The sequence below is a fragment of the Embleya sp. NPDC001921 genome (assembly GCF_053594475.1).
On record NZ_JBSFEO010000022.1, the window covers coordinates 115,344 to 173,014 of the forward strand.

At 71.8% G+C, this 57,671-nt stretch carries 41 protein-coding genes, 1 tRNA gene and 1 pseudogene (2 of these 43 cut by a window edge); 23 read left to right on the top strand and 20 right to left on the bottom strand.

Annotated features, from left to right (window positions below; all coding sequences use genetic code 11):
• The 6 genes in view from ACWCPW_RS25340 to ACWCPW_RS25365 are tightly spaced (each overlapping or abutting the next) and all read left to right on the top strand, a layout consistent with a single transcriptional unit that may run on beyond the window.
• Window positions 1-447, top strand: partial view of a beta-ketoacyl synthase N-terminal-like domain-containing protein gene (locus tag ACWCPW_RS25340; protein WP_449763889.1) — the 3' portion only. It extends 4,128 nt beyond the left edge of the window; 447 of the gene's 4,575 nt are visible here — the last part of the coding sequence; its start codon lies off the left edge, out of view; its stop codon occupies window positions 445-447.
• Window positions 444-755 (top strand): acyl carrier protein, encoded by a 312-nt coding sequence (locus ACWCPW_RS25345; protein WP_449763890.1) that lies wholly within the window; start codon window positions 444-446, stop codon window positions 753-755. Before ACWCPW_RS25340 ends, ACWCPW_RS25345 begins: the two co-directional genes overlap by 4 nt.
• Window positions 752-1,597 (top strand): alpha/beta fold hydrolase, encoded by an 846-nt coding sequence (locus ACWCPW_RS25350; RefSeq protein ID WP_449763891.1) that lies wholly within the window; start codon window positions 752-754, stop codon window positions 1,595-1,597. The genes ACWCPW_RS25345 and ACWCPW_RS25350 overlap by 4 nt, the downstream gene beginning before the upstream one ends.
• Window positions 1,594-2,757: a glycosyltransferase gene (locus ACWCPW_RS25355; RefSeq protein WP_449763892.1), complete on the top strand. Its 1,164-nt coding sequence runs from the start codon at window positions 1,594-1,596 to the stop codon at window positions 2,755-2,757. The genes ACWCPW_RS25350 and ACWCPW_RS25355 overlap by 4 nt, the downstream gene beginning before the upstream one ends.
• Window positions 2,751-4,640: a methyltransferase domain-containing protein gene (locus ACWCPW_RS25360; RefSeq protein ID WP_449763893.1), complete on the top strand. Its 1,890-nt coding sequence runs from the start codon at window positions 2,751-2,753 to the stop codon at window positions 4,638-4,640. The genes ACWCPW_RS25355 and ACWCPW_RS25360 overlap by 7 nt, the downstream gene beginning before the upstream one ends.
• A complete protein-coding gene (locus ACWCPW_RS25365) occupies window positions 4,637-5,635 on the top strand; it encodes a hypothetical protein (protein WP_449763894.1) in 999 nt (332 codons plus the stop codon). Before ACWCPW_RS25360 ends, ACWCPW_RS25365 begins: the two co-directional genes overlap by 4 nt.
• A gap of 81 nt (window positions 5,636-5,716) precedes the next feature.
• Here the strand turns inward: ACWCPW_RS25365 and ACWCPW_RS25370 are convergent, their stop codons facing one another.
• Both ACWCPW_RS25370 and ACWCPW_RS25375 read right to left on the bottom strand, forming a co-directional pair.
• Entirely contained in the window at window positions 5,717-6,601 is an 885-nt protein-coding gene (locus ACWCPW_RS25370; protein ID WP_449763895.1) for a LysR family transcriptional regulator, read from the bottom strand.
• Between the two features lie 261 nt (window positions 6,602-6,862).
• Window positions 6,863-8,365: a putative Ig domain-containing protein gene (locus ACWCPW_RS25375; protein ID WP_449763896.1), complete on the bottom strand. Its 1,503-nt coding sequence runs from the start codon at window positions 8,363-8,365 to the stop codon at window positions 6,863-6,865.
• Window positions 8,366-8,687: 322 nt separating this feature from the next.
• On the opposite strand from ACWCPW_RS25375, the gene ACWCPW_RS25380 reads away from it, so the two are divergent.
• The 3 genes from ACWCPW_RS25380 (at window position 8,688) to ACWCPW_RS25390 (ending at window position 12,659) form a co-directional block, all read left to right on the top strand.
• Window positions 8,688-10,172, top strand: coding sequence for an alkaline phosphatase family protein (locus tag ACWCPW_RS25380; protein ID WP_449763897.1), 1,485 nt, complete (start codon window positions 8,688-8,690; stop codon window positions 10,170-10,172).
• A gap of 133 nt (window positions 10,173-10,305) precedes the next feature.
• Window positions 10,306-11,667, top strand: a complete 1,362-nt coding sequence (locus ACWCPW_RS25385) for an MFS transporter (protein WP_449763898.1) — start codon at window positions 10,306-10,308, stop codon at window positions 11,665-11,667.
• On the top strand, window positions 11,664-12,659 hold the full coding sequence (locus tag ACWCPW_RS25390) for a TolB family protein (RefSeq protein ID WP_449763899.1): 996 nt from the start codon (window positions 11,664-11,666) through the stop codon (window positions 12,657-12,659). Before ACWCPW_RS25385 ends, ACWCPW_RS25390 begins: the two co-directional genes overlap by 4 nt.
• 147 nt (window positions 12,660-12,806) lie before the next feature.
• Here the strand turns inward: ACWCPW_RS25390 and ACWCPW_RS25395 are convergent, their stop codons facing one another.
• The 4 genes from ACWCPW_RS25395 to ACWCPW_RS25410 all read right to left on the bottom strand — a co-directional run bounded on the left by ACWCPW_RS25395 (window position 12,807) and on the right by ACWCPW_RS25410 (window position 20,495).
• Window positions 12,807-13,604 (bottom strand): SDR family NAD(P)-dependent oxidoreductase, encoded by a 798-nt coding sequence (locus tag ACWCPW_RS25395; RefSeq protein WP_449763900.1) that lies wholly within the window; start codon window positions 13,602-13,604, stop codon window positions 12,807-12,809.
• A gap of 150 nt (window positions 13,605-13,754) precedes the next feature.
• Window positions 13,755-15,254, bottom strand: a complete 1,500-nt coding sequence (locus tag ACWCPW_RS25400; RefSeq protein WP_449763935.1) for a M1 family metallopeptidase — start codon at window positions 15,252-15,254, stop codon at window positions 13,755-13,757.
• Entirely contained in the window at window positions 15,254-19,135 is a 3,882-nt protein-coding gene (locus ACWCPW_RS25405; protein WP_449763901.1) for a Pls/PosA family non-ribosomal peptide synthetase, read from the bottom strand. The genes ACWCPW_RS25400 and ACWCPW_RS25405 overlap by 1 nt, the downstream gene beginning before the upstream one ends.
• Before the next feature lie 478 nt (window positions 19,136-19,613).
• Window positions 19,614-20,495 carry a sigma-70 family RNA polymerase sigma factor gene (locus tag ACWCPW_RS25410; protein WP_449763902.1) on the bottom strand — a complete coding sequence of 294 codons (882 nt, stop codon included), beginning with the start codon at window positions 20,493-20,495 and terminating at the stop codon, window positions 19,614-19,616.
• A gap of 296 nt (window positions 20,496-20,791) precedes the next feature.
• Here ACWCPW_RS25410 and ACWCPW_RS25415 point away from each other — a divergent pair, with 296 nt between their 5' ends.
• Window positions 20,792-21,475: an FMN-dependent NADH-azoreductase gene (locus tag ACWCPW_RS25415; protein ID WP_449763903.1), complete on the top strand. Its 684-nt coding sequence runs from the start codon at window positions 20,792-20,794 to the stop codon at window positions 21,473-21,475.
• A 593-nt stretch (window positions 21,476-22,068) separates the two neighbouring features.
• On the top strand, window positions 22,069-22,779 hold the full coding sequence (locus ACWCPW_RS25420) for a DUF4232 domain-containing protein (protein WP_449763904.1): 711 nt from the start codon (window positions 22,069-22,071) through the stop codon (window positions 22,777-22,779).
• A 333-nt stretch (window positions 22,780-23,112) separates the two neighbouring features.
• Here the strand turns inward: ACWCPW_RS25420 and ACWCPW_RS25425 are convergent, their stop codons facing one another.
• The 3 genes from ACWCPW_RS25425 to ACWCPW_RS25435 all read right to left on the bottom strand — a co-directional run bounded on the left by ACWCPW_RS25425 (window position 23,113) and on the right by ACWCPW_RS25435 (window position 25,104).
• The gene (locus tag ACWCPW_RS25425; protein WP_449763905.1) at window positions 23,113-23,349 is read right to left on the bottom strand and encodes a DUF6247 family protein; all 237 of its coding nucleotides are present in this window, start codon (window positions 23,347-23,349) and stop codon (window positions 23,113-23,115) included.
• Between the two features lie 170 nt (window positions 23,350-23,519).
• Window positions 23,520-23,813: a 4a-hydroxytetrahydrobiopterin dehydratase gene (locus ACWCPW_RS25430; protein WP_449763906.1), complete on the bottom strand. Its 294-nt coding sequence runs from the start codon at window positions 23,811-23,813 to the stop codon at window positions 23,520-23,522.
• Between the two features lie 10 nt (window positions 23,814-23,823).
• Window positions 23,824-25,104, bottom strand: a complete 1,281-nt coding sequence (locus ACWCPW_RS25435) for a Twin-arginine translocation pathway signal (protein WP_449763907.1) — start codon at window positions 25,102-25,104, stop codon at window positions 23,824-23,826.
• Window positions 25,105-25,660: 556 nt separating this feature from the next.
• On the opposite strand from ACWCPW_RS25435, the gene ACWCPW_RS25440 reads away from it, so the two are divergent.
• Window positions 25,661-25,873, top strand: a complete 213-nt coding sequence (locus ACWCPW_RS25440) for a hypothetical protein (protein WP_449763908.1) — start codon at window positions 25,661-25,663, stop codon at window positions 25,871-25,873.
• 482 nt (window positions 25,874-26,355) lie between these two features.
• On the opposite strand, the gene ACWCPW_RS25445 is transcribed toward ACWCPW_RS25440, so the two are convergent.
• A complete protein-coding gene (locus ACWCPW_RS25445; protein ID WP_449763909.1) occupies window positions 26,356-26,850 on the bottom strand; it encodes a DinB family protein in 495 nt (164 codons plus the stop codon).
• Window positions 26,851-27,339: 489 nt separating this feature from the next.
• Between ACWCPW_RS25445 and ACWCPW_RS25450 the strand changes: the two genes are divergently transcribed.
• The 3 genes from ACWCPW_RS25450 to ACWCPW_RS25460 all read left to right on the top strand — a co-directional run bounded on the left by ACWCPW_RS25450 (window position 27,340) and on the right by ACWCPW_RS25460 (window position 32,722).
• The gene (locus ACWCPW_RS25450; protein WP_449763910.1) at window positions 27,340-27,993 is read left to right on the top strand and encodes a DUF4389 domain-containing protein; all 654 of its coding nucleotides are present in this window, start codon (window positions 27,340-27,342) and stop codon (window positions 27,991-27,993) included.
• Window positions 27,994-28,751: 758 nt separating this feature from the next.
• A complete protein-coding gene (locus ACWCPW_RS25455; RefSeq protein ID WP_449763911.1) occupies window positions 28,752-30,881 on the top strand; it encodes a flavin monoamine oxidase family protein in 2,130 nt (709 codons plus the stop codon).
• Window positions 30,878-32,722: an alpha-keto acid decarboxylase family protein gene (locus ACWCPW_RS25460; protein ID WP_449763912.1), complete on the top strand. Its 1,845-nt coding sequence runs from the start codon at window positions 30,878-30,880 to the stop codon at window positions 32,720-32,722. Before ACWCPW_RS25455 ends, ACWCPW_RS25460 begins: the two co-directional genes overlap by 4 nt.
• 233 nt (window positions 32,723-32,955) lie before the next feature.
• Here the strand turns inward: ACWCPW_RS25460 and ACWCPW_RS25465 are convergent, their stop codons facing one another.
• The 6 genes from ACWCPW_RS25465 to ACWCPW_RS25490 all read right to left on the bottom strand — a co-directional run bounded on the left by ACWCPW_RS25465 (window position 32,956) and on the right by ACWCPW_RS25490 (window position 41,279).
• On the bottom strand, window positions 32,956-35,301 hold the full coding sequence (locus ACWCPW_RS25465) for a tetratricopeptide repeat protein (protein ID WP_449763913.1): 2,346 nt from the start codon (window positions 35,299-35,301) through the stop codon (window positions 32,956-32,958).
• A 389-nt stretch (window positions 35,302-35,690) separates the two neighbouring features.
• Window positions 35,691-35,764: transfer RNA gene (locus ACWCPW_RS25470), tRNA-Val, on the bottom strand.
• A gap of 225 nt (window positions 35,765-35,989) precedes the next feature.
• Window positions 35,990-37,633 (bottom strand): glycoside hydrolase family 31 protein, encoded by a 1,644-nt coding sequence (locus ACWCPW_RS25475; RefSeq protein ID WP_449763914.1) that lies wholly within the window; start codon window positions 37,631-37,633, stop codon window positions 35,990-35,992.
• 168 nt (window positions 37,634-37,801) lie between these two features.
• The gene (locus tag ACWCPW_RS25480) at window positions 37,802-39,187 is read right to left on the bottom strand and encodes an ABC transporter substrate-binding protein (RefSeq protein WP_449763915.1); all 1,386 of its coding nucleotides are present in this window, start codon (window positions 39,185-39,187) and stop codon (window positions 37,802-37,804) included.
• Between the two features lie 191 nt (window positions 39,188-39,378).
• Window positions 39,379-40,398 carry a carbohydrate ABC transporter permease gene (locus tag ACWCPW_RS25485; protein WP_449763916.1) on the bottom strand — a complete coding sequence of 340 codons (1,020 nt, stop codon included), beginning with the start codon at window positions 40,396-40,398 and terminating at the stop codon, window positions 39,379-39,381.
• Window positions 40,395-41,279 carry a carbohydrate ABC transporter permease gene (locus ACWCPW_RS25490; protein WP_449763917.1) on the bottom strand — a complete coding sequence of 295 codons (885 nt, stop codon included), beginning with the start codon at window positions 41,277-41,279 and terminating at the stop codon, window positions 40,395-40,397. The genes ACWCPW_RS25485 and ACWCPW_RS25490 overlap by 4 nt, the downstream gene beginning before the upstream one ends.
• A 416-nt stretch (window positions 41,280-41,695) precedes the next feature.
• On the opposite strand from ACWCPW_RS25490, the gene ACWCPW_RS25495 reads away from it, so the two are divergent.
• From ACWCPW_RS25495 to ACWCPW_RS25505, 3 genes are all read left to right on the top strand, one after another.
• Window positions 41,696-42,685, top strand: coding sequence for a LacI family DNA-binding transcriptional regulator (locus tag ACWCPW_RS25495; RefSeq protein WP_449763936.1), 990 nt, complete (start codon window positions 41,696-41,698; stop codon window positions 42,683-42,685).
• 415 nt (window positions 42,686-43,100) lie between these two features.
• Window positions 43,101-45,200 carry a beta-galactosidase gene (locus tag ACWCPW_RS25500; RefSeq protein WP_449763918.1) on the top strand — a complete coding sequence of 700 codons (2,100 nt, stop codon included), beginning with the start codon at window positions 43,101-43,103 and terminating at the stop codon, window positions 45,198-45,200.
• Between the two features lie 175 nt (window positions 45,201-45,375).
• Window positions 45,376-47,379, top strand: a complete 2,004-nt coding sequence (locus ACWCPW_RS25505) for a glycoside hydrolase family 5 protein (RefSeq protein WP_449763919.1) — start codon at window positions 45,376-45,378, stop codon at window positions 47,377-47,379.
• A 101-nt stretch (window positions 47,380-47,480) separates the two neighbouring features.
• Here the strand turns inward: ACWCPW_RS25505 and ACWCPW_RS25510 are convergent, their stop codons facing one another.
• Window positions 47,481-48,476 carry a hypothetical protein gene (locus ACWCPW_RS25510; RefSeq protein ID WP_449763920.1) on the bottom strand — a complete coding sequence of 332 codons (996 nt, stop codon included), beginning with the start codon at window positions 48,474-48,476 and terminating at the stop codon, window positions 47,481-47,483.
• 483 nt (window positions 48,477-48,959) lie between these two features.
• Between ACWCPW_RS25510 and ACWCPW_RS25515 the strand changes: the two genes are divergently transcribed.
• From ACWCPW_RS25515 to ACWCPW_RS25535, 5 genes are all read left to right on the top strand, one after another.
• On the top strand, window positions 48,960-50,120 hold the full coding sequence (locus ACWCPW_RS25515) for a serine hydrolase domain-containing protein (protein WP_449763921.1): 1,161 nt from the start codon (window positions 48,960-48,962) through the stop codon (window positions 50,118-50,120).
• Between the two features lie 162 nt (window positions 50,121-50,282).
• The gene (locus ACWCPW_RS25520; RefSeq protein ID WP_449763922.1) at window positions 50,283-51,233 is read left to right on the top strand and encodes a PhzF family phenazine biosynthesis isomerase; all 951 of its coding nucleotides are present in this window, start codon (window positions 50,283-50,285) and stop codon (window positions 51,231-51,233) included.
• Window positions 51,234-51,535: 302 nt separating this feature from the next.
• Window positions 51,536-52,129: a lytic polysaccharide monooxygenase auxiliary activity family 9 protein gene (locus ACWCPW_RS25525; protein ID WP_449763923.1), complete on the top strand. Its 594-nt coding sequence runs from the start codon at window positions 51,536-51,538 to the stop codon at window positions 52,127-52,129.
• Between the two features lie 854 nt (window positions 52,130-52,983).
• Complete coding sequence (locus ACWCPW_RS25530) at window positions 52,984-54,339, top strand: hypothetical protein (RefSeq protein WP_449763924.1); 1,356 nt, start codon at window positions 52,984-52,986, stop codon at window positions 54,337-54,339.
• 255 nt (window positions 54,340-54,594) lie between these two features.
• A complete protein-coding gene (locus ACWCPW_RS25535; protein ID WP_449763925.1) occupies window positions 54,595-55,077 on the top strand; it encodes a hypothetical protein in 483 nt (160 codons plus the stop codon).
• A gap of 39 nt (window positions 55,078-55,116) precedes the next feature.
• On the opposite strand, the gene ACWCPW_RS25540 is transcribed toward ACWCPW_RS25535, so the two are convergent.
• The 3 genes and pseudogenes from ACWCPW_RS25540 to ACWCPW_RS25550 all read right to left on the bottom strand — a co-directional run.
• Window positions 55,117-55,938: a 4'-phosphopantetheinyl transferase family protein gene (locus tag ACWCPW_RS25540; RefSeq protein WP_449763926.1), complete on the bottom strand. Its 822-nt coding sequence runs from the start codon at window positions 55,936-55,938 to the stop codon at window positions 55,117-55,119.
• A gap of 147 nt (window positions 55,939-56,085) precedes the next feature.
• Window positions 56,086-56,904, bottom strand: coding sequence for an HAD family hydrolase (locus tag ACWCPW_RS25545; protein ID WP_449763927.1), 819 nt, complete (start codon window positions 56,902-56,904; stop codon window positions 56,086-56,088).
• A pseudogene (locus tag ACWCPW_RS25550) lies at window positions 56,901-57,671 on the bottom strand (phosphoribosyltransferase) (it continues 1,661 nt past the right edge of the window). Before ACWCPW_RS25550 ends, ACWCPW_RS25545 begins: the two are co-directional and overlap by 4 nt.

The following is a 57,671-nucleotide window of genomic DNA, read 5'->3' on the forward strand; positions in this document are numbered from 1 at the left end:
GAGTCCGCGGCGCCCGATGCCGCAGCGCCCGATGCCGCAGCGCCCGATCCCGCCGCACCGTGGCGCACGCCGTCGACCGAGGACGAACGCCGACTGCTGGACGCGCTCGTGCACGACCGGCCCGAGCAGCGCCGGTTGTGGACGCTGCGCTTTCGGTGCGCGAAGGACGCGGTCGATCGGGCGGACGGCACCGGACCGGCGGGCCGACCGGCGGATCGGCCGACGGGTCGGGTGGTGACCTCGGCCCGGCCCGTGGGCACCACCGACGCCGAGCTGTCGGTGGCCTCGCGCGCACCCGGCGCGGCCGAACACCTCGTGCACACCCGGGACGTCGAGGATCCGGCGCCCGACGGCACGCGGATCGACCGCTACGTGGTCGCGTGGACGGGCACGCGGCCGAAGGAACCCGACGCATTCCCCACCACCTCACATGGGAGCAGCCGATGAGCGCGGACCCGCACGCCGACCGGATCCTGGCCGAGGTCGCCGAGATGCTCGCCGAGATCGTCGGCGAGGAGCTGCTGATCGCCGCCGAGATCACCCCCGAGAGCGGCTTCGACGACGATCTGGCCCTGGAGAGCATCGAGTTCGTCGCCCTCGCCGGGCGGCTCCAGGAGCGCTACGGGGACCGGGTCGACTTCATCGCCTTCCTCGCCGACCTGGAGATCGAGGAGATCATGGCGATGACCGTGGGTCGGCTCGTCGAGTACATCGCGGAGCACACCCGCGCCGAGGCCGTCGGCGGTGCCCGGTGAGCGAGGTGTACGCGAACGGCCTGCGGTTTCACGTGCAACGGCTCCGGGCCCCCGCCGATCGACCGGCGCCGCGCACTCCGGTGGTCTTCCTGCACGGCCTGGTCCTGGACAACCTCTCCAGCTTCTACTACACGCTCGCCGCGCCGATCGCCCGCGCCGGGTTCGAGGTGCTGCTCTACGACCAGCGCGGACACGGCCGCACCGAGCGGCCCAGGACCGGCTACGACCCGGACACCGCGGTCGCCGACCTGGCCGCGCTGCTCAAGGCGTGCGACCTGGAGGCCCCGGTCCACCTGGTCGGCAACAGCTTCGGCGGCCTGCTCGCGCTGCACGCCGCGCGCACCCGGCCGGACCTGGTCGCGAGTCTGGTGCTGCTGGAGGGGCAGTGCCTGGACATCCCGGCCGGCGCCGAGCCGTACGCGGGCGGCTGGGTCGAGGAGTTGGCCAACACGCTCAACCTGGCCGCCCTGGGCCTGGAGTCGCATCGCGGCCCGGAGCGGCCGCCGGCCGGGCCCGCCCGCAAGGTGGCCCGCCTTCGGGCCGGTGCCGACGCGCTGTTGAACGGCACCACGCTGATCGAGGACGTCACCCTGCTCCGCGCGCCGACGCCGAGCGAACTGGCCGACCTGGCCTGCCCGGTCCTGGCGCTGTACGGCGAACTCTCCGAACTGCTGGCCCCCGCCGAACAGTTGGCTGCCCTGTTGCCCGACTGCACGCTCACCGTGCTGCCCGGCGTCGGGCACACCGTGCTGCGCGAGGCGACCGCGCCCGTGCTGAGCGCGCTGCTCGACTGGCTGCCCCGGCCCGAGCCGGCCACGCCGCGGCCCGAGGTCGGCCGATGAGATTCATGTTCGTGGTCCCGCCGTTCACCGGGCACGTGAACCCCACCGTCGCGGTCGCCGCCGCGCTCGTCGGGCGCGGCCACGACGCGGTGTGGTGCGGACCGCCGGAGATCCTGGACCTGCTCCCGGTGGGCGCCCGGCTGTTCGCCACCGGCGAGGCCCCGGACCAGACCGGCGGCTACGCCCGACTGCACACGAACTGGCAGCGGTTGCGCGGGGTGGCCGCGCTGCGCTTCCTGGTCGAGGAGACGCTGGTGCCGCTCGCGCACGCGATGTTGCCCGGGGTCACCGCGGCCGTGACGGCATACCGCCCGGATGTCGTGGTGGCCGACCAGCAGACCTTCGCGGGCGCCTTCGCCGCCGTCCGAGCCGGCGTGCCATGGGCCACGTCCGCCACCACGTCGGCCGAGTTCACCCGACCGCTGCTGGGCTTCCCCAAGGTCGCCGACTGGGTTCGCACGCGCATCGCCGGCGCCGCGATCGCGGCCGGTGTGCCGGCGGACTGCGATCCGCGCTTCTCCGCGCGCCTGGTGCTGGTCTTCTCCACGCCGGAACTGGTCGGCCTGACCGAGCCGGCCCCGGCGCATCACTGCTACGTGGGGCCCGCGTTCGGACCCAGACCGGCGGCGGTGGACTTTCCGTGGGACCGGCTCGACTCGGGCCGACACCGGGTGCTGGTCTCGCTGGGCACGCTCAACCGCGAGGCGGGCGCCCGGTTCTACCCGGCCGTGGTCACGGCCACCCGACCGCTCGCCGATCGGCTCCAGGTGATCCTGGCCGCCCCCGAGCGGCTGGCCGGCGAACCGGCCGAGCACGTTCTGATCCGCGAGTTCGTACCCCAGCTCGACCTGCTCCCGCACCTGGACGCGGTGGTCACACACGGCGGTCACAACACCGTGTGCGAGGCGCTCGCGTTCGGCCTGCCGCTGGTGCTCGCGCCGATCCGGGACGACCAGCCGATCGTGGCCCGCCAGGTGGTGGCCGCCGGCGCCGGGGTCCGGGTGCGCTTCGGCCGCGCACACGTCCCGGAGATCCGCGCCGCCGTCACCGACGTGCTGGATCGGGCCGACCTGCGCGCGGGGGCCCACCGGGTACGCGCCTCGTTCGCCGCCGCAGGCGGTGCCGACGCCGCCGCCGACCGTCTGGAGAAGCTGTGCTGAGCCCTGTCGCCGGACCGTTCCCGTGGCTCGCCCTGCTGATCGGCCTCGGCCTGGCCGGCGGCACCCGCACCCTGCGCCGCCGACTGCGCGCGCTGCCCGTACTGCCCGTCGGGCCCCCACCACCCGCGCTGCCCGCCGATCGGCCCGTCGGCGCGTGGACGTGTGTGACCGCGCTCGGGGTACACCCGGACGAATCCACCGTGCGCGCCGCCGTCGGGCACGCCGAGCACACCGGACTACTGCTGCTCGATCTGGTCCCCGGCGACCTGCCCGCCGACGAACTGCTAACCCTGCTGGGCCGATTGGACCCGGACCGGGTGCGCCGCGACCCGCTCGCCCGCGGCCGCGGCGCGGGCCACGCGCTCGTGGTGCGCGACGACGTGTTGCGCCGGGCCGCCGTCCCGGCCGCCGACCTGGTCGACCTCGACCAGCCCGGCCTGATCGAACTCACCGCCAGGCTGCGCCCGTTCGCCGCGCTGGAGACCGGCCACGCGGTCGCCCCCGAACTGACGGCGACGCCGCCGGATCCGGCCCTGCGCAAGCGCCGGCTGCGGGCCGAGGGGGTGCCGGTGTGGCCCAACCTGATCGGCCGACTGGGCGAGGCCGCCGCCTACACCGGCGCGTGCGTGACCACCCCGTTCTGGGGCGCGCTGGTCTTCCTGGTCATGTGGGCGCAGCCGTACGCGGTGGTCGCCGGCCTCTCGCCGGTGCGCCCGCGCGACCTGGGTCGGGCCACCGCGCTGCGGCCGTTCCTGGCCGGATGGCGCTGGGTGCGCGCGGTCCTGGGGCCGCGCCCGGACCGGGCCCACACGCCCGCGATGGATCCCGCCGCGCTGCGTCCGGAGTACGCGCGCGGCGTCGCGCACGGCCTGGGCGCGTTCTTCGAGGAGCGCCGCGAGACGTGCCCGTGGTGCGGCTCGGACCGGATCGGGGTGCACCGCCGGATCGGCGACCATCTCCAGGGCAAGCCCGGCCGGTTCACGCTGGAGCGCTGCCGGGACTGCGCGCACGTGTTCCAGAACCCCCGGTTGTCCCTCGCCGGTCTGGAGTACTACTACCGCGACTTCTACGACGGCCTCGGCGGCCCGGGCGCCGAGGCGCTGTTCGGCACCATGTCGCGCACCTACCGGGCCCGCGCCGAGTTGTTGCGCCGACACCTGCCGGCGGACACCGCCCCGCGCGCGTGGCTGGACGTGGGCACCGGACACGCGCACATGTGCGTGGTCGGCCGAAGCGTGTTGCCGGACACCGCCTTCGACGGGCTCGACCTCGGCGACGGGGTCGCGGCGGCCGAACGGCGCGGCTGGATCCGGACCGGTCATCGCGGCCAGTTCCCCGACCTGGCCGACGATCTGGCCGGCGGCTACGACGTGGTCAGCATGCACCACTACCTGGAGCACACCCGCGATCCGTTCGCCGAACTGGACGCCGCCGCGAAGGTCCTGGTGCCGGGCGGTCGGCTGCTGATCGAACTGCCCGACCCGCGGTGCTGGTACGGCCGGCTGCTGCGCGGCCTGTGGTTGCCGCTGTTCCAGCCCCAACACCAGCACCTGATGCCCCGGCGCAACCTCGAAGACGCCCTCAACGCACGCGGGTTCACCGTGCTCGCACACGAAACCGGCCGGGCGCACCAGGGCAACGACTTCACCGGCGCGGTGTCCCAGGCGCTCACCGCGCTCGGGCCGAATCCGACGATGCCCTGGATCGCGGCCGGGCCGACCCCGTGGCGCCGGGCCCGTCGGGCGGCTCTGGTCGTGCTCTCGGTGCCGTGCTTCGTGGTGGCCGTACTGCTGGACGCGGTCGGTTTCCTGCTCGCGCGGGCCGCCGGCGACCACGGGGCCAGTAACGCCTACCGTCTCCTCGCCCGAAAGGACCCGGGATGACCCGCCCACGACCGCGCCCGCTCCCCCGCACGAGCCCGCGGACCGGTCCCGGGACCGACTCGCGGACCGGCACACCGGCCGCCGCCGGGACCGGCCCGACGCCGATCCGGCCCGACGCCGCGGCACTGCCCGCCGAGCGCGGCGCCGCACCCGTGCTGCGCCTGGTGCCGTTCGTGTTCGCGGAGGCGTTCGGCCGACCTCCGGCCGGTGTCTGGTCCGCGCCGTACGTGCTGCGCCTGTCCGGCTCGCGGTCCGGGCCGGGCGCGGCCGTGCCGCTGTCCTGGCGGGTCGTGATCGCCGCCGCGCCGCGCGCCGACGGGGTGGTCCGGGTCGGTTCGATCAACCGGCCACAGGAGTCGGCCGAGATCGACCCGGCGGTCGGCGTCGGCCCGCTCCCCGCCTGGGCCCGCCCGGTGTTCGCGGGCACCACCGGCGCGGGTGGGCTGGACCTGCTCGTGCACACCGACCTGCCGGACAACACCGGCCTGTCCGCCTCGATCCCGCTGACCTGCGTGGCGGCGCTGGCCGAGACGGCGTTCCACCACCCGGCCGCCGGCATCGGTCGGCGGGCCCGGATCCGGCTCGCCGACCCCCCGCTGGGCGCGGTCGCGCTGCTCGGCCGGCCGGGCCACATCACGCTGATCGAGGACGACGCGGGCGCGGTGGAGCACGTGCCGTTCGACCCCGAGCGGCTCGGCCTGCGGTTCGTGCTGACGGTGCCCCGGTGGGCGGACGGCCCGGCCGACGACGCGTCGGCGGCCGGGGCGGCCCCGGACCGAACCGCCGCCGCGTCCCCGGCCTGCCGGGCCGCACTGGCCTCGGGCGCGATCGAGGCCCACCCGCTGGGTGCGGGCGGGCCCTCGATCGCGGTGGTGCCGGGCGCCGCGCTCGCGGCCGTGCGCCGGGCCCTCGTGGACACCTACACGCGCGCCGGCGAACCGGCTCCGCGCGTCCTCAGCGCCTCGGTCGGGTCCCCGTGCACTCGGGTCGCGTAGGGCGTGTCCTCAATCCCCCGTCGGGCGAACGAAGACGCGCCGTGGGACGCACGGCACACCCGATGGGCATGGCGCCGCTCCTCACACGTACTCGATCTCCTGGACGCCCTGACGGCGGCTGTAGTCGAGCAGCGCGCGCACCTCGCGGCTGATCGGGCCGCGCCCGCGCACCAGGCCGATGGTCCTGACCAGCCTCGGACTCATCGAGCGCACCGTGACACTGGACGCGAACGGCTGGGCCAGGTCGGCGTACCACAACACCGAGCCGTGCCCGGCCAGCACGCACGGGATCCACGCGCCGCGATCGTCGGTCTCCATCGCGACCGTCGGCCGTACCCCGGCGGTGGCGAACAACATCTCGAAGTCGGCCCGCCGCCCGCTGTGGCGGGGCGGCAGGATCATCGGCAGCCCCTCCAGATCCGTCCAGGAGACCGGATCCGGCAGGCGGGTGCCCTTCGGCGAGACCAGGACCACCTCGTACGAGCGCAGCGGCAGCACCTCGAAGCCGCCGGGCGCGGGCAGATCCACCAGCGCGATGTCGCTGTCGCCGGCCCGCAGCGACGCGAACAGGGCCTCTCGGCTGTCCTGTCGATCCACCACGATGTCCAGGTCCGGGTGCGACTTGGCCAGACCGGGCAGCAGGCCGCTGGTGCACTCGATGGCGAGCGTCGCGGTGGCGGCCAGGCGTACCGTGTCGGCCTGTACGGGCTCCTCCACCCGCACGATGTCCTTGATCGCCTGCACGCCGCGGAGCACCTTGCGCGCGAGGGCGACCACCTGGACACCGGCCGCCGTCGGCACCAGGCCGCGACCGACCCGGGTGAACAGGACCACGTTCAGCTCGCGTTCCAGGCTCTGCAAGGATCGGGACAGAGCGGGCTGGACCACGAAGAGTTCCTGTGCGGCACCGGTCATGCTGCCGTGTTCGGCGACGGCGATCAGGTAGCGCAGCTGTTGAAGGGTCACGGGGTATCCACGCCCCCGATCGGGAGCTCGACCCGATCGCGCGCTCGGGTCCGGGCTCGGGCTCGGTGTGTCGCACGGTGGCTGTCGACCATGGTGTTCCTCCAGGGTGTGCCGTGGTGCCGGGGTGGGTGAAAACGGTGGCTGAACCTCGGTTCCCGGGGCGGCCGGACGGGCCGGCGCGGCGCCCGGGGCGGCTGCCCCGAGCGACACGCCGACCCATCCGGCCGGAGCTGTGCTCGCACTGTGCGCTTCGACTGTGGTTCAGAACCAGGTGACATTCCAAGGGAACGCGGTGGTGGCTTTCGCGCCCGCCGCATCGGTCGCGTCCACCTCGACCGCGAACGACCCCACACCCCACGCCCGACCACCCACCACACACGTGAACGGATTCAGGAACAACCCGGCCGGGAGATGACGCGCCGCACACGAATACGGCGCCGTCCCACCCGAGACCCGAAGCGCCAGCGTCACCTGCTGATTGAACCTCGACACCTGCGCCCCCGGACTCGCGATCTCCACCCCACCCGAGGGCGTCGCGGTCACCGTCCACCCGAACGACACCGGCGCCGACACCGCACCCACACTGTCCGCGGCCGTCACCGACACCTGCGAAGTCCCCGGCACCGACGGCGAACCCGACACCACACAACCCCCACCCGCCGCCGACAACCCCACCGGCAGACCCTGGAACACACACGTGTACGGACCCGTACCCCCCGACACCGCCACCGCCAACGACACCGCCCGACCCACCACACCCGACTGCGCACCAGGACTCACCACCGACACCGGCGACGGACCACCCGGGATCGCCTCGGGCGGCAACGGGACCAACCACAGCGGGCTGTTCGCGCCCTCGGAACCGACGTACAACGACCTGCCGTCGGGTGCGTACATCAGCGACTCGCCCTGCGTCGTACTCGGCGACGCGAACTTGGCGAGTTGTTGCCCGGGCGCCGAATAGATTGTGATGTCGCTGTAGTTGCGGATCGCGAACGAGCGCCCGTCCGGCGCGAAGGCGCCGTCGGTCGCGGTGTCCGGCGCGGGCCCCACCGCGGTCAGGTCGTTGACCTGGTCGGTGCGCAACCGCAGCGGCGCCGAGTAGAGCGAACCGGGCGCGCCCAAGAGTTTGCTCGCCACGTACAGCCGGTTGTCGCGCGGGTCGATCATCGCGGTCTCGGCGTCGTGCTGCCCGTCGGCGAACCGCAGCGGGAAGCTCGTCGCCGGCACGGTGGCATCGGCGAGCGTCGCGGGCTCGGCGATGCGGTACAGCGTGACCTGGGCGCGCGTGCCGAAGTTGTTGCCGACGTCGGCCGCGAAGATCGCCGGGGCACCCGCGTCGTCCTTGCCGACCGCGATGGCCTCCCAGTCGGTGTTGGTCGCTCCCGACACGCGCAACACCGCGACGGTGCGGCAGGTGCTCGTGTCGATCGCGAACACGTCCGGCGTGTTCCCGCTGTCGTTGAGCGTGTAGGCGATGCCCGGGTGCCGGGAACTGGGCGCCAGGCCACTGGATTCGCCGATCCGCGCGTCGGCCAGATTGCACCGCACTTGGGGCGGGTCGACGGCGTGCGCGGGGGTGATGCCGGTGAGCGTGGCCAAGGCGGTGACCAGGGCCGCGACGCAGGCGGTGCGGGCGGTGCGGATCGCACGGGCGGCACGGGCGGCACGGGCGGCACGGGCGGCCCGCAGGTGGTCGAGCCGCCCGCGTGCGCCGATCGGTGGGCGGCTGTGCGGTCTTGGCTGGGGACGTGGTCTATTCATGTTTCCAGGAGATGAGGCCCATCTCACCCGCGTCCAATACCGGTCGGGCATGCATTCATGACGCACCGACATGGGTGGGCCGGCACCGCACCGCTTGGGCATCGGTACATGAGCGCTGGGTCGGCGTACGACCGCGATCATCCGGCGTTTCGGGCGGAAGGGCGCCCCCTCCCGGCCAGTTCAGGCACGGAAGTCGACCCCGGGACGTGGGCCCCGGGCCGGGGTGCACCCATTCTCCGTGCTCGCGACGGGCGTTGCTTCGTCGGGGTGCCGATTCCACGCTGCCATTCCGCTTCGTCCACGCCCAAGGAGGCGCCAGGTCATGTTCGACTCCGGATCCGGGTCCCGGTCGAGGGCCCGGGGCAAGCCCCGATCGGCCACATTCGTCGCGTTGTCCCTCGCGCTCGCACTCGGCGCGATCACCGCCGTGACCGCCCCCGCCTCGGCCGGTGCCCCCGACCGTCCGACGGCGAAGGCCGCCGCCGCGATCCCGCGCTACGACCACGTGGTGGTGGTCGTGCACGAGAACGCCAACTACGAGGAGATCATCGGCAATTCGCAGGCCCCGTACATCAACCAGCTCGCCGCCGGCGGCGCTTCGTTCACCGATTTCCACGGCGAGACGCATCCCAGCCAGCCCAACTACATGGCGATGTTCTCCGGTTCCACGCAGGGCGTCACCGGCGACGAGTGTCCGCCGCCCGGCTCGCCGTACGCCGCGGACAATCTCGCCAAACAACTGATCGACGTGGGCGCCACGTGGGGCAGTTACAACGAGGACTGGTCGGCGGCCAATCCGGGTGCCTGCACCAGTGGTTCGTACGCGCGCAAGCACAACCCGTGGTTGTCGTTCGCGAACGTGCCCGCCGCCACCACGTATCCGGCCACCGCGTTCCCCACCGACTACGACACGCTGCCCACGATCTCCTACGTCGTGCCGAACCAGTGCAACGACATGCACGATCGCCTGTTCAACCCGGCGTGCGGGATCTCCACGGGCGACACCTGGACCCGGAACAAGCTGGGCGGCTACGCGGAGTGGGCCAAGACCCACAACAGCCTGCTCGTGGTCACCTGGGACGAGGACAACTTCCGCAGCGAGAACCGGATCGCGACCGTCCTGTACGGGGCACACGTCAAGCCCGGCCAGTACGCGGGCCGCAAGGACCACTACAGCCTGCTGCGCACGTTCGAGGACATGTACGGCACCCGGCGCTCGGGCCAGGCCGCGACCGCAACACCGATCACCGAGGTCTGGCAGGACGGTGGTCCGTCGCCGGTGTCGGTGGTGAGTCCTGGTGCGCAGTCGGGTGTGGTGGGTCGGGCGGTGTCGTTGGCGGTGGCGGTGTCGGGGGGTACGGGTCCGTACACGTGTGTGTTCCAGGGTCTGCCGGTGGGGTTGTCGGCGGCGGGTGGGGGTTGTGTGGTGTCGGGTTCGCCGTCGGTGCCGGGGACTTCGCAGGTGTCGGTGACGGCCGCGGACAGTGCGGGTGCGGTGTCGGCGCCGGTGTCGTTCGGGTGGACGGTGACCGCGACGCCCTCGGGTGGGGTGGAGATCGCGAGTCCGGGGGCGCAGGTGTCGAGGTTCAATCAGCAGGTGACGCTGGCGCTTCGGGTCTCGGGTGGGACGGCGCCGTATTCGTGTGCGGCGCGTCATCTCCCGGCCGGGTTGTTCCTGAATCCGTTCACGTGTGTGGTGGGCGGTCGGGCGTGGGGTGTGGGGTCGTTCGCGGTCGAGGTGGACGCGACCGATGCGGCGGGCGCGAAAGCCACCACCGCGTTCCCTTGGAATGTCACCTGGTTCTGACCGGCGGACCGTCACCCGGTGCCGACCGATCCCTCCCCGGGTGACTCGCTTCGAGTGTGCCGAGCGCCGGAACCGGCGCTCGGCACCCAGGACTTGCCCTTTCCCGCGCCGAGCCGCAGCCGGAGGCCCCAGGATGTACCTGTCGTCCAGCCGTTCCGCCGACCTCGCCTCCGGGACGCGTGCCGCCCGTGCGAAGGCGGCGCCCGTCAAGGGTGCGCCGCCGCCGGCGTCACCGCCGCCGTCCGGACGCGGCGCCGCTCGGGTCGCGCCCGTGGTGCTCACCCTCGGCGTGGTCTCGCTGGTGACCGACGTGTCGGCCGAGATGGTCACCGCGGTGCTCCCGGTCTACCTCGTGCTCGGACTCGGGCTCTCGCCCATGGCGTTCGGCGTGTTGGACGGGCTGTACAACGGCGCGACCGCCGCGTCCCGGCTGCTCGGCGGCCATGTCGCGGACCGATTCCGCCGGCACCGGACGGTGGCCGCGGTGGGCTACGGCATCTCGGCCGGCTGCAAGCTGCTGCTGCCCGCCGCCGGCGGGGTGTCGGCGATCGGCGGGGTGCTCGCGGCCGATCGCGCGGGCAAGGGCCTGCGTACCGCGCCGCGCGACGCGTTGATCTCGATGGCCGCGACACCGGCGGACCAGGGTCGGGCCTTCGGCGTGCATCGAGCGATGGACACGGCCGGCGCGCTGTTCGGCCCGCCGGTCGCGCTCGCGGTGTTGTGGGTGACGGCCGACGCGTACGACGCGGTGTTCGTGGTGAGCTTCTGCCTGGCCGCGTTCGGTCTGCTCGTCCTGCTGCTGTTCGTCCGCGATCCGACGCCGGACGCGGCCGGCGAGGCGGGCCGGCGGGCGGGCCGTACGCCGGTGCGACTGCGCGACGCGGCGGCGATGTTGCGGGTGCCGGGCTTCGCCCGGGTGTGTCTGGCCGCGCTGCTGCTCGGCACGGTCACCATCGGCGACGCGATGCTCTACCTGGTGCTGCAACGGCACACCGACCTGTCGCCGCACCTGTTCCCGCTGTTGCCGCTGGGCACCGCGCTGGTCTTCCTGCTGTTCGCCGTCCCGGCCGGCACCGCCGGGGACCGGTACGGACGCGGCCGGGTCTTCCTGGTCGGCCACCTCGCGCTGCTCTGCGGCTACCTCGCGCTGCTCACCCCGCTGCCCGACCTCGCGCTGATCCTGGCGATCCCGGGGCTGCTCGGCCTGTTCTACGCGGGCACCGACGGCGTCCTGATGGCGCTGGCGGCACCTGCCGCGCCGGCCCGACTGCGCGGCGGCGCGCTCGCGCTCGTGCAGACCGGACAGGCCGCCGGCCGGGCGCTGGGCGCGGCCGGATTCGGCGCCGCCTGGACGCTGTACGGCCCGCACACCGCCGGCGTCCTGGCCGCCGGCGCGCTGGCCCTCGCCCTCGCGGGCGCGACCGCGCTGCTGGCCGGCGGCACCCTCACGCCGGGCGGCCCCCGCCCGGCCGCGTCGAGAAAGGCGTCCCGATGACCCGCACCACGCGCCTGACCGTGCTGGCCCTGGTCACCGCGCTGCTCGTCGGCCTCGCGGTGGTGTACACGCTGCGCGCGGCGGGCGACGCGCGCGCCGGCCGAAACGGCGACTACACGACGCTGAGCCTGGACCGACCGGGCCGGATCGTGTTCCGCAGCACCGCCGCCGACGCCGGTCGGGACCACGTCGCGGCGGTCGACGCGGCCCATCCAACCCGGCGCGACGTCGCCTCGCGCCGCTGCCTGGTCTTCCACGCCGCGCACGGCACCGGCGTGTGCCTGCAACCGGCCAGGCTCGCGCTCGGCACCTACGACGCGGTGCTGCTGGACGCGAACCTGCGCGAGAAGGGCCGCCACGCGCTGGCCGGGACGCCTTCACGGGCCCGGGTCGCGCCCAGCGGACGACTGGTCGCGTGGACGTCGTTCGTCAACGGCGAGTCGTACGCGGGCCTGAACTTCTCCACCCGGACCGCGATCCTGGACACCCGGACCGGCCGACTCGACGACAACCTGGAGTCGTACGCGCTCTATCGCGGCGCCGAGTCGATCCACGCGCCCGACGTCAACGTCTGGGGCGTGACCTTCGCGGCCGACGACAACACCTTCTACGCGACGGTGGCCACCGGCGGGCACACCTGGCTGGCCCGGGGCGATCTGGCCGCGCGCACGCTGCGCACGGTGCGCGAAAACGCCGAGTGCCCGTCGTTGTCCCCCGACGGCACCCGCGTCGCGTACAAGAAGCGGGTTCCGGGCGCGGACGCCGACCGGCCCTGGCACCTGTTCGTGCTGAACCTGGCCACCGGCGTGGAGACCCCGCTCGCCGAGACCCGGACCCTGGACGACCAGGCGGAATGGCTCGACGACGGCAACGTCGTCTACAGCCTGCCGGGGGACCTGCGCGGCGACGTGTGGACCGCGCGCGCCGACGGGACGGGGCGGCCGAGCCTGCTGATCCCGCACGCGTTGTCCCCGGCCGTCCTGCGCGGCTGAGTTTCCGGACCTCGCCGCCGGCGAAGGCTCCGGGCGAGACGAGTCGTCCGGCGTCCGTCGTCCACGACGGGCCGGCCCCTTCAGCCCGTCCGGCACTTGAGGGCGACCCGAACACACACCTTCGACCCGTCCGGCGCTCGAGGACGATCAGGCCCCGTCCGAACCACCCTCCACAGGACGCCGATGCACGACCCGAGCCGACGTCTGATCCCGCGCCAGCACCAGCATCGAGTCGATGTTCACGTGCGGCGGCCGCGTCGCCACCCACCCCACACACTCCGCGATGTCCTGGCCCACCAGCGGCGTCATCCCCGCGTACACCGCCGACGCGCCCTCCGCGTCGCCGCCGAGCCGGTTCAGCGTGAACTCGGTCTCGACCATGCCCGGGTCGATCTGGCACACCCGCACCGGTTGCCCACGCAGTTCCAGCCGCAGCACCCGCGTCATCGCGGTCACCGCGTGCTTGGCCGCGTTGTACCCCGCACCGCCCTCGTACGGCTCGCGCCCGGCCACCGACCCGATGGTGATCACCTGGCCGTCCCCGGACGCGATCAGCAACGGCAGGAACGCCTTGGTCACCCGCAGGGTGCCGAGCACGTTCGTCTCGTACATCGCGGTCCACGCCGCCTCGTCGGCCTCCGCGACCGACTCGGTGCCGCGCGCGATGCCCGCGTTGTTGACCAACACGTCACAGCGGTCCACCGCGGCGGCGAACGCGGCGATCGAGGCCGGATCGGCCACGTCCAACGGCAGCGCGCGACCTCGGCCCGCACAGCGCTCGACCACCTCGTCCAGCCGGTCCTTGCGGCGCGCGCCGAGCACGACGTCGTAGCCCAGACCCGCCAGATGCACGGCGGTCGCGGCCCCGATCCCGCTGCTGGCGCCGGTGACCACCGCACAGCCTCGGTACGGCGTCGTGGGGTTCGCGGTCTCGCCCTGGGTCATCGCGCGGTTCCTCTCATGCGTGGCGGCCACCGGCGAACCGCCCGTGCGGTTCGCGGTGACCGCGTTGCCGGTCTTCCCGCACCGTATGCCGGATCGAGGCGACCCCGCATCGCCGCCCCCCGCCCCGGCCCCCGCGTCGCCGGCCCCGCCTCACCCCGAGGATCCGCCGTGCCCCGACACCCAGGGCCACCCCAGCCGACCCCGCCGCTGGGGTGACGCGTGCGGCTCGGGCGTCCCCGGCCCCGCGGACGCCCCCGGCAACGGCGGCAGTTCCTCGCGAAACAGCCACGCCTCGAACAACTCGTCCAACGGCCGCGGGGCGTACCGCGCCACGTGCGCGATGAAGTCCTCCGTCGTGACCACCCCGTGCCGGTGCGACGTCACCCAGTCCCGCAACATCGCGAAGAACGGCGCGTCGCCGAGCGCACACCGCACCGCGTGTACGGTCAACGCCCCCCGGGCGTAGATCCGGTCGTCGAAGATCAACTTCGGACGCGGCGCCCCGAGCAGCAGATCCTGTGGCAGCACGTCCAGTTGCCCGTGCTCGACGGCGGCCTGCACGGCGGCCTTCCGCCCGCCCGTCCGCTCCGCCCACAACCACTCCGCATAGCGCGCGAAGCCCTCGTTGAGCCAGATGTGCCGCCAGTTCGCCAATCCCACGCTGTTCCCGAACCACTGGTGCGCCAACTCGTGCGCGACCAGTCGCTCGAAGCCGCGCGTGCCGTCGACGTGGTTCGCGCCGAAGGTGGCCAGTCCCTGCGCCTCGATCGGGATGTCCAATTCGTCGTCGGTGACCACCACGGTGTATTCGCCGAACGGGTACGGGCCGAACAGCTCCTCGAACAGCGTCATCATCTCCGGCTGCCGCGCGAAGTCGACCAGAAATCGCGGCACCAGCCGAGCCGGCACGTGCGCGAACTGCGACACACCCGCGTGCGGTTCCAGCGGCCCGATCGTGTCGTAGCGGCCGATCGAGACGCTGACCAGGTAACTCGCGGTGGGCGCGGACTGCTCGTAGACCCACGTGGTGTTGCTCGCCCGGGTACTGCGGGTCAGCAGTCGGCCGCTGACCACGACCGTGTACACCGACGGTGCGGTGACCGAGATCTGGTACGCGGCCTTGTCGTCGGGCCGGTCGTTGCACGGATACCAGGACGGCGCGCCGATCGGCTGGCCGGCCACCAGCGAGCCGTCGGTCAGTTCCTCCCAGCCGACCCCGCCCCACGGACTGCGCACCGGCTTCGGATTGCCCGTGTAGTGCACCTCGACGGTGAACGCGGCCCGCGCGCGGATCGTGGTGCCCGGCCGCACCCGCAACTTGCCCGCACGGTGCGTGTAGTTCGCCCGGCGTCCGTCCACCAGCACCCGCCCGATCCGGAACTCCGCCAGGTCCAGCGCGAACTCGTTCAGCGGACGATCCCCGGCCAGCGCGCCGATCCGTGCGGTACCGGCCAGTCGGTTGGGGCCGGGTCGGTAGTCCAGGGTCAGTTCGTAGCGGTGCACGCGATAGCGCGGGTCGCCGTGTGTGGCGAAGTACGCCTCCCCGGCGCCTGAGCGCGGCCCCTGGTCGATCACCGATTCGTGCTCCGTCCCCGTCGCGCCCACCGTCGCGGGACGGGCCGTGTCCCGCGACGCCGCCTCGAAACGCATTACCGTCGCCACGCCTCGATCGGGTTGCCCAGCCAGCCGGTGTCCTCGGGAACCGTCTCGCCGCGCATCACCAGCGAGGCGGGACCCAGCGTGCTGCGCGCCCCGATCGTGCTGCCCGGCAGCACGATCCCCCGCGGACCCAGCGTGGCGCCCTCGCGAAGGATCACAGTATCCATCCGCATGATCCGGTCGTGGAAGAGATGCGTCTGGAGCACACAGCCGTGCCCCACGCTCACCGCGTCCTCCAGGGTCACCAGGTCCGCCTCCGGCAGCCAGTAGCTCTCGCACCACACGCCGCGCCCGATGGACGCCCCGAGTCCGCGCAGCCACACGTTCATCACCGACGTACCGGGCACCCGGCCGATCAGCCACGGCACGGCCAGTACCTCGACGAAGGTGTCGGCCAGCTCGTTGCGCCACACGAAGCCGCTCCACAGCGGGTGCTCCACCGGCCGGAACCGGCCGACCAGGAGCCACTTGGCCGCGATCGACACGACACACGCGAGCACGCCGCACCCGAGCAGGACCAGGCCGGACAGCAGCGCCGCCAGGATCAGCGAGTGGCTGCCCAGCCGGGCCAGCGCGGCCAGGGTGAGCAGGGCCAGCGCTGCGGAGCACAACACCGGTACCGCGCGGCACAGCTCGACCAGGCCGCGCGCCCAGCGCAGCCGGGCGGGCGGGTCGTAGGTCAGGCCCTGATCGGCGACGTCCGCCGAGCGCGGCAGGCGCATCGGCGGCATGCCCAGGTACGAGCCGCCCTTCTTGGTCTTCTTCGGCGTCGCCGACAACACGCCGACCAGGCCGCGGGCCGGCACCGAGCGGCCCGGCGCGGTCATCCCGGAGTTGCCCAGGAAGGCCCGCTCGCCGATCTCCGCCGCGCCGATCCGGATCCACCCGCCGCCGAGTTCGTAGGAGGCGATCAGCGTGTCGTCGGCCAGGAAGGCCCCGTCGCCGACCGTGGTCAGGCTGGGCAGCGCGAGCACCGTGGAGGCCTCGACCCCCTTGCCCACCTTCATCCCGAGCGCGCGCAGCCACACCGGCGTGAACAGGCTCGCGTACAGCGGGAACAGCTTGTCCCGGGCCAGGTCCATGAGCTGGGTGACGGTCCACGCCTGCCAGCCGATCCGGCCGTGCAGCGGGTGGTATCCGGGCCGCAGACCCAGGCTGAGCAGCCGGACCAGGAGCACGATGGACAGCGCGTACACCAGCGCGAACGCGGCCACGGCGGGCACCAGCGCGAGCAGCGCTCCGGTGAGCGCGGCGCCGAGACCGGCACCGGGCTGCACGAACGCGCCCAGGATCGGCAGTACGGGCAGCGCGGCCACGATCGGCAGGAGGGTCGGCAGCAGTCCGCTCGCGCCGTACAGCACCGCCCAGCTCGTCTTGCGCGGCGGACGTTCGCCGAGCCGGCTCCGGTCGACCTTGCCCAGCCGTATCGCCGGCACCCCGCCCCAGCGGCGGCTCGGCGGCACGTTGCCGGTGACCGCGGAGCCCGCCGCCACCTCGGCCGAGCGGCCGATCCGGGCGCCCGGGAAGAGCGTGCTGCGGGTGCCCACGATCGCGCCCGCGCCGACCTTTATCGCGCCGATCTCCAGTCGGTCGCCGTCCAGCCAGTGGCCGGACAGGTCCACCTCGGCCTCCACCGCGCAGCCCCGGCCGAGCTTGAGCAGGCCGGTGACCGGCGGCAGGGTGTGCAGGTCGACGTCCTGGCCGACCTTGGCGCCCAGCGCCCGGGCATAGCGCAGCAGCCAGGCCCCGGACAGCGAGGTCGCACCGCTGACGTCGGCCAATTGTTCGGCCGCCCACAGCCGCAGGTGCACACCGCCGCCGCGCGGATAGGTGCCCGGACGCAACCCGCGCAGCAGCAGGCGGGCGCCGCCGGCGGCGATGGCCACCCGGGCGGGCGGGCTGAACAGCGCCGCCCAGCCGGCCGCGACCCACCACCAGGACGCGGTGGGCGCCCACGGGTAGTTGCCGAACCAGGCCGCGACGTTGCCGAGCGCGAGCAGGCCGACCGTCCAGCGCAGCCCGATCAGGGTGAACAGCGGGATCAGCATGAGGAGCTGCGCGATCCGGGCCCGGGTCGGCGTCGGCGCCACCTTGCGCACCGCGCCCGCGTCCTGTGCCGAGCGCTCCAGCCGGCGGGCCAGCTTGCGCAGCGTGGGCTGCTGGTAGATGTCCGCGACGGCGGCCGCCGGATATCGCTCGCGCAGCAGGGTGGTGAGCCGGGCGGCGGCCAGGCTGTTGCCGCCGATCGCGAAGAAGTCGTCCTGCGCGGTGTCCGGGGCGATGCCGAGCACGTCGGTCCACTGCTCGGCGAGCCAGGCCTCGGTGCCGTAGAGCTGTTCGGTGGGTCCGGCGTCCTCCGCGTCCGCGAGCGGCCACGGCAGCGCGTCCCGGTCGACCTTGCCGGAGGTACGGGTGGGCAGCTCGGCCACCGGGGCGAGCCGGGGCACCAGGGTGGCGGGCAACTCGGCCCGCAGCCGGCGTACCGCCTCCTCGCGGTCCCAGTCCTCGCCGGTCACCAGGTAGCCGACCAGGAGCTGGTTGCCGCCCTTGACGGTGCGGACGGCCGCCGCCGCGCCCACCACGCCGGGCAGCGCCTGCAGGGCCGCGTCGATCTCGCCGAGTTCGATCCGCCGGCCGCCGAGTTTGATCTGCTCGTCGCCTCGACCGACGAAGACCAGGCCCTCGGCGTCGGCGCGCACCACGTCGCCGCTGCGGTAGGCGCGGTCCCAGCCCATCGACTCCAGCGGGGCGTACTTCTCCGCGTCCTTGGCCGGGTCCAGGTAGCGGGCCAGGCCGACGCCGCCGATCACCAGCTCGCCGGTCTCGCCCATCGCGACGGGCCGGCCGCCGCCGTCGACCACGGCCAGTTCCCAGCCGTCCAGCGGCAGGCCGATCCGGACCGGGCCCTCGCCGGTGAGCAGCGATCCACAGGCGACCACGGTCGCCTCGGTCGGGCCGTACGTGTTCCACACCTCGCGGCCCTCGGCGACCACGCGCTCCACCAGCTCGGGCGGGCACGCCTCGCCGCCGAAGATCAGCAGCCGTACGTCCAGCAGCGCCTCGGTCGGCCACAGCGCGGCGAGCGTGGGCACCGTGGACACCACGGTGATCTCCTGTTCGGCCAGCCAGGGCCCCAGGTCGGCGCCGGAGCGTACCCGCGAGCGCGGCACGGTGACCAGGCACGCGCCGTACCGCCAGGCCAGCCACATCTCCTCGCAGGACGCGTCGAAGGCGACCGACAGGCCCGCCATCACCCGGTCGCCGGGACCGATCGGCTCCTCCTGGAGGAACAGGCCGGCCTCGGCGTCCACGAAAGCGGCGGCGTTGCGGTGGGTGACCGCGACGCCCTTGGGCTTGCCGGTGGAGCCGGAGGTGAAGATGATCCAGGCGTCGTCGCCGGGGCCGGGGCGGGCGGACGGCGCGGGATCGGCCTCCCGGACGACCCGCAGCTCGCGGTCGGCACCGAGCACGGCGCGTACGCCGGCCTCGCCGAACACCAGGTCGGCGCGCTCGTCCGGGTCCTCGGCGTCCACCGGGACGTAGGCGGCGCCGGCGGCCAGCACGGCGAGGATGGCGATGTACAGGTCGTTGCTGCCGGAGGGCACCCGGACGCCGACCCGGTCCCCGACGCCGACCCCGGCCTCGGCGAGCCGGCGGCGCAGCGCCTCCACCTCGGCGGCCAGGGCGCGGTATGTCAGCGTCCGCCGGCCGTCGTCGAGGGCGGGCTCGTTGGGGTGGGCCCGGACGGTGGCGTCCAGGATGTCCACGAGGGTGCGGGGCGCGGGGGCGGGGCGCCCGGGGTAGACGGCCGGGGTCGGCGTCGGTGCGGTGCCGGACGGATCGTCCGCTCGTACTGGTAGCGCGATGGCCATGAATTCCTCATCATCCCTGGTCCCCGCTAGGCCCACTGGCAGGCACCCGGGGAGGTGTCGCGTCCCCGGTCCCTGGCCGGCCGGGTCGCTTCTCGAGCGTGGCAACCCGACCGACACTAGCTCCGTTCGACGCGGTTCGACGACCCGAGATGCGATCAACTACCGTTAAAACAAAGGCATCTGACGCATCGTCATATATGATTTGACGGCCCGTCAGATGCCATCACCCCCTACGGGCAAGCTTCTTGACGATCCGTCAGCCCAGAACCCGACTTACGCACCACGTCTCACTTCTGTGACCCACACCACACCGTAATCCCACCCCATCCACCCCGCCCCCGGGACTCCCCCGGACGGATGACACCCCCCGCACAAGCCCTCGAACGGGCTACGAACGGTGCCCGCCACGGCACGCGGAGTGCGGGGCGGGGCCGCGCCGGCCGGTGCGGTCGTACCTCCTCCGCTCCGGCTTCCGGCTTCAGCCGAGCCGGACGGCCAGCGGAAGGCGGTTCAGCCGCGCCGGGTCGGCGATCACGTCGATCTCGGTGATCCGCCCGTGCCCGATGGTCAGCCGCAGGGCCAGGAACAGCCTCCCGTGCGGAGCGATGACGATCCCCGGCCTGCCGTCCACGAGCGCCACGTCGCCCACCCGGGCGCGGTGCGCGAAGACCCGGGTCTCCTCGGCCACCGCCCGCGCGCCTCGGACGTCGGTGGCCACCTCGTCCGGTACGGCGAGCCGGTCGGCGCGGCGTACCACGTCCGGCGCCAGCAACTCGACCAGCGTGTCCAGATCGCCACCACGCGCGGCGGCCAGGAACGCGTCGACCACGCCGTAGTCCCGAGCCAGATCGACCTCGTCGACCGTCGCGACGCCGCGCACCCGGTCCCGCGCCCGACTGGCCAATTTCTTGCTCGCCACCGACGACCGCCCCACGACCGGCGCGATCTCGGCGAACGGCACGGCGAACAGGTCGTGCATCACGAAGGCGACCCGCTCGGCGGGTGCGAGCCGGTCCAACACCACCAGCAGCGCCTGCCCCACCGACTCGGCCAGCACCGCCTCGTGCTCGGGTTCGACCCCGCCCGGCCGCTCCAACACCGCCTCCGGCATCGAGGCCAGCGGTTCCTCGCCTCGGGTCCGCCGGATCCGCAACATGTCCAGGCACACCCGGGCGACCACGGTGGTCAGCCACCCGGCCAGGTTCTCGACACCGTCCACGCCCGCCCGGTCGACCCGCAGCCAGGCGGCCTGTACGGCGTCGTCGGCGTCGTCCAGCGAGCCGAGCATCCGGTAGGCGACCCCGCGCAGGTGGTCGCGATGCGCCTCGAAACGCACCGCCAGGCCCTCGTGTCCGTTCATGGTCACCTTTCCCGTCACGCATCGGTCAAAGGGGGGACGGACCACTTCCCACGAAGCCGACGAGAAGGAGACAACAGGCGAGTTTACCGTCGCCGCACCCTCACCCACTCGGCCGTACACCCGCCTCACCCGGTACCCGCCGGACCGGACCGAACCGGTTCGCGCGGCACCTCGTGCTGCCCGATCGGCGGCCGCTGCCGCCCGATCCCCCGCTCGTCCGATCCCCGCTCGCCCGATCGGCACCCGCCCGATCCGCATCCGCCGGCTCCGCCGGATCCACACACAGGAGAAGCCCGATGAAGTTCTTCCGACTCGACTCCAGCATCCGCACCGAGGACTCGGTCACCCGAACCCTCGCCGATCTCGTCGAGGCGGAGTGGACCCGCGCCTACCCGGTCGCCGAGTTCGTCCGCCGTGACCTGGGCCGCCGACCGCTGCCACAGGTCTGGCCCGTCGCCGAGGCGAGCCGTACCACCGAGGAGGCCGCCCGGACCGACGAACAGCGCGCCGCGACCGCGCTCGCCGCCGAACTCACCGACGAGCTCCTCGCCTGCGACGCCTTCCTGCTGGCCGTACCGATGTACAACTTCGGCGTCCCGCAGCAGGTCAAGGCGTGGTTCGACCTGGTCATCACCGACCAACGGGCCGCCGACGTCACCCGGCCGCTGCTCCCGGGCCGCCCGGCCGTACTGGTCGAGGCCCGGGGCGGCGGCTACGCCCCCGGCACTCCGCGCGCCGGCTGGGACCACGCCACGCCGTACGTCCTCCGCATGCTCACCGATGTCTGGGGCCTCGACGTGGTCACCGCCCGCGCCGAACTCACCGCCGCGGACGTCAACCCGGCGATGACGGAACTCAGGCCGCTCGCCGACCGCCTCCTCACCGAGGCCCGGACGGCAGCGACCGCACACGCCCGGTCCATCGCCGAACGGCTGCGCACCACACCGAGCGATCGCACACCGGCCCCGGCCACCACCTGACCCGGCACGGCAGAGCCCTCGCGGCGTGTGCGGCCGCGGCTGCCCACGCCGCGAGGGGGGGAGGACACCGTCGATGGGTTCGCCGCTTCACTGATGCTCCGTCATGGCCCGGACGGCGAACGGCTGCTGCGCACCGAACCGGAGGAGTAGGAGCTTGCCGCAGCCGAACGGGCAGAGCAGCGAACCTTGTCCGTGCCCGTCACGGCCGGACTCTGCGGCGACAGAACACAGTTCATCGCCGTGCCGGAAGCCCGTCCAAGCTCCGAGCCCCGGCCGTTCCCGCGTTTGCCCGCGGTGGGCGGGTTGTTACAGAGGCTGCTCGTTCTCGTGCCGGCCGGGCGTCCAACCCGTTGCCGGACTTTCGGTGCGGCGTGGCGGAACGCGCGCGGCGTGCGGGTGGTCGGGGGGCGTGGGGGCGAGCCGGGATGTCCGCTGTTCCCTCTCGTGACCATGTCACCGGTCTGCGACAGCGGCGTCGTGGGACGACGACTCCCGTATCCCCGGCGTCCGCGGCCGCTTCATAGTGATCACGCAAGCACCGGGGAGCCGAACGCGCTTCGGCCCCGACCATCGGATACCAAGGGGTTTTCTTCATGTTCGGCCAACGTCGCAAGGCCATCCTCGTCTCCGCAGCCCTCGCCACCGGCGCCATGCTGATGACGGCGTGCCAGGACACGGACTCGGACAAGAACACCGGCGCCGCACCGCCCCCGGCCTCCTCGCCCGCCACGCAGGCCGGCAACGCCGCCCCGCCCGCCGCGCCCTCGACCACCGGCGGCAACCAGAGCGGCGGCCAGGGCGGCGGTACGACCTCGACCTCCGGCGGGAAGACCTCCGCCGGCCAGGGCACGACCGCCGGGACCGGCACCGGCGGCAACGACGGCTCGATCGGCAAGTGCCGCACCGACGACCTGCAGGTCAGCGCGATCGACGCCACCATCGGCGGCGACACCGAACGCACCGTCGCGGTCACCTTCAAGAACATCGGCCACAACTGCACCATGTCCGGCTTCGCCGGCGTCGACCTGCAGAGCAACCAGGGCCCGCTGTCCGCACAACGCACCGGCGCGCCCGCGGACGCGTTCACGCTCAAGAGCGACAAGTCCGTGTCCTTCGGCGTCACCTACCCGAGCAACGACAGCGGCGGCTCCGGCGTCCGCATCACGGGCCTGCAGGTCACCCCGCCCGGCGAGACCAAGACCGTCACCGTGCGCTGGCCCGGCGCCGCGTCGCTGCCCGTCACCGACGGCGCCGGCTCGCCCGTCAAGGTCGGCCCCATCGGCAGCGCCGGCCAGGGCGGCTGACCCACACCCGCGCAACACCGACGCACACCCCGGGCCCCGCCCCACCGCACAAGCGGTGGGGCCCCTGCCCACAGACCGGCCGAGGCAGCCGCCCAGACGCCGCCACTGTCGCGGCACCGGCACCGGCACCGGCATTGTCGCCGTCGCCGTCGCCGGACGAGCCCACGGCCTGTCGCCACGAACCGTACTCCGGCGGAAGTCCCCTCCACAGAGCGCCGATTCGTTCTTCCCACGGATCCCGTCGATCGGTTCGCGCCGGCACGAACGACAGCCGCCCCGGCGCCACGACCGGTGACAACGACTCGCAAGCGGCCCGCACGTCGCCGTCCAGGGTCAGTCCGCGGAGCGGCGGCGCGCGAGTTCGCCTTGCCGGCGGGGGAGCATGTCGGCAAGCGCCTGAAGGGTGCCGTTGGCGTTGGCTTCGTCGAGGGCGGGCTGGTACTCCTCTTCGAAGTCCATGCGCAGATCGTCCGGCAGCTCGGCGCGCAGTTCGGCGGGCGTGGCGTGCTCGGGGCCGCCGAAGCCGATGGTGTACCGGGGCCGGCGGGGATCGGTGATGTGCTCGTCCATGCGGACAGCGTGGCATCGCGCCTGCGCCGATCGGTAACCGACGTCTTCGCGGGGGATACGCAACCCACTGTGCGCCCAGCGACTCCCGGGGGCCGCCGCCACGGCCATCCCGGTGGGAGATCCGGTTGCCCGATTCCGGCCTGACCCGGAAGCCGCAGGGTGTCTCGACGCTACCCCTTGACGATTGCGTCGATCGCGTCGGCGAGCTTGAAGTCGAGCTCGGTCACCACTCCACCCGCACTGTAGGTGGTCATGCTGAAGCGCAACTCCTGCCAGTGCAGTTCGACGTCGGGGTGATGCTCCAGGTCCTTCGCGATCTCGGCGACTTCGGCGATCAGCCGCACGCCGTCGTGATAGTCGACCGTGTAGGCCTTTGCGATGCGCGTCGTGTCTCCGGACCAGCCGTCCCGGGCCGCGAGCCTCGCCGCCACGTCGGCTGCGTCGAGGGGTGTGCGCTCGCCCATGAAGTCCTCCTCAGCCGTTTGCCGGCCTGCCGCCCAGGCCGGCCACGAGCTGCTCAGCCTGCCGTACCCGTGGCTCGTGATGCCAGGGGGCGAGTTGCCGCCAAGTGGTCTCGACTTCGCCGCGCAGACGCGCGGATCCGGTTTCGTGGGCGACCCGGACGGCGCCGACGAGGGCGTCGACACTCTCCGGCAGGCGCTGTTCATCCGCGAGCGCGGACGCCTGCCGGGCGAGGAAGACGCCGCCGTCGCGGCGTGACGTCGGCGGCAGCGCGCCGAGCACCTGTTCCCACAGGCCGGTTGCCTCCGCACCCAGGTGGAGCCGGCTGTAGCAGGTTGCGCGCTGGATCTCGACGTAGTCTCCCGTGCGGCGACACGCGTTGCCCCAGGGGTACTCGTCGTCCACGCGCCCCATCAGCCTGGCTGCGCCGTCCAGGAGGGTGTCGACCTCCGAGCGGTCGCCGAGCATCGCGTGGCCGTGCGCCGCCTGCTGCATGGCCTGGACCCGAACCTTCGGGCACAGCAGCCGACCCTCCCGAAGAGCCGACGTGGACAGCTCGACCGTCGCACGCCCGTCGCCGGCGTCCATCGCCACCATCGCCTTGTTGGTCAGGGCATGGCTCACGAGCTGTGCGTCGCCGGCGCGGTGCGCGAGTTCCAGGGTCTGGTTCGCCCATACGGACGCCTGCCCGAGATCGCCGACGTCCTGGTACAGCCAGGTCGCCAGTCCGCAGTAGGCCGCGGCGACCTGGAGGAGGCGGCGTCTCACGTCTCCGCTCGCCAGGTCCAGGAGCTTGACGATGAGTTGGTACTGCACGATCACGGTGGGGACCAAGTGGTGCGGGCCGAGCATGACGTCCGCGCGGTAGTGCCCGTCGAGTTGTTGGTGGAAGTAGTCCACTATCGCTGGGTCCACGCTCCGACCGGATGACCCGGTGCCGAAGGTGGACAGGGGAAGGGTTGTGACGGCGAGGAATTGCCTTCGGTCCACGGGTTCCACGCCAAGGACCGGGAGTGGGCGATCCGATGGCGCTTCGGGGCGCTTCGGGCCGATGCCGAGTTCGGCTTCCGTAAGGCCCGTCAGAGCGACGAGCACCCGCCGATAGATCGGCCGCGGCCGGGCGGTGTCGCCGTCTTCCCAACGGGCGATCAGCCGGGCGTCGACGGAGAGCTGTCGTTCGCCCATCTCGTCGGCCTTGGCCTGGAGTTCCAGGGCGAACTCGGCCCGGGACTGCTTCCACTGGTCCTCGCGGACCGCGCGGAGGCGGGCGTTGGGTGTGCGATTGATCGCCATGGCGGTCCCCAGACATGCGGCGGCGGTGCCACCACGCTATCCACCCCAAAAGCCTGTGAGCGGAGGAAACGGCGCGGAAATGCCATCGAATTGCCATCGACAGAGACATCGGTCTGCATCGCGCTTCTCGCGATGATCGTCACGTCCGGATCGAACTGCCAGGTGGGAGCGCGTGATGAGTACCAGGACGCCGAGAGTCACCGCTTCCGGCAATTCCGATCGCCCAATTCGGATCGAACTCCCGGACCGAGAGCCCTTGGACATGACGCGCGACGAGTTGGCCGCGCTGGTACCGGAAGCGCGCGGGTACCTGATCCGCACCTTCGCGGACCGGTCGCTCGGCCGCATCTCGAACTCGGGCGGCTGAGACCGGCCGTTCGTCTTCGCCCGGCGGACGGCTCGGCCCAGCGGCGTGATAGGCGCTGCCGGGCCCCTCGACTGCCGGTCCCGCCGCCACCGGCGCGGCGGCGGGACCGGCCCCACACCTCGCTCGGCCGAAGATCGCGCCCACCGCGCGGCCGGGGCAAGGCACCACCCACACCCGCCTTGGAGAGCCATGTCCACCTCGCCCCCGTGGCTGCCCGGCGACGTCGCCTGGCGCAAACTCGGCCCCCGCGACCACCACTTCGGCACCATCACCCGCGTATGGCAGGACGCCGGCCGATGGATGGTCGAGTACGAGCACGGCGTCCGGCCGAGCGACCGCGCACTGGTGACCGCACCCGCGGACGAGATGTACGCGGACCGACCCTGCACCCGGCCGGTATGACCCGTCCGACCCGCACCCGCCACCGCCCGCCCGCCCGCCCGGCCGCCCGGCCGCAACAGTTCGCGGCAGATCCGGTGCCGGCTCGGGATGGCGGGGGTCGGTGGTGTGCTCGTCCATGCCGTCAGGGTGGTATCGGCGTGGCCGTGTTCGGTAACCGACGTACACGGGCGGGTTACGCGCGGGCCGCGTCGGTCCAGATCGTCCAACACGACGCTCCACGGGTAGGTGGGGATGCGTGTTCCGCCGGTCCCGGGTGACGAGCACGACGGAGCACATCCTCCGCCCTCTCACCGTGGCCCGCGCGACGCGTGCGTGCTGCCGCTTCGAGGTGCCGTTTGCCGTGCTCGACATCCGCTGCGGTGCGTGGCAGTCGCCCTCGTGTGGTGGCGGCGTCGGGGGGACGTTCGTCGGGGTCCTTCGGCCCCCTCTGCGAGCGGCGCCCCGATCGCCCGACTCGACGATACGTAGGCCGCCCCGGCGGGTCAGCCCATCGTCTTCGCGCCGTCCAGTGCTTCTCGGAGGATGTCCGCGTGTCCGGCGTGCTGCGAAGTCTCGGCGATGACATGGAGGATGACGCGGCGCACGGACCACCGGGCACCCGGCTCGAACCACGGGGCCTCGGGAAGAGGATGGGACGCGTCCAGATCGGGCAGCGTGGCCACCAGGTCGTCGGTCGCACGTGCCACGCGTTCGTACGCATCGAGCACTCCGACGAGAGTGTCATCCTCGGTCATGCGGAACTGACTTTCCCAGTCCACCGGTTCGCTCATCATGGCCTCCGCGCCGCCGACCGCGAATCGCATCCAGGACGCCTCGGTGCCGGCCACGTGCTTGATCAGGCCGCCGAGGCAGAGCTCACTCACGGTGGTACGCGTCGCCGCCTGTTCGTCGGTGAGCCCGTGGACCGTTTGGCGCAGGAACCCGCGATGCCGCGCGAGAGATTCCAGCAGGTCGGCGCGCTCACGCGTGGTCGTCATCCGGTCGCCGCTCATGGTGCCCGCCCTTCGATGTCCTCCACCAGCTCACACCCGCGCCGCCCGACTATGCCACAACAGGGATGGCTCACCGCAGATCGACACGAAGCGGCGAAGACGGGCGGGCCAAAGTCATCTCCTGCACTCCGCGCCGCCCCGCAGGATCATGGAAGGGCGGGGCGCAGGAGGTGACGCCCATGCCCAAGGCCTCGAAGGCGACCGCACGCTACAACGACTTCGGCCCGGTCGAGGACATGGAGGCGACCGACGGCTGACCGAGGGCTGACCGAGGGCCGGCCGACGCCGACCCGATCGCGGCTCGACGCCGGGGAGCGGCCCGCGGTCCGGCCCCCGACGGGCCTGCGGCAACGATCGGGGACTTCCGGATCGTCGTGGTCCCGATGCGGCGGCGCGGGGAACGCGAGGAGGTTGCGAAAGCCGGCGAACCAGGGGCCCGGAGCGTATCCGCCGTCCCGCCGTCGAGGAGGTCACATGTACGCCGCAACGACCCAGCCCGTCCGGCTGGAAGCCAGGCTCGAAGCGGAACCGTCCCGCTGGCTGTGGGTGGTGAAGTGGCTCCTGCTGATCCCGCACGTGATCGTGCTGTTCTTCCTGTGGATCGCCTTTCTCGTGGTCAGCATCGTGGCGTTCTTCGCGATCCTGTTCACCACCCGCTACCCGCGCCCGCTGTTCGACTTCAACGTCGGTGTCCTGCGTTGGAGCTGGCGCGTTTGGTACTACGGGTACGGCGGGCTGGGCACCGATCGCTATCCGCCTTTCGACTTCGCCGAACACCCCGAATACCCGGCGCAATTCGACATCGTCTACCCCGAACGCCTCTCACGTGGACTGGTGTTGGTCAAGTGGTGGCTGCTGGTCCTTCCGCAGCTCGTCCTGGTCGGGATCTTCACCGCCGGTGCGTGGCGTTGGGGTGGGCTCATTCCCGCGCTGGTTCTGTTCGCGGGCATCGCGTTGTTGTTCACCGGGCGCTATCCCAGGGGCATCTACGCGTTGGTGATCGGCCTCGACCGCTGGGTGCTTCGCGTGGTCGCCTACGAGGCCCTGATGACCGACGCGTACCCGCCGTTCCGACTCGATCCGGGCGGCGCGGAACCGCAACCCGAACCGGGTCCCCACCGCGAGTGAAACGGCGACGACGTGGTGCGCACTCGGCGCGAGGCGGATCGCGACGCACGGCGGGAGCCGACCGGTCGCGGTACCCAACCTCGCGGATCGGATCCCGGACCGGACCGGACCGATCCGGGATCCGATCCGGCGCAACCTCAGGATAATTACTCAAAGTAGATGATACGATACTCAACGTGTGCAATCGGACCTCCGGAGTCCCCGGACCAGGGACGATGGCGTTCAGGGCAGTGGCGCTGAACGCCATTTGTCCGTCCCCGGGAAGGCGCGCGAGGGGCGAGACCTCGCGTGCGAGCCTCCCGTTCGTCCAGCCGCTGGTCGTGCCGCCGGTCCTGCCGCATCGGCGACGCATATCCGCCTGAACGTGAGCGCGGACGCGGGCGCATGGACGTCGAGGATCCGCCGACCACCACGCAACGCGGTGACCATCCGGTTGTACGGGGCCATTCGGGGGCCGTTCGGAGCCGTTCGGGGCCGTCCGGGGCCGCCGACACCTCCACCACACGCCCTCTCCGGCACCCGCTCGGCGCGTTCCGCACGCGGCCGCAACCGAGACAACCCAATGGCCAAGACCTCCGTGCGGGCACCACCGGCGCGGTCACGCAGCCACGCGGTCACGTCCTCCGTCGGCACCCCGCGCCCACCCACCCTCCTCCCCCAAGAAGCCGAGGCGCGCCCGGCAGCAGCCCGGCCGGTCCGCCCTCGGGCACTCAACCGACCCCCGTCCGAAGACTCTCGTCCCCACCTCAGGATGTGCGATGAACCACCCCAACGGCCAAGGCAACGGCACCGGTCGCGCCGACCAACAGACCTACCGGCAGCTGGCCCGCGAACTGCTGCTGATCGGCCCCGAACCCACCAACGAAGACCTCAAGCTGCGCTACCTCGACACCCTCATCGACAACGGGCTGCAGCCGCCGCCGCAACGCAAACGCGTACTGATCGTCGGTGCCGGCATCGCCGGCCTCGTCGCCGGCTCGCTGCTGACCAAGGCCGGGCACGACGTAACGATCCTGGAGGCCAACGCCAACCGGGTCGGCGGCCGGATCAAGACCTTCCACACCAGGAAGGGCGAGCCGTCCCCCTTCGCCGACCCCGCGCAGTACGCCGAGGCCGGAGCCATGCGCGTACCGAGCTTCCACCCGCTCACTCTCGCGCTGATCGACAAACTCGGCCTGAAGCGGCGGCTGTTCTACAACGTCGACATCGACCCGACGACCGGCAACGAAGGCGTGCGGGTACCACCCGTGACCTACCGCTCCTTCACCGGCGAGGAGTGGACGAACGGCCCCGCCAGCCCCGAGTTCCGCGAGCCGGACAAGCGCAACCACACCTGGATCCGTACCAACCGCGAGCAGGCCCGCCGCGCCCGCTACGCCGAGCAGCCGTGCGTGCTCAACGAGGGCTTCCACCTCAGCGGCTACGAATCGCGGGTGACGGTGGCGCAACTGGTCCACGACGCGCTGGAGCCGGTCCGGAACTACTACTCCGACCTGATCGACGGCCAACGGATCAACAAGCCCTTCGAACAGTGGCTCGACGGCTGGGCCGCTGTCGTCCGCGACTTCGACGGTTTCTCGATGGGCCGCTTCCTGCGCGAGTACGCCGGTTTCAGCGACGAGGCCGTCGAGGCGATCGGCACCATCGAGAACATGACCTCGCGGCTGCACCTGGCCTTCTTCCACACCTTCCTGGGGCGCAGCGACATCGACCCGAAGGCCACCTACTGGGAGATCGACGGCGGCAGCCGGCTCCTCCCGGAGGCACTCGCGAAGGACCTGGGCGATCAGATCGTCATGGGCCATCGCATGGTCCGCCTCGAGTACCGCGACCCCGACCGGGACGGCTCCTCGTCCGGTGGCCCGACGGGCTTCGGCGGCGACGCGGTCGTCATCCAGACAGTGCCCGAGGACACCCCGTACGCCGAGCCCCAGACCTGGACCGGCGACGTCGCGATCGTCACCATCCCCTTCTCCAGCCTGCGCTTCACCCGGGTGACCCCGCCGTTCTCGTACAAGAAGCGCCGCGCCGTCATCGAGACGCACTACGACCAGGCCACCAAGGTGCTCCTCGAATTCTCGCGCCGCTGGTGGGAGTTCACCGAGGACGACTGGAAGCGCGAACTCGACGCCATCGACCCCGACCTCTACGACTACTACCAGAACCTGGGCGAGGACCCCGCCGAAGCCGCCCTGTCCGCCCCCTCCGCCGTGCGCGACCTGCCCACCGGACTGCTCGGCGCCCACCCCAGCGTCGACGAATCCCGGATCGACGCCGAGCAGGTGGCCTACTACCGCAACACACCGCTGTACGACGCCGGTGTGCGACCCGCCACCAACGCCTACGGCGGCGGCTCCACCACCGACAACCCCAACCGCTTCATGTACTACCCCTCCCACCCCGTCACCGGCAGCCCCGGCGGGGTCGTCCTCGCGAGCTACTCGTGGTCGGACGACGCGGTGCGCTGGGACTCGCTGGAGGACGGCGAACGCTACGGCTACGCGCTGCGCAACCTCCAGTCCGTACACGGGCTCCGCATCGAGGTGTTCTTCACCGGCGAGGGCCAGACCCAGAGCTGGCTGCGCGACCCCTACGCGTTCGGCGAAGCCGCCGTGTACACGCCGCATCAGATGACCAGCTTCCACCTCGACGTGGTCCGGCCCGAGGGCCCCGTGCACTTCGCGGGCGAACACGTCTCGCTCAAGCACGCCTGGATCGAGGGCGCCGTCGAAACGGCCGTACGCGCCGCCATCGCCGTCAACGGCGCACCCGTCCCCGCCCGGCACGTCGCCGCCGCCGAACCCACCGAGCCGGTGCGCCACGCCCCGGCGGATGGGGACGGATCCGTACAGCCCCACCGAATTCCCGAGGAGATGCCCGCGTCATGACCACCCCCCAGGACTGCACGGTCGCCGAATACCTCGCGATCAGACTCGAACAACTCGGCATCAAGCACCTGTTCGGCGTTCCGGGCGATCTCCTCGGCCCGTTCCTGACCACGATGCACGCCAAGTCCGCGGTGCGCTGGGTGGGTACCCCCACCGAGGTCGGCGCCGGGTACGCGGCCGACGCGTACGCCCGGGTCACCTCGGCCGACGCCGACCTCGCGCGCGGCGAGCAGGGCGTGGCCGCGTGTGCCGTCACCTACGGCGTGGGCGCGTTCAACCTGCTCAATCCGATCGGCGGCGCCTACGCCGAATTCGTGCCGGTGATCGCGATCAACGCCGCGCCCAGCAACGAACAGTGGCTCAACCAGCGGGCGATCGGCCTGCTCACCACCCACATGATCCAGCGCCCGGAAAGCAACCTCGACGTCTACCGGCAGGTCACCGTCGATGCCCAGATGATCTCCAACCCCGGCCTGGCCCCCATCCAGATCGACAGCGCGATCACCGCGTGCCTGACCCATCGCCGGCCGGTCTACCTGGAAGTCATGGCGGACGTGTGGTCGGCCCCGTGCCCCGCCCCGCAGGGACGCCTGACCAGGCGCGAACGGCCGTTCACCGAGGCGAACCGACGCATGCTCGCGAAGGCCGTCGCGGCGACCGTCGAACTGATCCGCGCGCGAGGCAACCCGATCGTGTGGGCCGGCGAGGAGATCGACCGCTTCCGGCTCTCCGACGAACTCACCGCGCTGGTGCACGAGACCCGCATCCCGTTCTGCACCACCATCGGCGCCAAGACCATCGTCTCCGAGGAGACACCCGGCTACTCGGGCGTCTACAACGGCAAGGCCAGCGACCCCGACGTGTACAAGATGTTCCACGCCGCGGGCTGCCGCATCGGCCTCGGCTCGTGGGCGACCTCGAAGAACCTCGGCGGCGAACAGTCGATCGGGGCGGACTGGGCCGTCGCCGCCCACGAGGGGGTCAACGTCGGCGCCTCCTACTTCCCCGACGTGCACCTCGAACGGTTCATCCCCGCCCTGCGCGAGGCACTGACCGCGGAGTTCGGGGCGGGCGTCTTCGCCGCCGACTACTTCGCCCAGGCGCATGCGGCGGGCCTGGACGTCCCCGAGACGACCGCCGCCTACCTGGCGGGCCTGGTGGGCGGCGACTACCCGACCGACCTGACGTACGACAGCTTCTTCCAGCACGTCAACGCCTTCCTCCGGGACCAGGACAGCGGCCCGCCCGGAGCTCGCGTCAACCCGTTCACCGTGGTCTCCGACGCCGCGTTCGCGCTGATCGGTTCGATGAACCTGCACATGGTCGAGCGCGCGTCCTACGTGGCCCAGAACAGCTGGCTGTCCATCGGCTACTCGGTCGGGGCCGCCTCCGGCGTGGCTCTGGCCAGGCAGGAGCCCGAGAAGCGGCCCCTGGTGTTCGTCGGCGACGGCTCCTTCCAGGAGACCTGCCAGGAACTGTCCACCCAGGTCCGACACGAACTGCGCCCCGTCGTGTTCGTCCTGGACAACGACGGGTTCTACGGCATCGAGCAGATGCTCGTACACCCCTGCTACTACGCGGAGAACCCGTCCGAGGGCGCCGAGTTCTACAACGACCTGCACGTGTGGCAGTACGAGCGACTCGCCGACGTCTTCGGTACCGACAAGCACCCGATGACCGGCGTGAGCGTACGCACCCACGCCGACCTCGAAACCCTCCTGGCCAAGGTCACCGACCCGGACCACTCGATCAACCGGGGCCCGATCCTGGTCCGGGTGCTGCTCGACCGGCGCGACTACCCGAGAGCGATGCAATACAAGATCGACGAGAACTGCCGGTAGCCGACCGCCAGAGTCCGGACACGATTCGAGCCCGCCTCCCACTCCCGGGAGGCGGGCTCGAACGCGTGACGCCTCTCCGGGCCTTGCCCTGAACAGCCCAGGCGCCGGCGGAGCAAGGACGCAAGACCCACGGCCGGCACGTACTTCCCCGGCCCGTGTCCTCTGGTGCGCCCCAGCGTCTCCGCACACTGAAGAACGCTGTCGCACACCTCGGTATCGGCGACACGCTCCACCTACGCCAAGAGGTTCGCAAGGTGGTAGGCCGCGTCCTTGTGCCCCTCGGCGAGAGCACGCCGATACAACTCCTCCGCCTCCTCGACCCGACCCAACTCTTTCAGGAGGAGCCCCAAGGCCACAGCCGCGTGCTCATGACCGTCGGCGAGGGCGCTCCGGTACCACTCCTCCGATTCCTCGACACGGCCCCGCTCTCTCAGGAAGTTCGCGAGGCTATAGGGCGCGCCCTTGTACCCCTCGGCGAGAGCCCGCCGGTACAACTCATCGGCCTCCTCGGTCCGACCCGACTTCTCCAAAAGGAACGCAAGGTTGCAGGCCGCGTGCTCGTCCCCATCGGCGAGGGCACGCCGATACAACTCCTTGGCCTCCTCGACCCGACCCAACTTCTCCAAGAGGAGCGCCAGGCCGTTGGCCGCGTACGCGTGCCCGTCCGCGAGAGCACGCCGATACAACTCCTCCGCCTCCTCGACCCGACCCGCGTACTTCAAGAAGCGCGCCAGATTGAACATCGCGTCCCGATCCCCATCGGCGAGAGCACGCCGATACAACTCCTCCGCCTCCTCGACCCGACCCGAGTTCTCCAGGATGATCGCGAGGTTGAAAACCGCATTCTTGTGCCCGTCCGCGGCGGCACGCCGATACAACTCCTCCGCCTCCTCGACCCGACCCGAATCCGCCAGGAAAAACGCGAGATTGAAGGCCGCGTTCTTGTCCCCGTCCGCGAGGGCACGCCGATACAACTCCTCGGCCTCCTCGACCCGACCCAACTTCTCCAAGAGGAGCGCCAGGCCGTTGGCCGCGTACGCGTGCCCGTCCGCGAGAGCACGCCGATACAACTCCTCCGCCTCCTCGACCCGACCCGCGTACTTCAAGAGGCGCGCCAGGTTGAACATCGCATTCCGATCCCCATCGGCGAGGGCACGCCGATACAACTCCTCCGCCTCCTCGACCCGACCCGAATCCGCCAAGAGGAGCGCCAGGCCGTTGGCCGCGTACGCGTGCCCGTCCGCGAGAGCACGCCGATACAACTCCTCGGCCTCCTCGACCCGACCCGACTTCTCCAGGAGGCGCGCCAGGTTGAACATCGCGTCCCGATCCCCATCGGCGAGAGCACGCCGATACAACTCCTCCGCCTCCTCGACCCGACCCGAGTTCTCCAGGATGATCGCGAGGTTGAAAACCGCATTCTTGTGCCCGTCCGCGGCGGCACGCCGATACAACTCCTCCGCCTCCTCGACCCGACCCGAATCCGCCAAGAAGAACGCGAGATTGAAGGCCGCGTTCTTGTCCCCGTCCGCGAGGGCACGCCGATACAACTCCTCGGCCTCCTCGACCCGACCCAACTTCTCCAGGAGGCGCGCCAGGTTGATGGCCGCATATCGATGCCCATCGGCGAGAGCACGCCGATACAACTCCACCGCCTCCTCGGCCCGACTCGAATCCTGATCGTCCTTGAGGCTGTCGAGGCCGGCGACTGCGGTCGAGGGCACCTGGGCGGTCTCCCCGGTGCTGCGGGCCGCCCGTGGGTGTTGTTCGCCGAGGACTGGAAGGCGATTTCGTGTCGTTATGGCGTTGGCAGGGCGGTCCTCGGGGATTTTGGCGAGGAGATCCAGGACCAGTTGGTTGAGGCTTGGTGGGACGTCGTCGCGTAGTTCGATCGGTGCCTGCGGCTTTTCATGGAGATGGGCGTACATCTGGCCGGATGCTTCACGGTGGGCGAAGGGGGTTTTCCCGATGAGGAGTTCGTGGAGGATGCAGCCGAGGGAGTAGAGGTCGCTGCGGTGGTCTCCGACGCGTCCTTGCCAGCGTTCGGGCGCCATGTAGGGCGTAGTGCCGATGATGGCGCTCGCGGTCGCGGTGATCGCGGCGTAGGTGCGAGCTAGGCCGAAGTCGAGGATTTTGATGCGGCCTTCGTGGGTGAGGAAGAGGTTCGCGGGTTTGAGGTCGCGGTGAACCAGGTTCACGGCCTGGGCGGCTTCGAGTGCGTCGCAGATCTGGCGAGTCCAGCCGATGACCTGGTCGATGGAGGGCAGGCCCTGCCGCAGGCTGTGCGCGAGGTCTTGGCCGTGAAGACGTTCCATCACGAGGTACAGGGGCTCGCCTTCGGCTCCGCCGCCGGCGTCGTAGACGGTGACGACGCCGGGGTGGTTGAAGGTGGAGGCGGCTTGGGCCTCACGAACGAACATGCGTTCGGCCACCGCGTCGCCGGTCTTGCTGAGCAATTTGACGGCGACGGCGCGGCGAAGACGGAGGTCGTGCGCGGTCCAGACCTCGCCCATTCCACCTCGACCGAGGCGATCGAGAAGTTCGTAGCGCCCGTCGACAATGCGGCGTGTGTCTGGCACGGCCGTCCCCCAGTCACTCCGTGTGCCGGCTTTGATTCGATGGTCTACCAGCGAGTGGCCGGGCGCATCGGGGGTTTCCCCGCATTGGCCGGGACGCGGGGCGCTGATCCGTTGTCGATGACCGGTGGGCGCATCGCACGTCGATGAAGTGCGGGATTGTGGCGGCGGAGTGTTCGGCAGGCCGAGGGCGAGACCTCATGCAAGCCGGGCGGCAAGCGGCTCCGATCGCATGTTTGGACGGCGACGCCCTACCAGCACACAGCGAGTCCGCAGCAGGAAATCGTGAGACTGCGCGGTTTCGGCCCCAATACCGCCCCAGCAAGAACAAAACGGGCGTCCACCTGTTTGGATGGACGCCCGATCAAAGCAGACAAGCAGGTCAGACAGGGTGGGCACAGACAGACTCGAACTGTCGACCCCTGCTTTGTAAGAGCAGTGCTCTAACCAACTGAGCTATGCGCCCGGATGTGAGAGGACAGCTTACCGAATGCGTGGGGGTGGTTCGTGCCGCTCGGGCGTGCGGATGGTCACTGGGCTCGGGTGACGGGCGGGCTTGGGGTTGGCCGGTCAGCCGGCGCGGGCGTGGGGGTCGGTCGGTCGGCCGGCACCGGTGTAGGGGCTGGTCGGTCGGTCGGTGGGCGTAGGGGCGGTCGGCCCGCGACCCGGGGCCGGCCGACCCGCAGCGCCGTCAGTTGCCGGGCTCCGGGCTTCGTCGGTCCATCGTGCCCACGCGGCGGAACCAGGGGAGGCGGGACAGGGGGGTGGCGACCTCGATTTCGGTGGGGCCGGTGTGGGTGGTGCCGTCGTCGGCCCGCCAGGTGCCCGGCGGGATGGTGATGGTGCGGGAGCGGGCGCCCTTGGTGGTGACGGGGGCGACCAGGATCGAGTCGCCGAGGAGGAACTGGTCGGTGACGGAGCCGTAGCCCAGGCCGGGGAAGACGTAGTCCAACGGGAGCTGGATCGGCTCGCCGGTGCGGGCGGAGGCGCGGGCCAGGGCCAGGATCTCCGGGCCCAGGTCGGTGTGCAGGCGGGCGGCCGCGCGGCACAGGTCGAGGTGTTCCGGGTCCAGGACGCGCCACGGGGCCGCCGAGAACTGCATCATCGGGAACAGCGCGGCGGTCTGCGCGTACCGCACGAACAATTCCGGGTCGAAGCCCTCGCCTCCCGGGCCCGGGACGAAGCGGAACTCGCCGCCGCCGATCATGTCGGGGCAGGTGAACGCGTGGCCCGTGACCGACTGGGCGAGCGCGTTCGGGATCAGGCTGTCCAGGCCGAAGCGGCCCTCCCACAGGTGGTACTTGTCCTGTTGGCGCTGCGCCAGCGGCAACCCGGCCGCCCGCCACGAGTCGCGGAACTCGTTGAGCGGCCACTCCGCGCCGAACCGGTTCCACGCGTGCGTGTACGCCTCCGGGTCGGCCACGCCGAGCGCGCGCCAGAACGGCGCGTCGCCGCCGTCGAACTTGAACCCGTCGATGCCGATCGACTCCTGAAGCTCCGAAAGCCGCCCGCGCAGCCATTGCGTCGCGTCCGGATCGAGCAGGTCCAGGCCCGCGCTGTAGCCGTTCCACCACGCGTGCACGCCGAAGTACCCGTCCGGACGCTCGACCAGCAGGCCCCGGTCGTGCAGCACCCGACACGTCGGCGAGTCCGGGGTCACGTACGGCACCAGCCACAACATCACCCGGAAGCCGAGTTCGTGCAGCCTCGCGACCATGGCCGCCGGATCCGGGAAGCGGCCCGGGTGGAACGTCCAGGTCCCGTAGTCCTCGCTCCACCGGTCGTCGATCATCAGTACGCCGGGCGGGAATCCGTGACGCAGCAGGTCCTCCGCGTAGCGGAGCACCTTTTCCTGGGTGGGCTCGAAGACCGTCTCGATCCACAGGTTGTACTGCGGCGTGGTGAACAACAACGGATCCGGCAGCCCACCGGACGCCGGATAGTGACGCCGCATCACCTCCAGGTACGCGTCCCGCAACGTCCCACCGGCAGCCACGCCCGTATCGACACCCATTTCCGCCCCGGACACCGCCGACGCCCCGGACGGCCCGGGCACCCCGACCACCCCGGACACGCCGAGCCCCCCGGGCACCTCGACCACCGGCCGCCCGCCCTCGATCCGAAACGCGAACGGCCGCGCGCAGTGCACCCATCGCCCATGGTCGGAGAGCAGCACCGGCATGCCCTGGTTGGCCTTCACGTCGCGCAGGTCGATCGCGTACCCCTCGGCGAACGGCATGTGCCGGCCGTCCGCCACCGCACCGCCCCACCAGTGTTCGCCGGCCCGCGGTTCCAACGCGAGCACGCCACTGTCGACCGAACCACTCTTCGTCATGCCGCCCGCTCCCCCACGCTCTCGCTCACACCCGCCGCCGACCAACCGGCGGCGAGGCGGGCCACCCAACCGACCCACCGGCGGCGGTGGCAGGCAGGCAGGCAACCCACCCGTCCCACCGCCGCCGCCGCCATCACCCGAACCACACCAAACCGACCCGCCCAGGCGTCACTTCATCGTGAAACCCTGCTCCTTGCCGAACGACACGATCCGCTCCTGCCAGTTGGACAGCGCGCCCGGCAGGTCACCGCCCGGCTTGTAGGCCTGGCCGATGGTGTCCTTGAAGATGCTGTTCGCGTACACCTGGAAAGGGAGGTACTGCCACTCCGGCCGCACCGCACCGGACATCTGCGCGAACACCTCGTTGGGCTTCGAGCCGGGGAAGTACGGGAGTTCGGCGCCGCGGAACGCCGGGTCGTCCAGCAACAACCGGGTCGCCGGGAACAGACCCACGTCGGTGTTCAGCGACTTGACCGCCTCGGGGTCCGAGTTGAGCCAGGTGGCGAAGGCGACCGAAGCCGCCTTGTTCTTGGCCTGCTTGGTCACCGCGACCGACGAACCACCGTTCTCCGCACTGGCCGGCGCACCGTCACCGGTCGGCATCGGCGCGACCGCCCACTGACCCGCGCCCTGCGGGATGTTCTTCTGCAGGACGGCGGGCGCCCACGCGCCGGTCATCCACAGCGCGTACTTGCCGGCCCCCATCGACTTCCACCACTCCTCGTTCCAACTCGGCGTGGCGTCCACCGTCTTCTCGGCCAGCATCGGGCCCCACGTGCTCGCCCACTTCGCCGTGCCCGGATCGTCCTTGAGCTTGACCGCCGCCGACGACTCACCCGAGACCTGGTACGGCTTGCCGCCCTGCTGCCAGATCATGCTGTTGGCCGTGCCCGCGTCGCCCTGGTCGACGTAGGTGACGAAGTTCTCCGGATTGGCGGCCTTGATCTTCCGGCCCAGCTCGGCCACTTCGGCCCAGGTCTTCGGCGGTGTGGCGCCGAGCTTGTCGAGGATGTCCTTGCGGTAGAACATCGCCATCGGTCCGGTGTCCTGCGGGACGCCGTAGATCCCACCGGCCACGTTGACCTGCGACCACGCGGACGAGGCGAACTTGTCCTGCAGCGAGGCGATTCCGTAGTCGGAGAGGTTGACGAGCTGCTTGGTGATCGCGAACTGCGGCAGCGCGAAGTACTCGATCTGCGCGACGTCCGGAGCGCCGTCGCCGGCTTTGAGCGCCGCCTGCAACTTGGTGTACTGGTCGGCCGATTGGCCCACGTTGACCAGCTTGACGCGCACCTTGGGGTACTTCTTCTGGAAGAGCGCCACGGTCCGATCCACATTGGGGACCCAGCTCCAGAAGGTGATCTCGGCGGGCTGGTCGAGAGCCGCCGCGACCGCCGCCGGATCGGCCTGCTTGCCGCCCTTGTCGTCGTCGGACTTCGAGTCCGACCCGCACGCGGCGAGCGACAGGGCCAACGCCGTGACGGTCGCGGCGGCGGTCACCGAGGTCGATCGGCGCGAGCCGAGCCGACCCACGATCGACGTTCTTGCGTTCATATGTGGTCACTCCAAAGGGAATTCGCGAACTCGGGGGACGTGCGAGACGAGAACGCGACGACAAGCGAATACGAAGACACGACGAAATACGAAGACATATGACATATCTGTACACACTCGGACACAGCCGGAGGCGCCCGGAGGCACCAGGGCACGCACTGAAGAAGGCACAGGCACGCCTAAGGCAGGCGCTACTGCTTGACCCCGCCCGCCGACAGGCCGGACTGCCAGAACCGCTGGAGGAAGAGGAAGGCCACGATCAGCGGCACGATCGCGAGCAGACTGCCGGTCAGCAGAATCGGGTAGATCGCCGTACTTCCCGCCACGCTGCCGCCGTTGGCCTGGCCGTTCCACCGGTTGAGGCCGACGGTCAGCGGGAACCAGTTCGGATCGTTGAGCACGATCAGCGGCAGGAAGTAGTTGTTCCAGGTCGCTACCAGCGCGAACAACAGCACCGTGACGAAGCCGGGCGCGAGCAGCCGCAGCGAGAGGGTGAAGAAGATCCGCAGCTCACCGGCGCCGTCCATGCGGGCGGCCTCCAGCATCGCGTCCGGCACCGCGTCGGCCGCGTACACCCGCATCAGATACAGGCCGAACGGGCTGGCCAGGGAGGGCAGGATGACTGCCCACGGCGTGTTCACGATGCCCGCGTCGCTGAACAACAGGTACGTCGGTACCGCCAACGCCGTGCCCGGAATCGAGATCGCGCCCAGCACCAGGGCGAACATCAGCCGCCGCCCGGTGAATTCGAACTTGGCCAGCGCGTACCCGCCGAGCGTGGCGATCAGCGCCGCGCCACCCGCACCGACCACCGAATACAGCAGGTTGTTGGCGAACCAGCGCAGATAGATGCCGTCGTCGTAGGTGAAGACGTCGTGGATGTTGTCGAAGAGGTCGAAGTCGTCGGCGAACCACAGCCCGCGCGAGGAAAGCAGGCCCTCGTTGGACTTGGTCGCGCCGAACATCAGCCACACCAGCGGCAGCAGCGTGTAGCCGAGCATCAACGCCATCGCCACGGTCAGCGCGGTGCTCTTGCGACCACGTCGATCGCCGCGATCCCCCGACCCGCGGCGCCCACGTCGCGCACGCCGATCGAGCCGCCCGCGTGGACGCGACAACCCGGCCCGCGCCACGCCGGTCCCGCCGGCCCCGTCCTTCTCGCCCGCCTTGCCCGTCGCACGCGATCCGTCCGGCAGAGTGGAGGTGCTCACTGCATACGCTCCCGTCGTGCGGTGGCCAGTTGGACCAGGTACGCGACGAACACGGTCACCACACCCAGGACCACCGCGATGGCGGCCGAGTAGTTGAACTGGCGGCCGCTGAACGCGAGGTTGTAGGCGTACAGGTTCGGGGTGTAGTTGGTCGGCACCGACGCCGGAGCGAGCGCGGCCAGGATGCTCGGCTCGTTGAACAGTTGGAAACTGCCGATCACGGAGAACGTGGTCGCCAACAGCAACGCGGGTTTCAGCGCCGGGAGTTTGATGCTCCACGCGGTACGGAACGCGCCCGCGCCGTCCATCTCGGCGGCCTCGTACAACTCTTCGGGAATCGCCCGCAGGGCCGCGTACAGGATCATCATGTTGTAGCCCACGTAGGACCAGGTCACCACGTTGCCGATGGACGCGAGCATCCAGTCCGGACTCAGCAGGTCGGGCAGGTCCGTGCCGAGCAGGTCGCCCAACTCGGCGGCCAGGCCGAACCGGTCGCCGTACATGTAGCCCCACATCAGCGCCGCGACCACGCCGGGCACCGCGTACGGAACGAAGATGCCGACCCGGAACAGGCCCGCGCCGCGCAGCCGGCCGCTGTCGATGGCCAACGCCGCCAGCAGCGACAAGGTCAGCATCAGCGGTACCTGGATCACGAAGAACAGCGCGACCCGGGCCAGTCCGGCCGAGAACAGATGGTCGCTCAGCGCCTTCGAGTAGTTGTCGAAGCCGACGAAGACCGTGCCTCCGATCATCCGGTCCTCGTACAGGCTCAACCGGAACGCGTAGGCCAGCGGGGCGGCGACGCCGATGACGAAGACCACCAGGAACGGGAAGAAGAAGGCGTGGCCGGTGAGGTTGCGCCGCAGGGCGCCGCGTTTCACCGCATACCCCGTCGGCGGCACGGGACCGGGTCGACTCTCACGGAAGGTCCTCCGGGACACTCGGGGATTTCGAGAACGGCGGGCGCACGGGTGGTCACCGCCGGCACCGAATGTTTGCGCCAACATCGCGGCGCGTTTCGAGAGTGTTCCGTCAGCCTGACCGGCTGTCAATAGCCATCTCTCGGATGCCCGTGCGGGAAGTTTCCCGCGAAAATGTCGCTTTTGGTGACCCTTGGCAATCCTTCGCCGTCGTTCACGACGCAGTGTTGACCCGCCATCATGTTTGCGCGAACATGAGCGCATCCGCCGCCCGGCGCGGGCGGCGTGAATGAAAGGATCGGGGCATGGCGAAGGACGGAGAGTCGGCGAAGCCCGGATCGGGCGGGTCGTCCGCGACGCGTACCCGACCGCCGTCCATGGCCGACGTCGCCGAGATGGCCGGGGTCTCCAGCCAGACCGTCTCGCGCGTCGCGAACAACCGCAGCAACGTGGACGAGGCGACGCGCGAACGCGTGCTCGCCGCGATGCGCATGCTGGGCTACCGACCCAACACGGCCGCCCGGGCGCTGGCCACCGGCAAGTTCCGGATGCTCGGCGTGATCAGCTTCGGCCTCAACGCCTACGGCAACGCGCGCACGCTCGAAGCCATAGTCGCCGCCGCCCAGGACGCGGACTACTCGGTGAACGTGGTGAGCGTGCGCGCGCAGACCGAGAGCGCCGTGCGCGACGCCTTCGATCGGCTGACCATGCAGGCCGTGGACGGCATCATCCTGATCGAGGCGCAGATCCTGGACACTCCCGCGCTACGCCTGCCCTCCGGCCTGCCGGTCGTGGTGGTCGACGGCGAGGAGAGCCGCCGGCATCCGGGCGTGGACACCAATCAGGCCGAGGGCGCCCGATTGGCCACCACACATCTGCTCGACCTGGGCCATCCCACCGTCTGGCACGTGTCCGGCCCGCAGGATTCGTACGCCGCCCGCCGGCGTGCCGAATCCTGGCACCGCACGCTCAAGGCGGCCGGCGCGCCCGTGCCGCCGCTGCTGTACGGCGACTGGACCGCCGCCAGCGGCTACGCGGCCGGCCTCGAACTGGCCGCGAACCCGGAGGTGTCCGCCGTGTTCGCGGGCAACGACCAGATGGCGCTGGGCGTCGTGCGAGCCCTGCACGAGGCGGGGCGTGCGGTGCCGGGCGAGGTCAGCGTGGTGGGCTTCGACGATCTCGCCGAATCGGCCTGGTTCCTGCCCTCGCTGACCACCGTCCACCAGGACTTCGAAGAGGTCGGTCGGCAGTGCGTGGCGCTGCTGTTCGACCAGTTCCGCACCGGTCACACCATCGTCCACGGCGCCAGGCCGGTCGCCCCGACCCTGATCGTCCGGGACAGCACCTCGGTGCCGCCCACTCCCTGACGAACGATCACGGCCACTCGCGCTCTCTGACGAACCGTCACGACCAAACGCACCCCTGACGGACCGTCACGGCCACTCCCGCTCCCATCCCGGCTCCCCTCCCGACCGTCACGGCTACTCCCAGCTCCCCGACGACGCGTCACACCCGCTCCCGGCCGACAGGTTCACGCGGCCTCCGCGCATCGCCCGCCGCCCACTGCCTGCCGCCCGCCGCCCGCCGCCCCTCCCGGTACGACGAAAGCCCGCGCAGGCACGGGACGGCACGCTCCGAACCGGACCGCACCGGCGGCACCGAACCGCGCCCGCCCTCCCGCCCCTCCCGCGCACCCACTCGTCCTCACCGCCCCGAAGTGACCCGAAGGAGAAGTGGCGCCCGTCCGAATACACTTCGGCCCCGGCGTGCCACAACCCACCGATGAACGACACCCCACACCGCACTGCCGACCGGCAGGCCGCACTGCGCGCCCGTCTCGGCGGCATCGGGTTCGGCGCCGACTACAACCCGGACCAGTGGCCCGAGGCCACCCGCGCCGAGGACCTGGCACTGATGGCCCGGGCCGGCGTCACCGTGGTCAACCTCGCCATCTTCGCCTGGGCCCGGGTCGAACCGGCGCGCGACGCCTACGACTTCGGCTACTTCGATCGGGTCATGGACGACCTGGCCGCGCACGGCATCACCGCGGACCTGGCCACGATGACCGCCGCGCCACCGCCGTGGCTGGTCACCGAGCACCCCGAGGTGCTGCCGGTGACCGCCGACGGCGTCGTCCTGTCCCCCGGGGGCCGACAGCACTTCTGCCCGTCCTCGCCGATCTTCCGCGACCGTGCCGCGCGCCTGGTCGAGGCCGTCGCGACGCACTATCGCGAGCACCCGGCGCTCGGTCTGTGGCACGTCGGCAACGAGTACGGCTGCCACGTCGCGGAGTGCTACTGCGACACCTCCGCCGCCGACTTCCGACGCTGGCTGGGCGAGCGCTACAAGAGCGTGGACGCGCTCAACGAGGCGTGGTCCACCGACTTCTGGTCCCAGCGCTACGCGTCCTTCGACCAGGTCCTGCCGCCGCGCACCGCGCCGACCTACCCGAACCCCTCCCAGCAGTTGGACTTCAAGCGGTTCAGCAACGACGCGCTGCGCGCCTGCTTCGAGTCGGAGACCGCGATCCTGCGCCGGATCACACCCGACGTGCCGGTCACCACGAACTTCCTGGCCGGGCTCAAGAGCGTGGACATGTACGACTGGGCACCGGCCATGGACGTCCTGTCCCTGGACAGCTATCCGGACCCGAACTGGGAGCAGGCGCACATCGGCGCCGCGCTCGGCTACGACATCATCCGCTGCGCGGGCGGCGGTCGCCCGTGGCTGCTCACCGAACAGGCGCCGTCAGCCGTCAACTGGCGGTCCCGCAACGCCGCCAAGTCCCCGGGCCGGATGCGGCTGTGGAGTTGGCAGGCGGTGGCCCAGGGCGCCGACGCGATCATGTACTTCCAGTGGCGGCAATCCCGGGGCGGCGCCGAGAAGTTCCACTCCGGAATGGTCCCGCACGCCGGTCCCGACACCCGCGTGTTCCGCGAAGTGGCTGACCTGGGCCGCGAGTTGGCGCTTGTACCGGAACTGGCCGGCACCCGGATCCGCAACCGGGTCGCGCTGTTGTCCGACTGGCAGAGCTGGTGGGCGCTCGAACTCGACTCGCACCCCTCCGACGCCGTCCGCCACCTGGACCGCGCACTCGACCACTACGCGCCGCTGTTCGACCTGGGCGTGGGAGTGGACGTCGTGCATCCGAGCGCCGACCTGTCCGACTACCGCCTGGTGATCGTGCCGAGCCTGTATCTGCTGTCCACCGAACACGCCGACCGGCTCGCCCGCTTCGTCGCCGACGGCGGTTCGCTGGTCGTGTCGTTCTTCAGCGGCATCGTGGACGAATGCGATCGGGTGCACCTGGGTGGCTACCCGGGGCCGCTGCGCGAGGTACTGGGTATATCGGTCGAGGAGTTCTGGCCGGCCGACGCGGGCGCGGTGTTCCCCGTACAGGGGGTGTCGGGGTCGGACCACGCACCGCCGACGGGCACCGGCGACCTGTGGCGCGAGGACGTCACGCTCAAGGGCGCGCGGGCCGAGCTGGAGTTCGCCGGGGCCGAATGGGTCGGCCGCCCCGCCGCGACGGTGCACACCCACGGCGCGGGCATCGCGCGGTACATCGCGACCCGCCCGGACGCCGCGACCATGCGCGGACTGATCGCCCGAGCCTGCGCGGACGCGGGCGTCGAGCCGGTACTGCCGGCGCTCCCACCCGGCGTCCAGGCAAGCATTCGCACCGGCGACGGGTACGACGTACTCGTCCTGCTCAACCACACCGACCACGCACACGAGGTCGAACTCCCCACCCCACGCCGGGATCTGCTCGCCGACGGCCAACCGACCACCCGCCGCGTCACGCTCGCCCCCCAGGCCGTGGCCGTCCTGGGCTCGCACCCCACCGAGCCCGCACCCTCCACAACCCCCGAATCCGGCTGACCACCCCACAGCCGCACCACACCACACCACACCACACGGCCGAACCACACCGCACGGCCGAACCACACCACACGGCCGCGCACCGCATCAACCGCATCAACCGCATCAACCGCACCGCAACGACCGCACTGCCGCACCGCACGCACCCCTCATCCCTCAACCGAGGCAGGTACCGATGCATCGCACCAGGCACCGACTGCTCACCCACCACGCTCCCGATCCCGCGGCCACCACCCGCTCCCGCACCTGGCACCGACCGCTCACCCGGCCCGCCCTCGCCCTGACCGCGCTGACCGCCATGGCCGCCGGCCTCCTGATCGGCCCCCGGGCCGACGCGGCCACCCCCACCGCACAGGCGGCCGCGCCGACCACCTCCCAGGCATCCACCCTCGCCGCGTCCTGGACAGCCCCCCTGTCCGCGAGCGGCCGCTGGATCGTCGACGCGAACGGCAGCCGATTCAAGCTGCGTTCGGCGAACTGGGCCGGCGCACAGGGCACCTGGAACGGTTCGGGCGACATCGCCGACCCCGCGAACCACCACAGCGGCGAGAACGCGAACGGCATGCCGCTCGGTCTGGATCGCGCGAGCCTGCCCGCGATCCTGGCGGGCTTCCACGCGGTCGGCGTCAACAGCATCCGGCTGCCCTTCTCGAACGAGATGGTGCACGCCACCGCGACCGTCCCCGACGCGGCCGTCGCCGCCAACCCGCAACTGCGCGGCAAGACCCCGCTCCAGGTGTTCGACGCCGTGGTCGCCGCGCTGACCGCGGACGGCTTCGCGGTCGTGCTGAACAACCACACCGGCACCACCCGTTGGTGCTGCGGCGTGGACGGCAACGAGCGCTGGAACACCACGCGAAGCACCGCCGACTGGGTGGCCGACTGGATCACCATGGCGAACCGCTACAAGACCAACAAGCGTGTGGTCGGCGCCGATCTGTACAACGAGGTCCGGCGCAACATCACCGACGACCCGAACTGGGGCTGGGGCAACGACAAGGACTGGCAGGCCGCGTCGCTGGAGGCGGGCAATCGCATCCTGACCGAGGCCAACCCGGATCTGCTGATCATCGTCGAGGGCATCAACTGGACCGGAGTCCCGGTCGACTTCCTGCCGCACGGCCGCCCCACACTGACCCCGGTGCGCACCCTGTCACACACCCTGGTCGACCCGAGGAAACTGGTCTACTCGGCGCACTTCTACGGGTACACCGGCCCCAACCACAGTGGCGCGTACGGCCTGGGGGAAACCCACGACGCCCGTTACCAGGACCTGACGCGTGATCAACTGTTCGCCGAGATAGACCGATCGGCGCAGTACGTGACCACCGACGGGCAGCACCACACCGCCCCGGTGTGGATCAGCGAGTTCGGCACCGGCGCCGAGGAGAGCGATCCGGTCGCCCGCGCCTGGTTCACCAACTTCACCGACTACCTGATCGCCCGTGACCTGGACTTCGCCTACTGGCCGCTGGTCGGCTGGAAGGGCAACGGCCAGGGCGACTCGTGGGCCCTGCTGCGCTTCGACCCGAACGGCGTGCGCAGCGGCATCGCCGACGACCCGACCGACTGGCGCGCCGCCGCCTGGACCAGGCTGATCGGAGCGACCGGGCGCACCGGCGCGATCGCGTCCTCCGCGCGCTGGAACATGCTCAACCTGGACCACGCCGACGCGCAACCCTCGCTGCGGATGCGGACCCGTCCCGACTGGGACTCCGGCGCCCGCAAGGGCGTCTGCCCGGACGGCGAGCGCGTCGTCGGCCTGGCGCACACCGGCAACCGAGGGCTGTGCACCGACGCCGGCGGCCCGGACCTGTCCCCGATCGGCGCCGGTTACACGGTCGTTCGCGACGAGTCGTACGTGCTCAACGACTGGGCCACGGGCTACACCAAGCTCGAATGCCCCACCGGCCGGATGATCACCGGATACAGCGTGCGCGGCGCGGCCGTCTCCGCGATCCTGTGCACGCAACCCACCACGACGCTCGGCACCTCCTCCCGCACGCTGTGGTTCGACCGGGGCGACAACCGCCCGGCGGGCGCCCCCGGCGGCGAGTTCGCCTCCGGCGCGTACAAGGGCCAGTGCGGGGCCGACGAATACGCGGCCGGCGTCGCGTATACCGGCCGGGTCGGCTCGGCCAGGACCCCCGACGCCCTCCTCTGCAAGCGCCTGACCTGACCCGACCACCCCGGCTCGGCCGCGTCGCCCCGGCTCGGGGGTGGCGCGGCCGCTTCACCCCCGAGCCGGGGGCGACGCGGCGCATCCCGACCTCCGCGCACTCAGCGGGTCGGCGTCGGCTGCCGCGGCGGTCCGACGGGCGGCGACGTCGTCACCGGCACCTCCCGCGTCCCGATCGTTTCGGGGTCGAAGGTCATCGGCACGTCCTTGAAGCCGGTCATCTTCTTGCGCGCGGCCAGATTGACCTCGGGGTCCACCCAGAGCTGCCAGAACGGCTTCAGGGTGAGCTCCTTGAGCCGGGCGAGGGTCAGCGGCGGCTTCTCCGACGGCGAGGCGGCACCGGTGTCCGTGTAGTCGGTCGTCTCCGTTACCGAGATCTCCACTCCGTCCGGACGGATCACCCGCACGGACCGGGTGATCCGCCCCGGCCCACCCGATCCGGCCTTCCCGCCGCTCCCGCTCCCGTCGGCCGCGGGGAACGTTTCCACGGTGTATCCATGTGTGCCGTTCGGTTCGGCGATCTGCACACACACGCCGGCGACCCGGTGCGTGTCGGGGCAATCGGGCTCGGCGGCCCCGGAGGCGCCGGCCCACACCGACACCCGAAGCTGCGTCGTTCCCTTGCCGTTCTCCAGCGTCACGGCGGCGGAGGCGCCCGCCCGGATCCCCGCGCCGCCCGACTTCGGGGAAAGCTCGCCTCCGATCGGAACCCTCGCGACGGCGCCGAACTCCGGCTGCTGGAGCAGTATCCGAGCGAGTTCCTGTGCCGAGACCGGCTCCATTCCGGCCGGTGCGGAGATCCCGGATCCCGGCTCCGGGGTCGCGCTCGGCGTCGGCGAACCGGTGGGCACCGCCGCCGCTCCCGACGCCACCCGGCTCCGCGGCGCGTCCTCCGCGGTGGTCGCCACCACCACACCGGTGCCCGCCACGGCCAGCACCGCCGCGGCGGCGGCGCCGACGCGAATCCGACGGGCCCGCCGCATCCGCCGCCCCCGGGCGATCCCTCCCGCGACCAACCCGGCCGGCAGTGCCAGTTCCGAAGCCGCCGTCCGCATCGCGGCCGCCAGTTCCTTCTCCTCAGATCTCGGGGTTGCCATCGGCCTGCTGTCTCCTAGACGTCCGTTCGACCACGTGTCCTGCCCCACCCGGAGGCCGTGCCGGCAGGCCACCCGACGCCCTCTCGGATCGCATGCCCGTACCGTTCCCGGCACGCCGCCATGCCCTCACCGTCCCACCCGGCACCGCGCCCGACACGGCGGGCGTCCCCATCGAAACCCGACCCGACCCGCGCCGCACGCGTACCCACTAACTAGAACGCAGTGGACCCCCCGGCCCGTCACGCGATTTCGCCCGGAATATCAAGTACGGCTCATATCCTGGCGATCGCACGAGACAACCGTGACCTGCCGGCCCGACCCGGCGCCATGCCCCATCGGCTCCGGCGTCCACCAGGACGGTCGGATCCCGCCGCCTCGGGCCGAGGCGGCGGGATCCGACCGCTTTGGACCGATGACGGTGCGCCACACGCGGAGTCCTGCCTGCGGACCCTCGACCGCATTCCCGCACGAGAAGGTGGCCCGATGAGCAGCCCGGCAAGCAACCTGCACGAACTCCTGAAGTCCCACGTCGACACCGGAGCTCTACCGGGCGCGGTGGCCCTGATCGCGCACCACGACCGTGTCGACGTCCAGGCGGTCGGCTCGCTCGACGCCGCCGGCACCCTCCCGATGGACCGCGACACGATCTTTCGCGTCGCGTCGCTCACCAAGCCCGTCGTCGCCGCCGCGGTGATGACCCTGGTCGAGGACGGTCGGTTCGCGCTCGGCGACCCGATCAGCCGCTGGTTGCCCGAGTTGACCGCGCCGAACGTGGTGCGTACGCCGGGCGGGCCGATCGACGACGTGGTCCCGGTGACCCGTCCGATCACCGTGTTCGACCTGCTCACCTTCCGGGCCGGGTACGGCTTCCCCTCCGACTTCGCACTGCCGGCCCTCGCGCCGCTGTTCACCGAGTTGGGCCAGGGACCGCCGCGGCCGCAAGCGGTCCCGGACCCCGACGAGTGGTTGGCCAGGCTGTCCCGGATCCCGATGCTGCACCAGCCGGGCGTGGCCTGGCTCTACAACACGTGCTCGGACATCCTGGGCGTGCTGATCGCCCGGATCTCCGGTCTGTCGTTGCCCGACTTCCTGACCGAGCGACTGTTCGAGCCCCTCGGCATGGTGGACACCGGCTTCTCGGTGCCGGCCGCCGATCTCGACCGATTCGCGTACTGCTACCGCACCTCGCCGTCCGGTGGCCTCGACCTGATCGACGCCCCCGACGGCCAATGGAGCAGCCCGCCCACCTTCCCCTCCGGCGCCGGCGGCCTGGTGTCCACCGTCGACGACCTGCACGCCTTCACCCGGATGTTGCTCGCCGAGGGCGGCGCCGCCGGCCGGCAGCTCCTGACCCCCGCGTCGGTGCGCCGGATGGCCACGGACCACCTGACCGCGCCGCAGCGGGACGCGTCCCGGCTCTTCCTGGAGGGCCAGGGCTGGGGCTTCGGCGGCTCGGTCGACGTCGAGCCCGTCGACCCCTGGAACGTCCCGGGCCGCTTCGGCTGGGTGGGCGGCACCGGTACGGCGGCACACGTGGTCCCGGCCACCGGCACGGCGACCGTCCTGCTCACCCAGGTCGAACTCTCCGGTCCCACACCCCCCACCCTGCTGCGCGACTTCTGGCGCCTCGCCTCCGGCACCTGAGCCGACGCCCGCCGGCCCGCCGGTCACCCGCGGGCCGGCGATCGCCGTCGGCCTCCTCCCGGCGCCCGACGGCCGGTCGCCGGCGCATCGTGCCGCCCCGGCCCGCGCCGGGCGTCGCCCACTCCAGGAATCTCTCGTCGACACAACGCGTTGGGCCACGACATGACGACACCGGATGCCGCAAAACCCCTCCGCTACACCGCCTTCTCCGCGGACCCGACCGGCGGCAACCCCGCCGGCGTCGTCCTGGCCGCCGACGGACTCACCGATCCGGCGATGCTCGCGATCGCCGCCGAACTCGGCTACTCCGAGACCGCGTTCCTCACCCGGTCCACGGCGGCCGACACCGGCACCGGCACCGGCACCGGCACCGGCACCGGCACAACGGTGGCCGACACCGCCGCGCCGGCCGCCGACCCCGCCCGCGCCTTCGACGTGCGCTACTTCAGCCCGCTGGCCGAGGTCCCCTTCTGCGGCCACGCCACCGTCGCCGCCGCGGTCGCGGTGGCCGAGCGGATCGGCCCCGGCGCGCTCGTCTTCGCCACCCGCGCGGGCATCGTCCCGGTCGACGTGGCAACCGACGCCGACGGCACCCTGCGCGCCACGCTGACCAGCGTCGAGCCGCGGCATTCCGCGGTTCCGGCCACCGATGTCGCCGAGGCGCTGGCCCTGCTCGACTGGGCCGCCGACGACCTCGACCCGGCCATCCCGCCGGCCTACGCGTACGCCGGCGCCCACCATCTGGTCCTGGCCGCCGCCGGCCGGGCCCGGCTGGCCGATCTGCGCTACGACTTCGACGGCTTGGCCGGCTTCATGCGGGCCCGCGACCTGACCACCTTCCAACTGGTCTGGCGCGAGAACGCGGACACCTTCCACGTCCGCGACCCGTTCCCGGTCGGCGGCGTCGTCGAGGACCCGGCCACCGGCGCCGCGGCGGCCGCCCTCGGCCACTACCTGCGGGCCCTGGACCTGGTTCCCGCGTCGGCCACGCTCACCCTGCACCAGGGCGACGACCTGGGCCGGCCCGGCGTACTGACCGTCGACCTGCGCGCCGACGACCCCCGGGTCCGCGTCTCCGGCGTGGCCGTCCCGATCCCGGACCCGCTCGGCTGAAATCACCGACCGTGACCGGCCGCGGCGTTCGCCAATTTGTGCCGGCACAGGTCCAGACCATTGCCCGCCCCGAGGCGGGCCTCCTAGCGTGATCGAGCGCACCCCGGTAACGAAGGCACGCGACTCGCGCAGGTCGCACCGAAGCGGTCCGCACCCGGACCGTGTGGCTGCACGTTCGGATGCGGATTCGACGGTCCCATCGACTCGACGACCACGCCCCGCGGCACCCGGGCGGGTCGGTTCGAGACCGCGCCGAGCGGTCGGCCGGTTCCGGCACGACTTCGTTCACGAGGAGAAGTTCCATGCGCAAGAGGACCATCCTGGCCACGCTGAGCGCGGCGGCGGTCGCGCTGCCCTTCCTGATGCTGCCGTCCTCGGCCTCCGCCCACGGGTTCATCTCCAGCCCCAAGAGCCGCTCCGCGCTGTGCGGCGAGGGCAAGGTCAAGAGGTGCGGCCAGATCCAGTGGGAGCCGCAGAGCGTCGAGGGCCCCAAGGGCTACCCGGCGGGCGGGCCCGCCGACGGGAAGTTGTGCGCCGGCGCGGACGGCCGATGGGCCCCGCTCGACGACCCGCGCAGCGGCGCCTGGCCGACCACCGCGCTCACCTCCGGCGCCACGTTCAGCTTCACCTGGGAGATCGAGGCCCGGCACTCGACCAGCACGTTCCGCTACTACATCACCAAGCCGAGCTGGAATCCCACCCAGCCGATCAGCCGCGCACAGATCGAGAGCACGCCGTTCCTGACCGTCCCGTACGGCGGCGCCCTGCCGGCCGCGCACACCGTGCACACCGGCACTCTCCCGGCCGGCCGCACCGGCCAGGCGCTGATCTTCGCGGTCTGGGACGTCGCGGACACCGACAACGCCTTCTACTCCTGCTCCGACGTCAAGTTCTGACCCGGATCCGCCGGTCCGGCGGCCACGCCACGCCATACCGCGCTGCGCCACGCCGCCGGGCCGGCCCCGGATCTCCCGGGGACCGGCCCGAGATCCGCGCTCGTCCCGGATACTCCACCACCCGGTCACACCACCGCCCCGGCAACGGCGGATCATGGCGCAAGAGGCGATCACCGCGCCCGGACCGGGCCGAAACGGCGCGACCGGGATGATCCCGAGCAGCAGGTGCGGGCGCCGAGGCGATCACATCGACCACCATCGAGCGCCCCTGCGATCGGCCGGCCCGTACGGCACGTCCGCCGCCGGATTCCCGACCGGCGCCGCCGCCGTGGCCGACACGGCCCGCGCGCGCGAGCCGGGCGCCCGCACGCCGAGCACACGCTCCTCGGCCGGCCCCGCGATCACCGACTGCCGGAAGGAAATCCCGGCGCCCTCTCTCCGGTCCGGCCCCGGCCCCGGCCTCCCGGCCCACCCCGACCACCCCGACCACCCCGACCACCCCGACCACGATCGCGTGCGGACCCTTCGCCTCGCCCGTCGCGGGCGCCGAGCCCGCCCGGCCCATCGCCGTAAGGGCCGCGCCGACGAGTCCGACGGCGAGTACACCGCGTCGGCGGTCGGTAAGGGAAAGGGAGGGGCAACGCACGTTCCGCCCTCGGTCGTCGCCTGTGGTTGTCGGTGATTGCCGGCGAGCCCGGGTGATGACACAGGGAGCGCACCCGCGCACTACAGGCGACAACTGAACCCGGCGCGGCCCATCCGTCCGGTCGGACACGCCCCGGGGGACGGTTGGTGGACCTCCATCGGACAGCACCTGGAAGGATGGGCAGGATGGAGTGGGCACGGTTCGCACGGTGACGGGAGCAGGCGTGGTGGTCGGATCCGCACGACGATCCCTCGGGGTCGGCCTTCCGCTGTCGATCACGCTCGCGCCGCTGCTCCTGGCCGTGCTCCCGGCCGCGTTCGCCGGCGAGACGCGCCCGTGGCGTCGCCGCAAGGACGCCGCCCGCTCGGCCGCGCTGGCCGCGCGCGAGGCGGCGGGCGAGGCGTTCCTCCAGCTCGACACCGCGCAACGGGACATGATGCTTTCGCTGGAGACGGTCCGGGCGGTCCGCGGCGCCCGCGGCACCGAGGACGCGCTGCGCGCCTTCGCCGCGGTGAGCCTGCGCATCGACGAGGCCAGCGCGGCGTACATCGCGCTGATGGACCGTCATCCGCTGGACGTCGAACTGGAGACCGACGAATACGAGGCGGCTCGCCGGGAGTTGACCGAGACCGCGCGCAAGCTCGACGCGGTCCGCCAGGACCTGGACCGGTTCGCCGGCTCGCTCGGCCCGCTGCTCGCCGACGCCGAGCACGCGCTGGGGCAGTTGCCGCCGGCCGTGGATCGGGCCCGTCGCGCCGCCGCCGAGGCCGCCCGTGCGGTCGCCGACACCGAGCGGGCGGGACTGGGCACCAGCACGCTCACCACCCGCCTGGCCGCGATCCGCGGCGACCTCGCCGAATTGGACAAGGGCCCGGCCGCGCTCGGCATCCCGGGCACGCTGGAGGTGGCGGGCCGGATCGAGACCTCGGCCGGCGAACTGCGCGCCGAGGCGGAACGGCTGCCCCGACAGCGCGAGGAGGTGACCAACCGGCTGTCCTCGCTGCGCACCCGCGCGCAGGCCCTGGAATCGCGACTGGCCGGCGTGGAACCCGCCCTGCATCGACTGCGCCGCGACTACGTACAGTCCTGCTGGACCGACCTGGAGCAGGTCCCGGCCAAGGCCCGACAGTCACTGGGTGTCGCGCACGCCCGTCTGGAAGAGGCCGGCACCTCGGCCGGACGCGGGGAGTACGCCGACGCGGTGAGCCGATTGGCCACCGCGCGGGCCACCCTCAAGGAGGCCGACGAGGCGATGGCCTCGGTCTCCGACCGCCTGCGCGCGCTGGAGGAGGTGGCCCGCGACCCCGAGGCCGAGTTGGAGCGCACCCGGTTCGCGCTGCGCGACGCCCAGCGGCTCGCGCTCGGCGGTCGGGCCAATGCCGAGGAGCGCTACGCCCGCCGCCTGGACGCCTTGGTCTTCCGCTTGGAGGCGATCGCCGCCGAGCCCGAGCAGCCGCGCCCGAACTGGTGGCGATTCCTCAGCGAGACCCGCGCCATCCGGGCCGAGGTCGCGGCCACGGTGCAGGTCATCCGCGAGGACCGGGCGGGCCCTGGACCGCACTGACATCACGTCGCGTCAGCACCTGAAATCAGAAAAGCGACATTTAACGCATATAACACACTTTACGCAACTCAGCGTAGTGAAATCGTCGCCGTGTTCGACCAGTCGGGTAAAGAATCGGCACCATCGCCCACCTTCCCGAAATTTAAGGTTTAAAGTCGTCGGACCGGCCGACTTCGGGACCTTGATCCCGATTCACGGGTCCGAAACCCCGTATGCCTCGCCGTCGACCACGATGCTGACACCGGGAAGTCGCACATGCCCGTGCTCTTGATGCCTTTGTTCGCGCTTCTCCTCGTCGTTCTCGCGCTGCCGAACCTGCGCGGGCTGCGCCGGGGGCCGCGTACCGCCCCCGCGCTGCCGCTGCACACGAACGACATGACCGACATGCATCGCATGATGGTCCTCGCCTACGAAGAGGAGCGCGCGGTACTGCATCGCCAGGCGGTCACGTGGCTGCACTCGCTCGGCCGCGGTCCACTGCGGGTGACCGACGCGCAGGCGGCGAGCGGCAACCGGGGCTGCGATCTGGTGACCCTGGGTGACGGCACCGTACTCGGCCTGTCCTCGACCGGGCTGGTCATGCACGAGCTGTGCGGCGCGCTCGACCGGTTCACCGAGGTGGCGCTGACCCGGGTGCGGGCCGCGCGGGACGGCTTCGAGCTGACCTTCGACATGGAGTGCGGCCGGCAACTGCACGCTCGGGCCGAACTACTGACCGTCCGCGGCGCCTGCGTCTGAGCCGGCCGGCGAGCCCGGCTCCGAGGCCCGTCCCAGGCCCTACGCCGGGCCCCGCTCCGGGCCTCGCTCCGGATCCGGGTCGACGCCCCGCTCCGAGCCCGTCTCCCGGATCGGCGACGCCCCCGCCCACCGCTCCACCACCGCGTACCGCCCGAGCCCACGCACCGCCACGGTCGCGGCATAGCCCACCCCCGGCGTCAGGTCGTACATCCGCACCGCCTCCTGCTCGCGGTGCGGATGTCGGCTTTCCGGGTCGGCCCACCCACCGCCCGAATCCCCCGCGGCCGGCACGGTCGCCGGCGGATCCGGCCAGTCCAGCAGCCGAGGCGGCTCACCCGCACCGGACACCGTCAGCTTGCGCGGATCCACCGTCAGGCCCAGCCCGTACACCTTCAGCAGCGCTTCCTTGCGGGTCCACCGGGTGATCGCGTCCACCGCCCGCGACCGCGTCGGAAGCCGGGCCTGCGCGGCCAGTTCGGCCGCCGACAAGGTGCCCTCGACGGTGGCGATCCGCTCCACGTCCACGCCGACCTCGGCGCCCTCGACCACCGCGAGCACCACCCGCTCGCCGGCGTGCGAGATGGAGAAGTCCAGGTCGGCCGGGCCGCCGAGGACACGCGGTTTGCCCCGGTCGCACCCGCACAGCCGGCACGCGGTGTCGAAGCGCACGTCGCCCGGGGCCACCTCCAGCCGAGCCGCGAGCACACCCCGGGCCAGCGCTCGGGCGGTGGCGAACCTGGCCTGATCGGCGGGCCGCCGATAGCGCTCGTACCTGGCCCGCTCGGCGCCGTCCAACCAGGCCCGCGCGACCGCGTCCGGATCCGGCTCCGCCCACCACACCGCACACTCGGCAGGATCCACGGCGCTTCCTCTCCCTCGTCGCGGCCCATTCAACCGTGCCGGACCCGAGGCCGCGCCTTCAATCCCCCGCCGAGACCGCCAAGACCACCGACCGGCGACCGGCGACCGGCGACCGGCGACCACCTGTCACCGACCACCTGTCACCTGTCACCGCACCGGCGAACGGCTCCGCTCCAGCAGCCAGGCCGCGATCCGCTCGCCCGCCGACACTCCCTGCTCGGTGAGCGCCTCGACGTGCGGCGCACCCCAGTTCGTATCGGCCAGCTCGCCGTGCCCCGGGCGCACCCCGGCGTCCGCCGCGCGCAGCAGTTCGATGTCCAGGAGCGAGTCACCCGCCGCGAACACCGCGTCCGCGCCGGCCCGCCGGGCGACCTCGCGCACCGCGTCACCCTTGGTCAGGGCCTCCGGGACGAAGTAGAGCTTGCGCCCCTGGAGCGAGACGCCGTAGCCGCGCTCGGCCGCCCACGCGGTCGTCTCCGGGACGAACTCCGGCGGCAGGTCCGCTCGTTCCACCACCAGGTAGGTGAACAGGTCCTCGGCCACCCGGAGTTTGTGGGTCCACTCGGGACGGGCGACCCGTTCCAGGTAGGCGACCACCTCGGGCAGCGGCGCGGCGTTCGCGGCCAGCGTCTTGCGCACACCCGCCTGCCAGTCCGGGTCGCTCTCGCCGTGCACGAGCAGGTGGCCGCCGTTCGCACAGATCGCGAACTCCGGCGCCCGGCCCGGCAGGACGATCCGCGCGTACTGCTCGCGGGTACGGGTCGTGGTGGGCACGAAGGTGGTGTGCTCGGCCAACTCGGCGAGCAGCCCGGCCGCGCCGCCGGTGACGAACGACATCGGCGCGCCGTCGTACAGCTCCACGCACACCAGCTCGGGCGTCGGGTCCGTGGCGGCCAGGCCCAGTCGGGCGGCGGCCTTCGAATAGATGAGGGTGCGGTCCAGGTCACTGGCCACCACGATGCTCACGCGTTGCCCCCGTCCCGGCGAAAGCCCGGCTTGACCAGGCCCACGCACGAGTACGGCAGGTCGTCCACGTCGACCACCGGCACCTCGCGCTGGGCGGCGAGCATGCGCACGTGGTCCAACTCCGCGCCGACGCCCTTGCGGGCCAGGATCTGCCACGGGACCCGGCGCAGCAGCACCCGCGTGGTCTCGCCGACCCCGGGCTTGATCAGGTTGATGTTGTCGATCTCGTACTCGGCGCCGATCCGCTCCACCGCGCGCCATCCCTCCCAGGTCGGCGACCGGTCGCTCGCGGCCAGCAGCGGCTGATCGCGCGCCACGTCCTCGGCCACCGCGCCGAACCGCGCCGTGACGGCGTCCAGGAACAGGCCGGACACGTCGACGTCGGCCAGTTCGGCGTAGAACTTCGCGCCGTGGAACTCGTCCGGGCCGATCAGGTCGTCCCGCAGCACGGTGCGCGAAACCAGCCCGGACACCGTCGAGTTCAGGCACGCGGACGGGATCAGGAAGTCGTCGCGGGTGCCGTAGGTGCGTACGCACGAGCCCGGATCGGCGAGCACCGCCAGTTCCGGGTCGAAGCGCATGCCGGTGGTCTGGGCGGTCAGTTCCAGCGCGTCGGACAGTTCCCGGGTGATCGCGCCCTTGCCGGTCCAGCCGTCCACGAAGACGATCCGCGACGGGTCGAACTCGCGACCCAGCCAGCGCAGCGCGGTGGTGTCGATGCCGCGTCCGCGCACGATCGACACGGCGAAGTGCGGCAGCGTCAGGCC

Excerpts from the sequence above, each read along its gene's own strand:
- ACWCPW_RS25345 (WP_449763890.1), top strand. The coding sequence starts at position 444 with ATGAGCGCGGACCCGCACGCCGACCGGATCCTGGCCGAGGTCGCCGAG.
- ACWCPW_RS25355 (WP_449763892.1), top strand. The coding sequence starts at position 1,594 with ATGAGATTCATGTTCGTGGTCCCGCCGTTCACCGGGCACGTGAACCCC.
- ACWCPW_RS25365 (WP_449763894.1), top strand. The coding sequence starts at position 4,637 with ATGACCCGCCCACGACCGCGCCCGCTCCCCCGCACGAGCCCGCGGACC.
- ACWCPW_RS25375 (WP_449763896.1), bottom strand. The coding sequence starts at position 8,365 with ATGAATAGACCACGTCCCCAGCCAAGACCGCACAGCCGCCCACCGATC.
- ACWCPW_RS25380 (WP_449763897.1), top strand. The coding sequence starts at position 8,688 with ATGTTCGACTCCGGATCCGGGTCCCGGTCGAGGGCCCGGGGCAAGCCC.
- ACWCPW_RS25385 (WP_449763898.1), top strand. The coding sequence starts at position 10,306 with ATGTACCTGTCGTCCAGCCGTTCCGCCGACCTCGCCTCCGGGACGCGT.
- ACWCPW_RS25390 (WP_449763899.1), top strand. The coding sequence starts at position 11,664 with ATGACCCGCACCACGCGCCTGACCGTGCTGGCCCTGGTCACCGCGCTG.
- ACWCPW_RS25395 (WP_449763900.1), bottom strand. The coding sequence starts at position 13,604 with ATGACCCAGGGCGAGACCGCGAACCCCACGACGCCGTACCGAGGCTGT.
- ACWCPW_RS25400 (WP_449763935.1), bottom strand. The coding sequence starts at position 15,254 with ATGCGTTTCGAGGCGGCGTCGCGGGACACGGCCCGTCCCGCGACGGTG.
- ACWCPW_RS25405 (WP_449763901.1), bottom strand. The coding sequence starts at position 19,135 with ATGGCCATCGCGCTACCAGTACGAGCGGACGATCCGTCCGGCACCGCA.
- ACWCPW_RS25410 (WP_449763902.1), bottom strand. The coding sequence starts at position 20,495 with ATGAACGGACACGAGGGCCTGGCGGTGCGTTTCGAGGCGCATCGCGAC.
- ACWCPW_RS25415 (WP_449763903.1), top strand. The coding sequence starts at position 20,792 with ATGAAGTTCTTCCGACTCGACTCCAGCATCCGCACCGAGGACTCGGTC.
- ACWCPW_RS25420 (WP_449763904.1), top strand. The coding sequence starts at position 22,069 with ATGTTCGGCCAACGTCGCAAGGCCATCCTCGTCTCCGCAGCCCTCGCC.
- ACWCPW_RS25425 (WP_449763905.1), bottom strand. The coding sequence starts at position 23,349 with ATGGACGAGCACATCACCGATCCCCGCCGGCCCCGGTACACCATCGGC.
- ACWCPW_RS25430 (WP_449763906.1), bottom strand. The coding sequence starts at position 23,813 with ATGGGCGAGCGCACACCCCTCGACGCAGCCGACGTGGCGGCGAGGCTC.
- ACWCPW_RS25435 (WP_449763907.1), bottom strand. The coding sequence starts at position 25,104 with ATGGCGATCAATCGCACACCCAACGCCCGCCTCCGCGCGGTCCGCGAG.
- ACWCPW_RS25440 (WP_449763908.1), top strand. The coding sequence starts at position 25,661 with ATGTCCACCTCGCCCCCGTGGCTGCCCGGCGACGTCGCCTGGCGCAAA.
- ACWCPW_RS25445 (WP_449763909.1), bottom strand. The coding sequence starts at position 26,850 with ATGACGACCACGCGTGAGCGCGCCGACCTGCTGGAATCTCTCGCGCGG.
- ACWCPW_RS25450 (WP_449763910.1), top strand. The coding sequence starts at position 27,340 with ATGTACGCCGCAACGACCCAGCCCGTCCGGCTGGAAGCCAGGCTCGAA.
- ACWCPW_RS25455 (WP_449763911.1), top strand. The coding sequence starts at position 28,752 with ATGAACCACCCCAACGGCCAAGGCAACGGCACCGGTCGCGCCGACCAA.
- ACWCPW_RS25460 (WP_449763912.1), top strand. The coding sequence starts at position 30,878 with ATGACCACCCCCCAGGACTGCACGGTCGCCGAATACCTCGCGATCAGA.
- ACWCPW_RS25475 (WP_449763914.1), bottom strand. The coding sequence starts at position 37,633 with ATGACGAAGAGTGGTTCGGTCGACAGTGGCGTGCTCGCGTTGGAACCG.
- ACWCPW_RS25480 (WP_449763915.1), bottom strand. The coding sequence starts at position 39,187 with ATGAACGCAAGAACGTCGATCGTGGGTCGGCTCGGCTCGCGCCGATCG.
- ACWCPW_RS25495 (WP_449763936.1), top strand. The coding sequence starts at position 41,696 with ATGGCCGACGTCGCCGAGATGGCCGGGGTCTCCAGCCAGACCGTCTCG.
- ACWCPW_RS25500 (WP_449763918.1), top strand. The coding sequence starts at position 43,101 with ATGAACGACACCCCACACCGCACTGCCGACCGGCAGGCCGCACTGCGC.
- ACWCPW_RS25505 (WP_449763919.1), top strand. The coding sequence starts at position 45,376 with ATGCATCGCACCAGGCACCGACTGCTCACCCACCACGCTCCCGATCCC.
- ACWCPW_RS25510 (WP_449763920.1), bottom strand. The coding sequence starts at position 48,476 with ATGGCAACCCCGAGATCTGAGGAGAAGGAACTGGCGGCCGCGATGCGG.
- ACWCPW_RS25515 (WP_449763921.1), top strand. The coding sequence starts at position 48,960 with ATGAGCAGCCCGGCAAGCAACCTGCACGAACTCCTGAAGTCCCACGTC.
- ACWCPW_RS25520 (WP_449763922.1), top strand. The coding sequence starts at position 50,283 with ATGACGACACCGGATGCCGCAAAACCCCTCCGCTACACCGCCTTCTCC.
- ACWCPW_RS25525 (WP_449763923.1), top strand. The coding sequence starts at position 51,536 with ATGCGCAAGAGGACCATCCTGGCCACGCTGAGCGCGGCGGCGGTCGCG.
- ACWCPW_RS25535 (WP_449763925.1), top strand. The coding sequence starts at position 54,595 with ATGCCCGTGCTCTTGATGCCTTTGTTCGCGCTTCTCCTCGTCGTTCTC.